At 42.9% G+C, this 52,815-nt stretch carries 50 protein-coding genes and 2 pseudogenes (1 of these 52 running past the window's edge); 31 read left to right on the top strand and 21 right to left on the bottom strand.

Features of this window, described 5'->3' with window-relative positions; all coding sequences use genetic code 11:
• Nucleotides 1-685: 685 nt before the first annotated feature.
• Nucleotides 686-1,099 (top strand): hypothetical protein, encoded by a 414-nt coding sequence (locus DRB05_RS14255; protein WP_128727545.1) that lies wholly within the window; start codon nucleotides 686-688, stop codon nucleotides 1,097-1,099.
• Between the two features lie 82 nt (nucleotides 1,100-1,181).
• On the opposite strand, the gene DRB05_RS14250 is transcribed toward DRB05_RS14255, so the two are convergent.
• On the bottom strand, nucleotides 1,182-2,252 hold the full coding sequence (locus DRB05_RS14250) for a LamG domain-containing protein (RefSeq protein ID WP_128727544.1): 1,071 nt from the start codon (nucleotides 2,250-2,252) through the stop codon (nucleotides 1,182-1,184).
• Nucleotides 2,253-2,416: 164 nt separating this feature from the next.
• Between DRB05_RS14250 and DRB05_RS14245 the strand changes: the two are divergent.
• A pseudogene (locus DRB05_RS14245) lies at nucleotides 2,417-2,978 on the top strand (transposase); the annotation flags it as partial.
• Nucleotides 2,979-3,209: 231 nt separating this feature from the next.
• Here DRB05_RS14245 and DRB05_RS23140 read toward each other — a convergent pair.
• From DRB05_RS23140 to DRB05_RS14225, 4 genes and pseudogenes are all read right to left on the bottom strand, one after another.
• Nucleotides 3,210-3,311, bottom strand: a pseudogene (locus DRB05_RS23140) (transposase); the annotation flags it as partial.
• Between the two features lie 126 nt (nucleotides 3,312-3,437).
• Nucleotides 3,438-3,785 (bottom strand): RidA family protein, encoded by a 348-nt coding sequence (locus DRB05_RS14235; RefSeq protein WP_128727543.1) that lies wholly within the window; start codon nucleotides 3,783-3,785, stop codon nucleotides 3,438-3,440.
• 177 nt (nucleotides 3,786-3,962) lie between these two features.
• On the bottom strand, nucleotides 3,963-4,688 hold the full coding sequence (locus tag DRB05_RS14230) for a transporter substrate-binding domain-containing protein (protein WP_128727542.1): 726 nt from the start codon (nucleotides 4,686-4,688) through the stop codon (nucleotides 3,963-3,965).
• Between the two features lie 19 nt (nucleotides 4,689-4,707).
• The gene (locus DRB05_RS14225) at nucleotides 4,708-5,427 is read right to left on the bottom strand and encodes a transporter substrate-binding domain-containing protein (protein WP_128727541.1); all 720 of its coding nucleotides are present in this window, start codon (nucleotides 5,425-5,427) and stop codon (nucleotides 4,708-4,710) included.
• A 267-nt stretch (nucleotides 5,428-5,694) separates the two neighbouring features.
• Between DRB05_RS14225 and DRB05_RS14220 the strand changes: the two genes are divergently transcribed.
• The 7 genes from DRB05_RS14220 (at nucleotide 5,695) to DRB05_RS14185 (ending at nucleotide 13,708) form a co-directional block, all read left to right on the top strand.
• Nucleotides 5,695-6,369 carry a GntR family transcriptional regulator gene (locus DRB05_RS14220; RefSeq protein ID WP_193554574.1) on the top strand — a complete coding sequence of 225 codons (675 nt, stop codon included), beginning with the start codon at nucleotides 5,695-5,697 and terminating at the stop codon, nucleotides 6,367-6,369.
• Nucleotides 6,370-6,383: 14 nt separating this feature from the next.
• Nucleotides 6,384-7,262, top strand: a complete 879-nt coding sequence (gene prpB / locus DRB05_RS14215; RefSeq protein ID WP_128727539.1) for a methylisocitrate lyase — start codon at nucleotides 6,384-6,386, stop codon at nucleotides 7,260-7,262.
• 78 nt (nucleotides 7,263-7,340) lie between these two features.
• Nucleotides 7,341-8,462 carry a 2-methylcitrate synthase gene (prpC, locus tag DRB05_RS14210; RefSeq protein WP_128727538.1) on the top strand — a complete coding sequence of 374 codons (1,122 nt, stop codon included), beginning with the start codon at nucleotides 7,341-7,343 and terminating at the stop codon, nucleotides 8,460-8,462.
• Between the two features lie 74 nt (nucleotides 8,463-8,536).
• Nucleotides 8,537-11,131, top strand: coding sequence for a Fe/S-dependent 2-methylisocitrate dehydratase AcnD (gene acnD, locus DRB05_RS14205; RefSeq protein ID WP_128727537.1), 2,595 nt, complete (start codon nucleotides 8,537-8,539; stop codon nucleotides 11,129-11,131).
• A 2-nt stretch (nucleotides 11,132-11,133) separates the two neighbouring features.
• Nucleotides 11,134-12,309 (top strand): 2-methylaconitate cis-trans isomerase PrpF, encoded by a 1,176-nt coding sequence (gene prpF, locus DRB05_RS14200; RefSeq protein ID WP_128727536.1) that lies wholly within the window; start codon nucleotides 11,134-11,136, stop codon nucleotides 12,307-12,309.
• A 161-nt stretch (nucleotides 12,310-12,470) separates the two neighbouring features.
• Nucleotides 12,471-13,067, top strand: coding sequence for a LysE family transporter (locus tag DRB05_RS14195; RefSeq protein ID WP_128727551.1), 597 nt, complete (start codon nucleotides 12,471-12,473; stop codon nucleotides 13,065-13,067).
• 293 nt (nucleotides 13,068-13,360) lie between these two features.
• Nucleotides 13,361-13,708, top strand: a complete 348-nt coding sequence (locus tag DRB05_RS14185; protein ID WP_128727535.1) for a 2OG-Fe(II) oxygenase — start codon at nucleotides 13,361-13,363, stop codon at nucleotides 13,706-13,708.
• A gap of 5 nt (nucleotides 13,709-13,713) precedes the next feature.
• Here DRB05_RS14185 and DRB05_RS14180 read toward each other — a convergent pair whose 3' ends face one another.
• From DRB05_RS14180 to DRB05_RS14170, 3 genes are all read right to left on the bottom strand, one after another.
• Nucleotides 13,714-15,315 (bottom strand): HAMP domain-containing sensor histidine kinase, encoded by a 1,602-nt coding sequence (locus tag DRB05_RS14180; protein WP_128727534.1) that lies wholly within the window; start codon nucleotides 15,313-15,315, stop codon nucleotides 13,714-13,716.
• A gap of 108 nt (nucleotides 15,316-15,423) precedes the next feature.
• Nucleotides 15,424-16,437, bottom strand: coding sequence for an alcohol dehydrogenase AdhP (gene adhP / locus DRB05_RS14175; RefSeq protein WP_128727533.1), 1,014 nt, complete (start codon nucleotides 16,435-16,437; stop codon nucleotides 15,424-15,426).
• Nucleotides 16,438-16,582: 145 nt separating this feature from the next.
• Nucleotides 16,583-20,089: a S8 family serine peptidase gene (locus tag DRB05_RS14170; RefSeq protein ID WP_128727532.1), complete on the bottom strand. Its 3,507-nt coding sequence runs from the start codon at nucleotides 20,087-20,089 to the stop codon at nucleotides 16,583-16,585.
• Between the two features lie 549 nt (nucleotides 20,090-20,638).
• On the opposite strand from DRB05_RS14170, the gene DRB05_RS14160 reads away from it, so the two are divergent.
• The 10 genes from DRB05_RS14160 to DRB05_RS14115 all read left to right on the top strand — a co-directional run bounded on the left by DRB05_RS14160 (nucleotide 20,639) and on the right by DRB05_RS14115 (nucleotide 30,253).
• Nucleotides 20,639-21,082 (top strand): GNAT family N-acetyltransferase, encoded by a 444-nt coding sequence (locus tag DRB05_RS14160; RefSeq protein WP_128727530.1) that lies wholly within the window; start codon nucleotides 20,639-20,641, stop codon nucleotides 21,080-21,082.
• A gap of 86 nt (nucleotides 21,083-21,168) precedes the next feature.
• Nucleotides 21,169-21,681 (top strand): Crp/Fnr family transcriptional regulator, encoded by a 513-nt coding sequence (locus DRB05_RS14155; RefSeq protein ID WP_235956703.1) that lies wholly within the window; start codon nucleotides 21,169-21,171, stop codon nucleotides 21,679-21,681.
• A 70-nt stretch (nucleotides 21,682-21,751) separates the two neighbouring features.
• On the top strand, nucleotides 21,752-22,198 hold the full coding sequence (locus tag DRB05_RS14150; RefSeq protein ID WP_128727528.1) for an isoprenylcysteine carboxylmethyltransferase family protein: 447 nt from the start codon (nucleotides 21,752-21,754) through the stop codon (nucleotides 22,196-22,198).
• 24 nt (nucleotides 22,199-22,222) lie between these two features.
• Nucleotides 22,223-22,384, top strand: coding sequence for an I78 family peptidase inhibitor (locus tag DRB05_RS23105; protein WP_128727527.1), 162 nt, complete (start codon nucleotides 22,223-22,225; stop codon nucleotides 22,382-22,384).
• Nucleotides 22,385-22,489: 105 nt separating this feature from the next.
• Entirely contained in the window at nucleotides 22,490-22,693 is a 204-nt protein-coding gene (locus DRB05_RS14140; RefSeq protein ID WP_128727526.1) for a DUF1289 domain-containing protein, read from the top strand.
• A gap of 306 nt (nucleotides 22,694-22,999) precedes the next feature.
• Entirely contained in the window at nucleotides 23,000-23,632 is a 633-nt protein-coding gene (locus DRB05_RS14135; RefSeq protein WP_128727525.1) for a hypothetical protein, read from the top strand.
• A gap of 2 nt (nucleotides 23,633-23,634) precedes the next feature.
• A complete protein-coding gene (locus tag DRB05_RS14130; RefSeq protein WP_128727524.1) occupies nucleotides 23,635-26,478 on the top strand; it encodes a hypothetical protein in 2,844 nt (947 codons plus the stop codon).
• Between the two features lie 1,346 nt (nucleotides 26,479-27,824).
• On the top strand, nucleotides 27,825-29,339 hold the full coding sequence (locus tag DRB05_RS14125) for a cell surface receptor IPT/TIG domain-containing protein (protein ID WP_128727523.1): 1,515 nt from the start codon (nucleotides 27,825-27,827) through the stop codon (nucleotides 29,337-29,339).
• Between the two features lie 78 nt (nucleotides 29,340-29,417).
• Nucleotides 29,418-29,654, top strand: coding sequence for a serine hydrolase domain-containing protein (locus tag DRB05_RS14120; protein WP_275669088.1), 237 nt, complete (start codon nucleotides 29,418-29,420; stop codon nucleotides 29,652-29,654).
• 68 nt (nucleotides 29,655-29,722) lie between these two features.
• Nucleotides 29,723-30,253: a hypothetical protein gene (locus DRB05_RS14115; RefSeq protein WP_128727522.1), complete on the top strand. Its 531-nt coding sequence runs from the start codon at nucleotides 29,723-29,725 to the stop codon at nucleotides 30,251-30,253.
• Nucleotides 30,254-30,405: 152 nt separating this feature from the next.
• Here the strand turns inward: DRB05_RS14115 and DRB05_RS14110 are convergent, their stop codons facing one another.
• The 4 genes from DRB05_RS14110 to DRB05_RS14095 all read right to left on the bottom strand — a co-directional run bounded on the left by DRB05_RS14110 (nucleotide 30,406) and on the right by DRB05_RS14095 (nucleotide 36,181).
• The gene (locus tag DRB05_RS14110; protein WP_128727521.1) at nucleotides 30,406-31,137 is read right to left on the bottom strand and encodes a transporter substrate-binding domain-containing protein; all 732 of its coding nucleotides are present in this window, start codon (nucleotides 31,135-31,137) and stop codon (nucleotides 30,406-30,408) included.
• A gap of 725 nt (nucleotides 31,138-31,862) precedes the next feature.
• On the bottom strand, nucleotides 31,863-33,896 hold the full coding sequence (locus DRB05_RS14105) for a S9 family peptidase (protein ID WP_128727520.1): 2,034 nt from the start codon (nucleotides 33,894-33,896) through the stop codon (nucleotides 31,863-31,865).
• Nucleotides 33,897-34,134: 238 nt separating this feature from the next.
• Nucleotides 34,135-35,175 carry a methionine synthase gene (locus DRB05_RS14100; RefSeq protein WP_010370114.1) on the bottom strand — a complete coding sequence of 347 codons (1,041 nt, stop codon included), beginning with the start codon at nucleotides 35,173-35,175 and terminating at the stop codon, nucleotides 34,135-34,137.
• Nucleotides 35,176-35,203: 28 nt separating this feature from the next.
• Nucleotides 35,204-36,181 carry a DUF1852 domain-containing protein gene (locus DRB05_RS14095; RefSeq protein WP_128727519.1) on the bottom strand — a complete coding sequence of 326 codons (978 nt, stop codon included), beginning with the start codon at nucleotides 36,179-36,181 and terminating at the stop codon, nucleotides 35,204-35,206.
• A gap of 464 nt (nucleotides 36,182-36,645) precedes the next feature.
• On the opposite strand from DRB05_RS14095, the gene DRB05_RS14090 reads away from it, so the two are divergent.
• A complete protein-coding gene (locus tag DRB05_RS14090) occupies nucleotides 36,646-37,455 on the top strand; it encodes a sulfite exporter TauE/SafE family protein (RefSeq protein ID WP_128727518.1) in 810 nt (269 codons plus the stop codon).
• 55 nt (nucleotides 37,456-37,510) lie between these two features.
• Here the strand turns inward: DRB05_RS14090 and DRB05_RS14085 are convergent, their stop codons facing one another.
• Nucleotides 37,511-38,575, bottom strand: a complete 1,065-nt coding sequence (locus DRB05_RS14085) for a linear amide C-N hydrolase (protein ID WP_128727517.1) — start codon at nucleotides 38,573-38,575, stop codon at nucleotides 37,511-37,513.
• A 273-nt stretch (nucleotides 38,576-38,848) separates the two neighbouring features.
• Here DRB05_RS14085 and DRB05_RS14080 point away from each other — a divergent pair, with 273 nt between their 5' ends.
• Nucleotides 38,849-39,334 (top strand): GNAT family N-acetyltransferase, encoded by a 486-nt coding sequence (locus tag DRB05_RS14080; RefSeq protein ID WP_128727516.1) that lies wholly within the window; start codon nucleotides 38,849-38,851, stop codon nucleotides 39,332-39,334.
• Between the two features lie 49 nt (nucleotides 39,335-39,383).
• Here the strand turns inward: DRB05_RS14080 and DRB05_RS23035 are convergent, their stop codons facing one another.
• Nucleotides 39,384-39,776: a hypothetical protein gene (locus DRB05_RS23035; RefSeq protein WP_275669091.1), complete on the bottom strand. Its 393-nt coding sequence runs from the start codon at nucleotides 39,774-39,776 to the stop codon at nucleotides 39,384-39,386.
• A gap of 105 nt (nucleotides 39,777-39,881) precedes the next feature.
• On the opposite strand from DRB05_RS23035, the gene DRB05_RS14070 reads away from it, so the two are divergent.
• On the top strand, nucleotides 39,882-40,139 hold the full coding sequence (locus tag DRB05_RS14070; RefSeq protein ID WP_128727515.1) for a tetratricopeptide repeat protein: 258 nt from the start codon (nucleotides 39,882-39,884) through the stop codon (nucleotides 40,137-40,139).
• 70 nt (nucleotides 40,140-40,209) lie between these two features.
• On the opposite strand, the gene DRB05_RS14065 is transcribed toward DRB05_RS14070, so the two are convergent.
• Together DRB05_RS14065 and DRB05_RS14060 are read right to left on the bottom strand one after the other, a co-directional pair.
• Entirely contained in the window at nucleotides 40,210-41,277 is a 1,068-nt protein-coding gene (locus DRB05_RS14065) for a HAMP domain-containing histidine kinase (RefSeq protein ID WP_128727514.1), read from the bottom strand.
• 82 nt (nucleotides 41,278-41,359) lie between these two features.
• The gene (locus DRB05_RS14060) at nucleotides 41,360-42,028 is read right to left on the bottom strand and encodes a response regulator transcription factor (RefSeq protein WP_128727513.1); all 669 of its coding nucleotides are present in this window, start codon (nucleotides 42,026-42,028) and stop codon (nucleotides 41,360-41,362) included.
• A gap of 134 nt (nucleotides 42,029-42,162) precedes the next feature.
• On the opposite strand from DRB05_RS14060, the gene DRB05_RS14055 reads away from it, so the two are divergent.
• Together DRB05_RS14055 and DRB05_RS14050 are read left to right on the top strand one after the other, a co-directional pair.
• Nucleotides 42,163-43,866 (top strand): amidohydrolase, encoded by a 1,704-nt coding sequence (locus DRB05_RS14055; RefSeq protein ID WP_128727512.1) that lies wholly within the window; start codon nucleotides 42,163-42,165, stop codon nucleotides 43,864-43,866.
• Between the two features lie 127 nt (nucleotides 43,867-43,993).
• Nucleotides 43,994-44,992, top strand: coding sequence for an LLM class flavin-dependent oxidoreductase (locus tag DRB05_RS14050; protein WP_128727511.1), 999 nt, complete (start codon nucleotides 43,994-43,996; stop codon nucleotides 44,990-44,992).
• A gap of 109 nt (nucleotides 44,993-45,101) precedes the next feature.
• Here DRB05_RS14050 and DRB05_RS14045 read toward each other — a convergent pair whose 3' ends face one another.
• Entirely contained in the window at nucleotides 45,102-45,284 is a 183-nt protein-coding gene (locus tag DRB05_RS14045; RefSeq protein ID WP_128727510.1) for a hypothetical protein, read from the bottom strand.
• A 231-nt stretch (nucleotides 45,285-45,515) separates the two neighbouring features.
• On the opposite strand from DRB05_RS14045, the gene DRB05_RS14040 reads away from it, so the two are divergent.
• From DRB05_RS14040 to DRB05_RS14025, 4 genes are read left to right on the top strand one after another with little or no spacing between them, the layout of a single operon-like run.
• Complete coding sequence (locus DRB05_RS14040; protein ID WP_128727509.1) at nucleotides 45,516-45,926, top strand: NUDIX hydrolase; 411 nt, start codon at nucleotides 45,516-45,518, stop codon at nucleotides 45,924-45,926.
• A gap of 20 nt (nucleotides 45,927-45,946) precedes the next feature.
• Nucleotides 45,947-46,387, top strand: a complete 441-nt coding sequence (locus DRB05_RS14035; protein ID WP_128727508.1) for a DUF2214 family protein — start codon at nucleotides 45,947-45,949, stop codon at nucleotides 46,385-46,387.
• A complete protein-coding gene (locus tag DRB05_RS14030) occupies nucleotides 46,384-46,800 on the top strand; it encodes a VOC family protein (protein ID WP_128727507.1) in 417 nt (138 codons plus the stop codon). The genes DRB05_RS14035 and DRB05_RS14030 overlap by 4 nt, the downstream gene beginning before the upstream one ends.
• Nucleotides 46,797-47,456: a YoaK family protein gene (locus DRB05_RS14025; protein WP_128727506.1), complete on the top strand. Its 660-nt coding sequence runs from the start codon at nucleotides 46,797-46,799 to the stop codon at nucleotides 47,454-47,456. The genes DRB05_RS14030 and DRB05_RS14025 overlap by 4 nt, the downstream gene beginning before the upstream one ends.
• 123 nt (nucleotides 47,457-47,579) lie before the next feature.
• On the opposite strand, the gene DRB05_RS14020 is transcribed toward DRB05_RS14025, so the two are convergent.
• On the bottom strand, nucleotides 47,580-47,807 hold the full coding sequence (locus DRB05_RS14020) for a hypothetical protein (RefSeq protein WP_128727505.1): 228 nt from the start codon (nucleotides 47,805-47,807) through the stop codon (nucleotides 47,580-47,582).
• 169 nt (nucleotides 47,808-47,976) lie between these two features.
• Here DRB05_RS14020 and DRB05_RS14015 point away from each other — a divergent pair, with 169 nt between their 5' ends.
• Nucleotides 47,977-49,113 carry an MFS transporter gene (locus DRB05_RS14015; protein WP_128727504.1) on the top strand — a complete coding sequence of 379 codons (1,137 nt, stop codon included), beginning with the start codon at nucleotides 47,977-47,979 and terminating at the stop codon, nucleotides 49,111-49,113.
• A 76-nt stretch (nucleotides 49,114-49,189) separates the two neighbouring features.
• Here the strand turns inward: DRB05_RS14015 and DRB05_RS14010 are convergent, their stop codons facing one another.
• From DRB05_RS14010 to DRB05_RS14000, 3 genes are read right to left on the bottom strand one after another with little or no spacing between them, the layout of a single operon-like run.
• Entirely contained in the window at nucleotides 49,190-49,996 is an 807-nt protein-coding gene (locus DRB05_RS14010; RefSeq protein WP_128727503.1) for a heme ABC transporter ATP-binding protein, read from the bottom strand.
• Nucleotide 49,997: 1 nt separating this feature from the next.
• On the bottom strand, nucleotides 49,998-51,053 hold the full coding sequence (locus tag DRB05_RS14005) for an iron ABC transporter permease (RefSeq protein WP_099029927.1): 1,056 nt from the start codon (nucleotides 51,051-51,053) through the stop codon (nucleotides 49,998-50,000).
• Nucleotides 51,053-51,970: an ABC transporter substrate-binding protein gene (locus tag DRB05_RS14000; RefSeq protein WP_128727502.1), complete on the bottom strand. Its 918-nt coding sequence runs from the start codon at nucleotides 51,968-51,970 to the stop codon at nucleotides 51,053-51,055. The genes DRB05_RS14005 and DRB05_RS14000 overlap by 1 nt, the downstream gene beginning before the upstream one ends.
• A 63-nt stretch (nucleotides 51,971-52,033) precedes the next feature.
• On the opposite strand from DRB05_RS14000, the gene DRB05_RS13995 reads away from it, so the two are divergent.
• Together DRB05_RS13995 and DRB05_RS13990 are read left to right on the top strand one after the other, a co-directional pair.
• On the top strand, nucleotides 52,034-52,774 hold the full coding sequence (locus DRB05_RS13995; protein WP_128727501.1) for an energy transducer TonB: 741 nt from the start codon (nucleotides 52,034-52,036) through the stop codon (nucleotides 52,772-52,774).
• A gap of 14 nt (nucleotides 52,775-52,788) precedes the next feature.
• Nucleotides 52,789-52,815, top strand: partial view of a MotA/TolQ/ExbB proton channel family protein gene (locus DRB05_RS13990; RefSeq protein ID WP_045963679.1) — the 5' end (the start) only. 477 nt of this gene lie beyond the right edge of the window; only the first 27 of its 504 coding nucleotides appear in the window; its start codon is at nucleotides 52,789-52,791; its stop codon lies off the right edge, out of view.

Raw genomic sequence — 52,815 nt, 5'->3', positions numbered from 1 at the left:
CAATTTCCCTTGGTAATTAGCGACTACGACAAAGTCGCGTGGTAATTAAAGTACGACAAAATCGCTTGGTGTTAACAGGTTGAAAAGAATTTAGCCCAAATCTAGGCTGACAGTCACCGATTGAAAAACGGGTAACTGTCAGGTCAAGTCTGAGCTAGTACAGTTCACCTTAGCTCAATGTTAGACGACAACGCTTTTTTATTAAAGTTAATCCGATAAAGCGAGCTTATCAATCTCCATATGCTTTTTAATAAAGCGGATCAGATGCTTGTCTTTATTTGGGTCCAGCGGTAGATATTACCGTTCTAGATATTTGGCTAATACCCTTTCAAGCAAATAACTATACGCCAATCCACCTTGCTTTGATGTGGGTGAATGTAGTTCACTAGGGTCAACAAAATAACTTACCGCTTTATTAGCCTCTTGCAGTCTCTATACATAGTCATTGACAGCGGAAAAATGGTGACACCCGCTACTATTGCCTTCTTAACGAGCCAATTTATGGCTTGGATAAGTCCCAATTCGTTTTTCAGGTAATTTGCATGTTGAAATGACTAAGCTTGGCTGGTAACTTGCTAAAAATATTAAATACAGTTAGCTTGAATTTTGTGCTCATTTCTTTTGTGGATGAGTGAGATATTCAGGAATTCACGCTAATAAGCTGTTATGAATATTAAGGAAAATTATGTTGAAAGGCCTATATATATGTTTTTTGGTGTTTGCATTAGCTTCATGCAGCTCGACTAAAAATACATCTAGTCAAAACCTAGAGATGAATAACTCAATGGTATCGTCTGACTCCGAGTACGGCTATAGTCCAACCAAACCTATTGAACTTGGTGGTTTTCTCCGCGGAACAAAATACGAAGGAGCTCATATTGAATACTTCCAGAGCTTATTTGGACCCAATGGTGAGCAATTGGAAATAAAGCGCCTAGGTAGTTGTTGTCCATTCGAAGATTCATCTATGCCTTTCGGTGGAGGACTGTTGGATAAATATGAGCTGTCATATGAGGGCCTATCTGAGCCAGTTGTTATTCATGTTAATTTGTACAAATTTAATAAACCGATGGCTCCTAAAGGCTTTACTCTGAATTAGTGTGATTACGTCAAAATCGCTTGATACTTATACTGTCAGTATCCCTTGGTAATCACACTAAATTCTTTTCAACTAATTCAGGTTATCCACCTTTTAGCGCCGAAAGCTCCGCTTTCAGATTTAATATTTCTTGATTAAGTGCAGATATATGGATATCTTTTTGAGCGCTCTCTTCTAATAGTAATATTTTACTATTTTCTAGCTCTGTAATTTCTTGCTGCTGATATTGGTTAGTATGAGTGAGTTCCGCAACTGTTTTATGTAAACTGTCATTTTCGCTGACTAATGATGTTACTTTATCCTCTAAAGTGTTAGATAAGTTTCTTAAAGTGAAAATCTGAGTACTAAGACTATTGATACTCAACTTAGCTGAATCTAATTGACTCTCACATAGCTGCAAAGTACTTTTAGCAAAAAGACCATTCTGGCTAAGTCGAGAGATTTCAGTCTCACTAAGCGCTCTACTATATATTTGAACATCATCCAACACTGATGCGCTGTGGCTATATAAAGTGGACTTTTCCCACGTTGCAAACCGTAACCTTCTGCTAGTGTTTGCTATTGAACCATTACCCACATATTCTGTACCTCTTAACTCACCATTTCTATATAACTTTATATATTCACCTTCACGCACACCAGTAATAAAGTACCATTCATTGAGTGTAAGAGCTTCATAATCTCTAACGCTGACGGACTGCTTGTCTACTTCAACTCCAAATGTAAGCCCTTTGGAGCTTCTACCACTACAAATAGATAAATGCCACTCATTTGTTCCCGGTTTATCTCCACTGTGCCACTTATTAACTGCAGCACATCTGTTCCAATTACTAGTTGTGGGTTGGAGCTTTTTAACCCAAAATGCGACTGTAAAATCCCCATTATCAAAGTTTAAGCTTTCACTGTCAGGTATGATAGCTGTATCATTTACACCATCAAATTTTACTCCGAAATTATTCTTTCCCTGCGTAGTTACAGGGCCATTGTAAAATGTACCGTGATTTTCACCAACAGAGTCAATAACAGCTTGAGCATTGTCTAACTTCCACAAACTAACAAGCCCATCTGGGTTTTTATCTAATGCATAAGAAAAGAACGAGAAAAAGAATATTAAAATAATAAGAACTCTTGTAAAATAACCAGTTAAAAGCATAAAAATCCTATATAAAATTTTATATTTAAAATAATACACTTTAAAATTAATGAAAATCAACTAAAAGCTCATCGCAAATTCAAGTCCGAAGCAGCGAAAAATAGTGACGGTAGTGTTTAGAAACCGTAGTCATTTCAGTATTATTAAGAAAACAGGAATAACACATAACTGAATCTTTCGACTTCAACAAAGCATTAGCTGAACTTCAATCTGGTAAAGACTTAACTGGTGAAGATGGCATTTTAACGCCACTCATTAAACAATTAGCAGAAGCAGTCCTACAAGCAGAGCTAGAGCAATACTTAGGAATTGATCTACAACTAAATCGCAAGAACGGCACTAGCAAGAAAACGATTAAATCATCCGTAGGTCAATTTGAGTTTGAAGTGCCAAGAGACCGTACTGACTAGTTTGAGTCACGACTGGTTAAGAAAAATCAACCTGAAATTGACCAAAAAATACTATCCATGTTTACGTTAGGCATGAGCTATCGGGATATTCGAGGCCATGTGCAGAAGGTGTATGGTATTGAAATTCCAGAAGCCACCATTACAGGAGTAACTGACCAGCTAATTCCAGAGCTTAAAGCGTGGCAATCACGAAGTTTTGATACGCTGTATCTGTTTCATCTGGCTTGATGCTAGTCACTATAAAATCAAAGAGAACGGCCGCTACTTTAGCAAGGCGGTTTACACAGTACTTGGAATTAATATCGATAGAGAAAAGTAAGGAGGAAAATAAAGAGAAAATAAGTGACACCCACCACTATTAGCATCCAAACTGAGGAAGTGAAGTAAAAAGCATATAAACACTCCAGTAACTTTGGCCAAAAACGTTTATTGATAGGCCAATTTTTAGCGCCTAAGTGTATCTTTACACTAAAACAGGGTTATCGCGCACGACAACGCGCTGCAAATACAGCAGTAAGAAATTCTAGAATTGAGAATGTGAGTTTTACTAAGCCAGCAAGTGCTCGCAGTTTGTTAGGTTTGTCCGTCTTTGTTTTTGCAGTGTTTCACAGTAGGCAGTTATTGTTCGCTCTCAGCCCGCTGCGCCATGTGTTGTGGTTCAATAAACCGGACGCTGCTGCGTCAAATACGGCTGTCAAATTTGATCAATACCTAAAAATCAAATCTGACAGATTAACAGTAAGCCTTGTCTAAACTAGGCTTATATTTTTTTAGACTAGACTTCTGCAGCGACCACCGAAATCTCAACAAGCAATGCATCACGAGCCATGCTAGCTTCTACACAAGCGCGAGCTGGCGCATAACCTTCAGGAACCCATGCATCCCACACTTCGTTCATTTCTGCAAAATACTTCATGTCTTTAATATAAATTGTCGCAGAAAGAATGTGTTTGCGGTCGCTGCCTGCTTGAATAAGTAGCTCATCAACTTTCTCAAGCATGGTTTCAGTTTGTTCTTTAATTCCTTGTTCTGCGTCCTTACACACTTGGCCACATAAATAAATGGTACCATTGTGTTTTACAATTCGGCTCATTCGTTGTTTGGTGTCAATTCGTTCAATCACTGTTTTTCCTTTCTAATCGTTACTGTAATCGGCAAGTCTAGGCTGAAATGTTATCTTTTTTTAATAAGATGAGCCACTTGCTTGGTATTGGTTTTTATGAAAAGCAGTGGCGGTTAAGTACTACCCATACAAACCAAGATACATGGGAGAATTTTGAATTAAAGCAATTGTTATTAGCTAGAGCTCCAGTACCTTACGATAAGTTTCTGTTTTACTTACTTTCGCAAACGCAATACGTAATCGTTCGACAATGTCGGCTGGTAACTGGTTGTTCGTTGCAAGGTAACCTTTTACCGAGAGTGCTTCCACATCGTATAAAAAGGTAAAGTGGTCGGCAGGGAGGTTAAGCTCTATGGCCATGGTTTTGATATAACGTGGGTCATCAATCACTAAATCAACGCGATTTGCAACGAGTAACTCATATGACTTTTCGATGTCGCTGGTTTGAACAAAGTTAAACCCAAGTGTTTTAAGTGTGCCTTCGGCAATATCACCACGCTGAACTGCTATTTTGTATTGTTTGGCATCCTCAAGTGATTGAATTTTTATGTCCTCACGATAGCGGTTGGTCACAAACCCTAAATGAAACACAGCAACAGGACCAATCCAATGGAAGCTGTCTTCTCTCGCCGGGGTCTTTGCGATGCTATAAATCAAGGTATATTTGTCATGCTGTGCTAATTTAAAAGCTCTAGCCCAAGGGTAAATTGAAAACTGTCCCTCGAGTTCAGCCGCTTTTAAAATCGCTTTGACCAGATCGGTACTTGAGCCTGCAACTTGATGGTTTTCTATGGTTTGATTGGGTGGAGAAAGTTCCGTAACAACCTGTAATTTCGCCTGTAATGGCAACGGGCTAATCAGCAATATAAACAGTAGTAGACGTCCAACAACAGCATTCGTCATTACTAAACAACTCCACACGTTAATGCGTTAATCTATATTTAGCATAGATGGATTTTATTTTTCCGTCATTAACCATTCGTCGCAAAGCGATATTTATTTCCGTTTGTAACTCAGTTAGATGAGGTTGCAAGCGCATATGTACGGGTAATCGGCTTATTTCATAGCAAGACTGAAATTTGCGATACTTTGTTTGTTGTGAAATATAGTAGTCTGCTGTCACCGAACCAATCATGATGTAATCTAAACGATCATGTTCAAGCTGTGCGAGCAGTTCTTTCTCCGATACATTTTCATAAACTACTATTTTGTCTTCGCCTAAGTGCGCTTCAAAATTATCGTAACGATATCCTCTTACTTTGCCGACCAATGCGCCGTAAAACTGCTCAGGCTTATGCTTGCCCACACAGCGAGATTGATATCCAAGCAACACTTCTGTTGAGAAGGCATAGTCGATGCTGTAAATCCCTGGGACGTCTGCTTCGGCCCGCCACGCTTTGTTGATCCCAGGTTCAATATCTATTTTTCCTTGGTCGAAATAGCGCTGTCCTCTGGCGACAGAGAGCGGCATAAACTCAAATTGGTGTGAAGTCAGTTTTGCCAATTCTTGAAAAATGTCGACAAAAATACCTTTGGGCTTTCCCTGCTCTTCAAAATAGTAAGGAGGGTTAGCACCGTGATAGACCAATACGGTATAGGTGTTCGCCTGCGCTAAACCGCTTATTAGCAACAGAGTAAGCATTACTATTTGAAAACACCGCATCGCAATCTTCAGGCTAAAGTAAAGGTATCTTCATAATATGCATGATTTTTAAGCGATGCAATTAATCCTTTCCTGATACCGTAACGAGACAAATACATGAGGCTGATTATTTGCCACAAGCTATAAATATGGTGAATACTGCTTATATTGAAAATTGTCGACAATTTACGGTCTGGCTGGTTGACGTGCGCGTCAACCAGCACTATATTGTCTACAACTTAAATTACTAAGACTGGCTAACTAATGATGAGCTTTTTTGACGAGCAAGCGGTTACTTCTTCTGATAAAGCATTCTTTCGTATGCGTAAGGAAATTGTAGAAGGGGAAATAGCGGCAGGTTCTAAGCTCAGCGAAATGGAATTGTCGACAAAGTATGAGGTCAGCAGAGCGGTTGTTCGCGAGGCAATTAATCGCTTGGAGTCATGTCACTTAGTTGAACGTAAAGCCAATGTAGGGGCGCGGGTTGTTACTCTCACACCGGAAGGGTTAATGGAGCTTTATCAGATCCGTGAAGCACTAGAAGGGATGGCGGCAAGGCTTGCAGCACAAAACATGACTGACAGTGAAATTCAAGACTTAGAAGGTTTGTTGTCGAGTCAATTCGACGAAGTCAAAAATCAACATTCTTATTATCAAGAAGCGGGTGATCTCGATTTTCATTACCGCATTATTCTTGGCAGTAAAAATGCGAGCCTTATCTCAATGCTAGTCAATGGACTGTACCACTTGGTACGTATGTATCGCGTGCAGTTAGGGATGGCTGGCCCCCGTGTCACTACGGCATTTGACGAGCATAAACATATCGTCCGTGCGATCAGTAATCGCGACCCAGAACTGGCAGAAATACTGATGCGTCGACATATTCAATATTCTAAAAATAATATCGCAACCAAGTTAGCAAGCAATCAATCACACTTTTAAGAGAGAGCATCATCATGAGCGCAGGAAAAAAATTTCGTGAAGCATTAAAAGCCAATAAACCGCTTCAAATCGTAGGCACTATCAACGCATACAGCGCGATGATGGCAAAGAAAATCGGCCATCAAGCTATCTATCTTTCTGGTGGTGGCGTTGCTAATGCATCTTATGGTTTACCTGACTTAGGAATGACATCTCTAAATGATGTAATTGCAGATGTAAGTCGCATTACCTCGGCTTGTGATCTACCTTTAATGGTCGACATTGATACTGGATGGGGCGGCGCATTTAACATTGCAAAAACCATCCGAGATATGGAAAAAGCAGGTGCAGCTGCGGTACATATGGAAGATCAAGTAGCGCAAAAGCGTTGTGGTCACCGTCCAAATAAAGAAATCGTGTCAACAGAAGAAATGGTTGACCGTATTAAAGCAGCAATCGATGCGCGCACCGACCCTGACTTTTTCATTATGGCAAGAACAGATTCGTTCGCACAAGAAGGACTAGAAGCGGCGATTGAGCGTGCGAAAGCCTATGTTGCGGCGGGCGCTGATGGAATTTTTGCAGAAGCGGTACAAACTGAAGAACACTATCGTGCATTTAGCGAAGCACTTGATGTGCCCATCCTCGCGAATATCACTGAGTTTGGTAAAACAGAACTTTGGAACAAAGCTGAGCTGGGTGAGTGGGGCGTAGACATGGTGCTTTACCCATTGAGTGCTTTCAGAGCGATGAACAAAGCGGCGGAGCTGGTATATCAATCTATCTTAGAAAACGGTGATCAGAAAGCGGTACTCGATACCATGCAAACTCGTATGGATTTGTATGATTACCTTGGCTATCACGATTATGAGCAAAAGCTCGATGCATTATTCGCCGAAGGTAAAAATAAGTAAAAAATTAAAGCTGTTGAGGGTTGCTCAGCAGCACAAAATATCAATACCCAGCAGGTAAAAAATTCAGGAGACAATAATATGGCTAAAGTACTAAGTGGCGCGGGCCTTCGTGGTCAAGTGGCAGGAAAAACAGCACTCTCAACGGTAGGTAAGTCGGGCTCAGGTTTGACTTATCGCGGCTACGATGTAAAGGATCTAGCTGAAAATTGTCAGTTTGAAGAGGTGGCTCACCTTATCCTTAAAGGTAACTTACCAAATCAAGCTGAACTAGACGCTTATAAAAGCGAGCTAAAAGCAATGCGCGGTTTACCTCAGGCGTTAAAAGAAGTATTAGAACGTATTCCTGCTGATGCACACCCAATGGACGTATTACGTACGGGTTGTTCAATGCTTGGCAACCTTGAAGGTGAAGCAAGCTTTGATGAACAAGGTAAAGTAACCGATCGTATGTTAGCAAGCTTTCCAAGCATTATTTGTTATTGGTATCGCTTTAGCCATGATGGCGTTCGTATTGATGTGGAGACGGATGACGATTCAATCGGTGCACATTTCTTACACTTATTGCATGGTGAAAAACCAAGTGAGCTACATGAGCGTGTGATGCACGTATCACTTATCCTTTATGCAGAGCATGAGTTTAACGCATCAACCTTTACAGCGCGTGTTTGTGCGTCAACGCTTTCTGATATGCATTCTTGTATTACTGGTGCGATTGGTTCTCTACGTGGCCCACTTCATGGTGGTGCAAACGAAGCAGCAATGGAAATGATTGAGCGCTTTGAATCTGCGGATCACGCAGAGCAAGAAATGATGGGCATGCTTGAGCGTAAAGAAAAGATCATGGGCTTTGGTCACGCTATCTATTCAGAGTCGGACCCTCGTAACGAAATCATCAAACGTTGGTCTGAGAAGCTAGCAGCAGATGTGGGTGACACAGTACTTTACCCTGTATCTGTACGCTGTGAAGAAGTTATGTGGCGCGAGAAAAAACTATTCTGTAATGCCGATTTCTTCCATGCATCAGCTTATAACTTCATGAAGATCCCGACTAAATTGTTCACACCAATCTTCGTTATGTCACGCTTAACAGGTTGGGCTGCACACGTTATGGAGCAGCGCGCAGATAACCGTATCATTCGTCCATCGGCGGAATACACCGGCGAGGAGCTACGCCCAGTTCCTGCCATTTCTGAGCGTTAATCGAACACTGTTCGAATCTATTCTGGCGGTCGCCATGGCCGCCTGTTCTCCGTCACCGATTGTTGGAAGTTGTTATGAATACTCAATTCCGTAAACGTTTACCTGATTCTGAGCTTTGCTATTACGATACAAAAGAAGCGGTAGAAGCTATCAAACCTGGTAGCTACGAGACTTTACCTTATACCTCACGCGTCCTTGCTGAAAACTTAGTACGCCGCGCTGAGCCTGAAAAACTCAATGATTACCTTGAACAGATCATCGAGCGTCGTCGCGATTTGGACTTCCCGTGGTTTCCTGCTCGCGTGGTTTGCCATGATATTTTGGGTCAAACTGCGCTAGTCGACCTTGCGGGCTTACGTGATGCTATCGCTGAAAAAGGTGGCGATCCGGCTAAAGTCAATCCAGTCGTACCGACTCAGCTGATTGTGGATCACAGCTTGGCTGTAGAGCACGCCGGTTATGAAGAAGATGCATTTGAGAAAAACCGCGCGATTGAAGACCGTCGAAATGACGACCGTTTTCACTTTATCAACTGGACCAAAACGGCATTTAAAAACGTTGATGTGATCCCGCCAGGCAACGGTATTTTGCACCAAATCAATTTGGAAAAAATGTCGCCAGTTATTCAAGCGCGCGACGGCGTTGCCTTCCCAGATACGCTTGTTGGCACCGACAGCCACACGCCACACGTAGATGCACTTGGCGTTATTGCCGTTGGTGTGGGTGGCCTTGAAGCAGAAAGCGTAATGCTTGGCCGTGCGTCTTACATGCGACTACCGGATATTGTTGGGGTTGAAATCATTGGCAAACGCCAACCGGGGATCACCGCAACAGATATCGTACTGGCGATCACTGAGTTTTTACGTAAAGAGCGCGTCGTTTCTAGCTACTTAGAATTCTTTGGTGAAGGTACGCAAGACCTAAATTTAGGTGACCGTGCGACAATTTCAAACATGACACCAGAGTATGGCGCAACCGCGGCCATGTTCTACATCGATGAGCAAACCATTGATTATTTGAAGCTCACAGGCCGTGATGACGAGCAAATAAAGCTGGTGGAGAAATACGCTAAGCTGACAGGACTTTGGGCTGATTCTTTACAAAACGTACAGTACGAGCGTGTACTTAAGTTCGATTTGTCGACGGTGACGCGTAATATTGCAGGCCCTTCAAATCCGCATCGCCGCGTTGCAACTAACGATCTTGCCAATCAAGGTATCGTCAAAGAGATTGAAGCGCCACAAGATGGTTTGATGCCAGATGGTGCGGTGATCATCGCTGCTATCACCAGCTGTACGAATACCAGTAATCCACGCAATGTAGTTGCCGCAGGCTTACTGGCACGTAATGCCAATAAATTAGGACTTGCCCGTAAACCTTGGGTGAAAACGTCTTTTGCACCGGGGTCAAAAGCAGTACGTTCTTATATGGAAGAGGCAAAGCTCCTACCTGAACTTGAGCAGCTCGGTTTTGGTGTCGTTGCCTTTGCTTGTACGACTTGTAATGGCATGAGTGGCGCACTTGATCCGAAAATTCAACAAGAAGTGATTGACCGCGATTTATACTCAACGGCAGTGTTATCGGGTAACCGTAATTTTGACGGTCGAATTCACCCTTATGCAAAACAAGCCTTTTTAGCGTCACCGCCACTAGTTGTAGCTTATGCAATTGCAGGCACCGTGCGTTTTGATATTGAAAATGGTGTACTTGGTCGCGACCAAGAGGGCAATCCTGTCACGCTTAAAGATATCTGGCCAAGCGATGAAGAAATCGATGCGGTGATCAAAGAGAGCGTAAAACCAGAGCAGTTCCGCGCCGTTTATGAGCCAATGTTTGACCTCACGGTAGACTATGGTGAAGACAACGACCCACTTTATCAGTGGCGTCCAACGAGTACTTATATTCGTCGCCCTCCATATTGGGAAGGGGCACTCGCGAGCGAGCGTACCATGAAAGGCATGCGTCCATTAGCGATTTTAGGCGACAACATCACGACGGATCATTTATCGCCATCGAATGCGATTTTGGCAAGTAGTGCGGCGGGTGAATATCTGGCCAAGATGGGTTTACCAGAGGAAGATTTCAACTCATACGCCACACACCGAGGTGATCACTTAACGGCGCAGCGTGCGACATTCGCCAATCCTAAACTGTTAAACGAAATGGTGGTGGAAAACGGTGAAGTGGTACAAGGGTCACTGGCGCGTGTTGAGCCTGAAGGCAAAGTCACCAGAATGTGGGAAGCCATCGAAACCTACATGGAGCGTAAGCAACCGCTGATCATCGTTGCTGGCGCAGATTACGGCCAAGGTTCGTCTCGTGACTGGGCTGCAAAAGGTGTGCGTTTGGCTGGAGTTGAAGTTATCGCAGCAGAAGGCTTTGAGCGTATTCACCGCACTAACTTAATCGGTATGGGTGTACTACCACTTGAGTTTAAAGCGGGCACTACCCGTAAAACGCTTGAACTTGACGGTACAGAAACCTATGACGTTGAGGGTGAACCGGCACCAGGTGCTACTTTAACTCTTGTGATTAATCGTCAAAGTGGTGAGCGTGTAGAGGTGCCTGTGACTTGTCGATTAGATACCTTTGAAGAAGTATCTATTTACTCTGCAGGTGGCGTGTTACAACGCTTTGCTCAAGACTTCCTCGAAGCGGAAGGCGTATAACCATGAATCAATTTAAGCCACAAATTAAAATTCCCGCCACTTATATGCGTGGCGGCACCTCTAAAGGGGTGTTCTTTAATTTAACCGATTTACCCGAGTACGCGCAGCAACCGGGTGAAGCGCGAGATAACTTGCTGTTACGTGTGATTGGCAGCCCAGATCCTTATGGTAAACATACCGATGGCATGGGCGGTGCGACTTCCAGTACCAGCAAAACCGTGATTTTAAGTAAAAGCGACAAAGCCGACCATGACGTGAATTATCTTTTTGGTCAGGTTGCTATCGACAAACCATTTATTGATTGGAGCGGAAACTGTGGCAATTTAACGGCTGCGGTGGGGGCATTTGCAATCAGCAACGGCTTAGTCGACGCGAATAAAGTGCCAGAGAACGGTGTTGCTGTCGTTAAAATCTGGCAGGCGAATATTAGCAAAACCATAGTGGCGCATGTTCCTATCAGCAATGGAGAAGTGCAAGAGACGGGCGACTTTGAACTGGATGGCGTAACTTTCCCAGCAGCAGAAGTGGTGGTTGAGTTTATGGATCCAAGCGACCCAGACGTTGATATGTTTCCGTCGGGCAACCTCGTCGATACGTTAACTGTGCCTGATGAAGGCACTTTTGAAGTGACCATGATAAGTGCCGGGATCCCAACGCTTTTCTTCCGTGCTTCCGATTTAGGTTATGAAGGTACAGAGTTACAAGAAGCGATTAATGGAGACTCCGCTGCACTAGAGCGATTTGAAAAGATCCGTGCTTATGGCGCAGTTAAAATGGGTTTAATAGGTCATATTGACGAAGCGAAAGTTCGCCAACATACCCCAAAGATTGCTTTTGTTGCACCAGCTAAATCTTATGCAGCATCGAGCGGTAAAGCGGTGGAAGCCAATACCATCGACTTAAACGTTCGCGCCTTATCTATGGGTAAACTGCACCATGCGATGATGGGCACTGCCGCTGTGGCGATAGCAACCGCGGCGGCAATTCCTGGCACCCTAGTTAACGAAGCTGCTGGTGGCGGTGATCTTAACTCCGTAACCTTTGGACATCCGTCAGGCACCTTAAAGGTTGGCGCGCAAGCACTACAAGAGTCTGGCCGTTGGCAAGCTAAAAAAGCCGTTATGAGCCGCAGCGCTCGCGTGCTAATGGAAGGCTTTGTTCGCGTCCCAGAGGCGTAACGCCCACTAAATTAAAGGCTCTGTTCCCAAGAGCCTTATTCTCAATATAATAAGAAAACTCCCGAGTTATTGCTTGGTCGTGAAGGTGTGCCAGTCGCCTGGCTACGTCTGTGGTATCTATCAAGCGAACTCGTAATATAAAAAATCATAAGGATAAGATGATGTTTGAAGCTTTACTTTCTGTGGCAATCACAACCGCGGTGTTACTTGGCTCCCCCGGACCCGCGCCACTTGCACTTGCGGCAGCTGGCGCCAGCCAAGGTGTGAAAAAAGGTTTCCCGTTCTTAGCTGGTATTTTGGCGGGATTGTTAGTAGCAGTGATCTGTGCGGCTACGGGAGTGGCTGGATTGCTGGTAAGTCAGCCTCAGGTGACGCTTGTGCTAAAGTGGCTTGCAGCGGCCTACTTAATTTACGTCGCCTATAAAATTGCAGCGAACAACTCGGCGCTTGGTAATACTGGCGCACAGTTACCTAGCTTTAAAGACGGGTTTATTCTTAACCTCCTTAACCCCAAAGCCTACGCGGCTTGCATCGCTATTTTTGCGACTGCTTCGGTGCCTGCAGGCTCAAATCTAGTTGCTACGTTACTTGCCGCTAGCGTGTGCTACGTGGTGGCGATAGTGGTCGACACAATGTGGCTGGCATTAGGTGGTGTGATTTTTAAAACACTGAATGATGAAACCATACTCAAGCGGATCCGAATGGGTTTTGCGCTGGTTTTAGTGGTGCTTGTTCTTTACGGTTTATTTGTCGTTTGAGGTTGATGGGGAGTCACAGTCATAGCTTTTAGGCTTGAATAGGTGTAACAATCTGAGTCACGCATTAGTCACTCAGAAGGGCCAATTATCATCCCACTTGGTGAAAATAACGCCTCTATAAGTGATATTCGTGTTGAACTTTCGGACTCGACGCTTGTTTTGAGAACGTTAAGAGCGGGTGCTTTAACCTTGCGGTGTAGCCTATTTCTCAGGAAGAGTGGCAGTGCGTTGTTCCTTTGTATTCTATATAAAAAGCATCGTCGCAATAATAATGAAGCTTAAAGTGTGTATTTATGGAAAGTAAACCAAAGTATTTTCGCTGGCAACTTGGCAGACAACAGTCGGGTTATCAAAAAATGTTACTAGCAACCGCGATGTGGCCAGTTAAGTTTGATATGTATTTACTGAAGTTTCCGACCGGATGCGAAGTACCACTGCATACCGATAAAGTCGTTTCAGGGAAACATTTCAGGCTAAATATAGTTTTAAAGCGGGCGAAGTCAGGAGGTGAATTTAAGTGTAAAGCGCCGCTTTATAGCAGCAGTCGCATCAAACTTTTTAGACCCGATAAATCAGAGCATTCTGTTTCAAAAGTAGAAGCGGGTACTCGAGTGTTGTTAAGTATCGGCTGGGTTCGTTAGCGCGACTAGCTCGGCAACTTGATAATAATGCATGTTCCGGAATTAGACTCTGTCTCACATTCAATTGCACCATTAAAATACTGAGTGACAATAGCGAGCGCAACACTTAGCCCTAAGCCCAAGCCTTTTTGTGTGCGATTACCGACGACAAAGGGATCAAATATTGTATCTTTGATTTCATGTGGAATACCTCCGCCGTTGTCGGTGACTTTAATCGTATATCCAAGCTTTGAGGCCTGAGCCGATATAATCACGCACGGGCTTTGTACTGAGTTATCAGTAAAGGCGTGGTAAAATACGTTTTCAATCACAGGTTGGAAAACCTGCTGTAACAACCTTTCAGGCGCGGTGATAGCAAGTGCCTCAGGTATGTCTAGGGTGATATCAATGTGTGGGTGTTGATTGGCAAGCTCACTCACACATCGTGTGATAAGTGGCTGTAAGTAAACAGGCTTTACCTCTCCTTCAAATCCAGTATTGGTGATTATTTTGAGCTTGTCGATAATACCAGTTATTCGCTCTGTACTATTGACGACGAGCTTGGCACAACTCTCGATATTTTCTATCGAATGTAATAAAGCAGACTTGGCGATTTCATTTTTATTGACCCTTTGTCTTACCCCTTCAACAAGCAAGAGCTGGTTACTTGAAGCTGTCATAGCGACGCCAATCGGTGTGTTAATCTCATGGGCAAGCCCCGGGATCAATCGCACCAGCGTTGCTGACTTTTCAGCGTTTATCAGGCGTTTTTGAGTCTCGCTGAGTTCACTAATCGCGTTATTAAGTGCTTTGTTTTTTTCGATTAACTCTTCAGTTTGGCTTTTTACCTCTGTATTTAGATAATCAATAATACTTTTACGGATGGCCGAACGAGAGTTGTACAACGCGATGAGACTAAGCAATAGCAAGATAAAACAAACAAACGCAGCGCCATAATAAGACTTTACCTTTTTATTGCTGCTTGCAAGGAGTGAGCTGAAATCCTGTTCTCTGCGTTCTAAAAAAGCATTGATATGGGTCATTATTTGTACTTTACTTTGTAGGTAAGCCTCGCTGTACAAAACCTTGAGGGCCTGCTGATTTTTCCCTGCAGCTACGAGTTCAAAGGCTTCACGCTCAAGTAACACGAGTGCTTCACTTTTATCCTCTGCACTTCGCAACATAGTTAATTCATCCGTAGAAACTCCGTTTTCTAATAATAATGTCAGCAGCGCTTTTGGTGCTTCTTTTTCAAATGGTGCTTGACCTTCTTTGACCAGCAACATATCCCAATAGACGCGGTGCAAATGCTTAGGGCGGGGGGAAGTGCCGCTACGGATCGTTAAGATCTCATCGAAAAATTGTTTAAACTTAGAGTTGCCTGTGGCGGCATAAGCCCGAGCCATCATGGTGAGTTGATCTGAGCTGAGTCTTAACTCTTGGGATAATCGAACAAGATTAAAATTTCTTTCTATTTCTTGCTCTTGCGCTTCTTTATTGATGAATGCCAAAAATGTGAACACTACAGAAAGAAAAAACAGCAGCATGGAGAGCGCTGATATATGGTAGAAGTACTTAAAGCTAAACGACTGACTTGGGTGGAGTATGTTGCTTTGACTAGCTGCCATGTATTCAACGATTTTGGACTCGAATACGTAAAGTATAGTTAACCAGAGCTCAGAATAACAACTTGTTCTCTAGCCGTTGTTATTCCAAGTTTTGGCTGTTTGATAGGCTTAGTCGAAGGTAAGTACGACTCTGCCGTTAATATCACTATTGAGCATATCGTCAAATACATGATTTATTTGCTCAAGTGGTTTGGTTTCAATAATGGCCTTTACCTTGCCCTCAGCGGCAAACTGCAAGCATTCAGCGAGATCTTGGCGGGTACCAACGATGCTGCCAACCACACTAATACCTTTAAGCACAGTATCAAAAATGGGAATAGGCATTTCTTCTGGTGGTAAACCAACGAGTACGCATGTACCGCCTCGCTTCACGCTGTTAAATGATGTGGTAAATGCAGGCTTCGAGACCGCAGTACAAACTACGGCTTGGACGCCCCCTAGTTTATTTTGCATCCACTCCGCGGGATCGCTGTGTTTGAAGTCGATACATAAATCGGCACCAAGATCTTTTGCCAGTGCTAATTTTGATTCGCCAGTGTCAACCGCAACCACATTCAGCCCCATCGCTTTGGCGTATTGAACTGCTAAGTGGCCAAGGCCACCGACTCCAATAATGGCGACCCAATCACCAGGTTTCGCTTTTGATACTTTGAGTGCTTTGTAGGTGGTGACGCCCGCGCAGAACAGAGGTGCTGCATCGACAAATGATAAGCCTTCAGGGATTTTTACCACATAGTTGGCATCGGCTTTACAGTACTGTGCGTAACCACCATCGACGGAATAGCCGCTATTTAACTGCTCCGGACATAAGTTTTCGTCGCCTTTGAGGCAGTGTTCACAATGACCACAGGCGCTATGTAGCCAAGGTACACCGACTCTATCACCAACGGCTAGGTGTTTAACATCGTCAGCTTTTTCGATAATTGTACCCACACCTTCGTGACCAGGCACAAGTGGTAATTTAGGCTTAACTGGCCAATCGCCATGGCAGGCGTGTAAGTCAGTGTGACAAACACCACAGGCGGCTATTTCAACGATGACCGACCCGTGAGTAAGTTGCGGTTTCTCAATTTCTTGAATTTCTAACGGTTGTTTAAATTGGTGCACTAACGCTGCTTTCATCTCTTTGCTCCTTGATTGAGTTGATAGTAGCTTAGCAGCTATAACTAGGAACAATTTGATCCGAAACAACGAATAAGGTGAGAGTAAACAAAAATGGCGAGCATAATGCCCGCCATTTGATTACTTGATTACAAAGAGTAGTGGGTTATTTTCTTCTACGTAGCAACGCCAGTGGTGCCGCTAGTAGTAACCAAAATAGTGAACCACTTGAAGAGTTTGATGGTGCCGGTGTCGGCGTTGGATCTGGAGTCGGCTGTTCTGACTCTTCATCCATTAAGTTTGTTACCTCGACCATAATTTTCGTAGGTTCAGATACATTACCACCGGTATCAGTCGCCACAACCTCAAGCTCAACGCTTTCTAGTCCTGAATCAAAGTCTAGTTGTTCGCTATTGGCGACAATGACCTCTCCCGATGAATTAACTGTGATTGCTGATGAAGAAGAAGCAATAACAATAAACTCGGAAACCGGGTTTGCAAAGTCAGATGCGTATTCAACCTCTAGCTGTCCAATAACAGTGTCTACCGCAGTGTTTTCCTCGACAGAGAATGCCTGATCTGCGGTAATGATTGGTGCTTTCTTAGACTCTTCTGATGGAGAGACAACAACAGGCACCGCTCCATTACTTGATAGCATCATGAAGTCATGGTCGGAGAAAGTTAAGTTTGCTGATTCGCCAGGAGCTAGCTCTGTTACCTCATTACCAGCATCATCAACTAACATCGCTAAGCCTTCCGCTTCAGTTGTAGCTGCTTCCATCGCTGGTGCTTTTATCATAAAGCTATTTGCGAAAGCTTCATCTAATGAGTTAGAAGGGATTGGTGTCCAGGTTTCCTCTTCTGTGCGGAAACGAATTTTCGCTTCAACTCCAGTCGCGACTTGCTCGGCTGTAAGACCAAATGCGCCGGCACAACTGCTCATAGTGACGAAATTATTACCTGATGCAAAATGAATATTAGTAATTGAACCGCTTGCTGAGCCATACGGGTGAGTGAATGTAATAGCACTACCAGACAAGAAGTTGCCAAACCATTCTCGTTTACCGTTTTGAACTGTTACATCATAATTACCATCTGGAGAAGTTTCGCCTTTTGCTGGTAAATCAAAGTCGGCCATAAAGCCGCCCTGATAAGTGTGAATTATAGGCTGATTAGTAATCATAGTAGTAAACAGCATATAACCACTCTCACAGACACTTGCAGGAATTGAAAGCGTTTCCACTGATGCACCAATTATATCCAAGCGTTCACTATCGCCAGCTTCATCTTTAGCAACAGTTGGAGCAAAAAACGGCTCTAATGTAGCGGCACCAGTATTGGTTAATACGTGTCTAGCGCCCTTATCATCAACTACAGGCATGACTTGTGCGTTAGCGGCAGCCTTAGGTAGTACATGATAAACCAAGTGCAGCGCTTTTTCGTCGCCAGACATGAAGTTCAATGCGCCATCAAGCTCTAATGTTGTAAGGTCGTGTGTAGCATCCAAGAATGCCATGTTAGCAGAGTTTAATGTCCACTCAGGCAGTTTAGAAGGATCTATGGTTGCCGTAACTTCAAACGAAATGGTTTGTCCTGCAGGGATCGTTATCGACTCAGGATAAGTCATACTAAGCGCGCCGCGCTCAGCATCATCGGCAAAACGCTGCTCATAAGCTAGAGTATAGGTCTGCTCTTGATTCGAGAAGTTTTTAACGACTACCTTTTTGGTGATAGATGAGGTTTCTGATAGTGAAACCAAGCCAAATGACAGCGCCGCTTGCATCGTATCTTCAGCCCAAGCTGCAACAGGCAGGTTCGCTGCTTTTTCTACATCTACAAGTCCAGAGCCTATATAACTGATTGGTGCAAGCGCTGCATTTGGGTTTTGCGAACGAGGTTCAACGGTTACATCTAAGTTTGCGGAATTCATTAATGTCGCTTTTAACTCAAAGCCATTGCGGTTAGGCAATGCCTCCTTAAGCATACTCATGGCACCGGCTGTAATAGGGCCTGAGAATGATGTGCCGCTTGCCGGTGTGAGTCCATCACCAAGACCTGGGTGTGCAGTCATAATGCTAACGCCCGGGGCTGTGATTTCTGGTTTTAAGCGACCACTAATTGAAGGTCCGCGAGAGGTAAATGATGCAATCATGCCTTCTTTAAGGATGACTGTGGCGCTTACATTATAGGCAACATTGTTTCCCGCCAATAGTTGTTCTTTTAGTGCCTTACCTTGACTGTAGCTTAAACCAATTGTTGGTATTTCAATGCCAGGAGCACTTCCGCCAGGCTCGGTTGGGCCACCACCCTCGACATTGTTGATTATCATCACTAGTTTAGCGCCTTTCGCTTGGGCATTTAGCACTTTCTGAGTGAAATTACAGGCTCCTCGGTCAACAAGGACTGCTTTGCCTGTAAAATCCACATCGTCTGCAAAAGGATCACAAGCAACAGAGGTTGCCTCTCCTTTGTCGTTTTTTTCTGTTTCTACGAACGCCAGTGGTGTGGTTGTGCTGTCGAACTCAAACTCATCAAAGCCTTCTGGGTTGAAGCTTGCCGCACCTGCTTCAATTGTTTCTCCCATTAATGTTGCTAAAATCTGTTGACCTTTAATGACAGAGTGTTCCATTGCACCTACTGATAGTGCATTGTCAGTTGTACTTGGACCACCAACGATAAATGGTGTTGGGCCATCATTACCCGCTGAAATAACAACGTTAGTGCCAAGCATAACCGCTTTATCAATCAGTTCTTGAACGGCACCTGCGCGGTTATCACCAAAGTCTCCGCCTAGTGACATGTTTACGACGTCGACGCGGTCAGAAATATCGCCATCGCCATTTGGATCCATTGCAGACTCTAATGCTAGAAGCTGCGCTAAACCCGGGCAGCTATCATTATCACAAACTGAATAAACAAATAACTCTACATTTGGTGCGATCCCCGTTACTGAATGGGAAACGTGTGTACCATGGTTAGTGCCAGCATCAATCGGATCGGGATCGTTATTGATGAAGTCATATCCACCCAGAACTGAGCCTTGTGGCCAAGCGGGTGTATCGGCTGGATTACTTGCTGCAGCCTCATAAGCAGCGGCTGTACCTGCGCCACCAAAAGCTTTGTGTGTGTAGTCAATACCGGTATCAAGTACTGCAACACGAACGCCCTCGCCTGTCGCTTCCCCTGAAGCTACTAAAGGAGTTGCTTTTATGTAGTCTGCACTATCAGCTACGGTCAGTTTGTAATCATATACTGGTAATACAGAATCGACTTGCGGATTTGCAAGAAGTTTGTGAACTTCAGATTCTTCGCCATTAACAACAATAGCATTTGAGAGTTTGGATGTTTTGGCGACAACCTGCAGCGATTGACTTACTGAAGCAATTGCAGCTTCAACGCTTTGCTGAGACTGCTGAATACTTGATATCGCATTTTGAGCGGCAACGCCAGCCAAGTTTTGTTCTGCAATTGAAGGTGTATTTAATTTTACTAACCATGTAACGACGTTTTGAGTAGATTTCCTTGTCTGTTTGTTTCTTAAATCGGGATGTTGGCTTTGTAAAGAAGGTTTGTTTTCAAAGTTATATTGATCGTACGTAGCAGCGGTAACTGTAGAAGACGATAAAGCAGTCAATACAGCGATGGTGAGTGCTGACTTGTTTAGAGTTGACATCGGATTTCCCCATCAGACTTGTTATGGTTTTAATTGTTTTATTTACATCCTATTTCAGGAGTTGAACAAATATAGTTCCTTTTTGGGTGTCATTTCAACTTTTTGTTACGAAAAATAGAATTTAATTTGTGGTTGTTTTTATTAAAAGGTTAATTTTTACTGTGTTTTTAATAGCTTTCAGTGATGTAGATACTTACTCTTGCTAGGAATGAAATTATGATGGAGCGTACTGTTATGGATTTTATGGATATATTTTGTTCAAATCATTTATGTTAAGTCGTGAACGTTTTCTGCAAACGGATGCAGCTTCATAGCACTAATTTTGGTGTATAAAAAGTATTTATTAACACTTTTTATCAGGCTGTATGAGATCGCTAGGCCGCACTAAAGGCTACTTTTTACTTAACTATTTGAATACGTGAGTATGGTAGTAGGTTGAGGTTTTTATTGCACTGATAACAGTAACCCCCTCGTTATCGTTTAGTCGTTTGAGAATTAACTTAATTGACCTTAAGATATGGAGATTCAAATGTTTAATTAAGGAATTACATGCTTAGACTCTCGGTAAGTGAAAGCGTACACCTTAGCAAGTTTGTTACTATGGAAAGTACTGCAGACAACAGCCAATTCATAATAAGCAATTCGCTTTCGACTCACCAATCTCAATTCGTTGATACCGATTTACGCTATTTAACTATCCATTCGGGTAGTGAAATAGTTGGCTTTATTATTTTAGCTATTGACCCAGATCGAAAAAGTGTTGAGTTTCGCCGTATCGTGGTTGCCAAAAAGGGACTGGGAATAGGGCAAGAAGCGATAAAACAGATGGAAAAATACGTGTTAGAAGAGTTGCGTATAACACGTATTTGGCTGGATGTTTTTGCAGATAATACGCGAGCACAGCATATATACCAAAAGCTTGGATATCAGCAGTTCGATACGATGCCTTTCGACAATAGAGTCCTGTTATTATTCGAAAAGCACTTACACTAATGTCTAAAACAAGTAACGAAAATTATCAAAATTGGTTAGCTGTATATGGGCGGTTAGTGGACTTCTCACTCGAGGATTGGCTTCTTATGGCTCCGTATATAAAAATCGGCCATATCACAGCCGATACGATACTATTCGAACAGGGTGAGAAAATCTCGAGTGTTTATTTCTTATTAGATGGATATGGACGTTATTTCTACCTAGATGAAAAGGGCAATGAACGGAATAAATCTTTGCTACAAAAGGGCGGGGCATTCTCTTGTTTATCTTGTTACCTGGAAGCACAGCCGAGTCCATTTTCAACGCAAGCGCTAACAGACTGTGTTATTGCCGAAATTCGCTATGCTGACTTAGTCACAATATCTGAGCAAAACCTCAACTGGGGACGGTTTGTACGCAAGATTTATGAGCAGTTGGTACTTAAAAAAGAGAAGCGAGAAGCGGCGTTACTTCAGTTAAGTGCGAAGGAAAGGTACTTACGCTTTACCCAAGAAAATCAAGCGTTAAGCCGTTCGGTTGCTTTGCGTCATATCGCGATGTACCTTGGGATCACGGATGTATCACTGTCGAGAATTAGAAAAGAGCTTGGCTTAACATAGGTTAAGGCACAGCAATAAAATTCGCATTACCTTATCTCTAATTATTGTCCTAAAGATAAGGAATAACATCATGAAAAAGTTACTGCCTCCTATTTTACTGTTTTTATTTGTCATATTGATGCCTGTGGGGTGTTGGTTGGCTGCAGCGCCACATTTTATTTATTACCCTTTCAATCTATTAGGGTTAGTACCGATTGCTTTGGGGTTTGCACTGGCCAAGTCGGGCAGCACGATATTCGCGAAGGAAGAGACCAATATTATGACTTTCAATAAGCCTGATAAATTGGTGGAAGTTGGGGTATTTCAATATACCCGCAACCCCATGTATCTGGGCTTTGTCATTGCATTACTAGGCTATGCTGTATTGACCGGTGGTGCACTTGTGTCATTTTTGTTTGTGATTACTTTTTTACTTATCGCCGACAGATGGTACATTCGGTTTGAAGAAAAAATGATGGAACAAACTTTTGGAGATGCGTATTTACGCTATCGAGGTCGAGTGCGTCGCTGGCTTTAAATTCCAAGCATAGATGAGGATAAAATGGTGCAAGATATTGATTATTCAAAATCCCTACAAACAATTGTTGGAAAAGTAATTAGAGTGTACCAATCTGGAGACATGCTTACTCAAGACCACCAACCTCAGCGACTCAATATTGAAATAAACGATGCGCAACAGGTCGTGCGGATGTGGTGGGGATAGTTCCACCCAGTTTGTATATTGATTGGCGAAGGCGGTGTATTTGGTCCAGTTAAAGTATTTCTTTCCGGCAAGCTATTTTGAGTAAATCTATTTGAAGGAGCTATGATGTCACACTCAAGTTGTAATTCGGTCCAATCCCCTTGCATCAGAAAGTGTTGTTTGGATGATAAGGATGTGTGCTTGGGGTGCTTTAGAACGTTGGATGAGATTACCAGCTGGACAAGTTACAGCGAAGATGAAAGGCTTGAAGTCTTAGCGCATTGTACTAGGCGCAAACGACAATATGCTCAAAAATATAAAGGAAATTAAATGAAATTGATGATTGGGACCGAACCAACTTGGTCATCAAGAGCGCTGTTATGGGCAAACTATTTCCAATCTCGAATCATCAATAGAGACTTTTAAACTGAAATTCTATTGATGGTTTTTCACGTATAAAGTGCCCAGAAGATTTATTTTTCCATATCACCCAAAACCTGAAGTATCCATGTTGATAAACTTGAAACTTAACACTAACAAATAGTTACATTTTTGGTTGAAAAATACCTATTTATTGCCTTTACTTAAACTTCATTCTGTAGACAACTTTATATTCATATAGATAGGGAAGTTAGTATGAGACATGTCCACACAAAATTATCTGCTTTGTTTTTCTGTACAGCTCTTGGTGGTTGCGGATTAACACCTCAAGAAGCTGGGGTTGTTGGGGCGATAGCTGGGGCGAGTGGTTCCTACCTGTCTACCCATACAGTTACAGGTGAAGTTTATCAAGTTTATTACTTAGGAGTGTTTGATCCAATAAATCAAATTTCTCCCACATTTTACAGAATAACGGTTAGAGGCCAGTCTAATCTACTCAGTGACATGAAATTTGCTTCGGGTTGGGTTCCTGCGGAAGCGATTGATACGTTAACCAGTAAAGTGGAAATGACAAACCAAGGGTTAAGTGCAGATGCTAAGGGTGGGACTCAAGTAACCAGTGCTAGGCGAAAGTTCGTATTAATGGGGCCTGAAGGGGTTAGAGAGGGCCCTGAAAACCACCGTCTCGTTATCGTTATGGGATCCACACCTCACAATTTCTTTTCAGCTATCGATAGCGCGATGGGAGATTTACTAAGTTTTGAGCAGACCAAAGCAAGTGATCCGATCAACCGCCGCTTGATGGACGAACTTTTGTCTATAGCGCAAGAAAGACAGCTACTCGAAGGCTTTTGCCGCAACTCACCTAGTTTATGTGCAGAAGGATAGAAATGATGAAGATAAATAGATTAACACTGCTTCTCCCTATTGCGATGATGATAACTGGGTGCTCAACTTTATTAATAGAAGTCGATGTTTATAACGGTCCACTAAATAGTCAAGCGCCTGAACGTTTAGATCAAGTTGCTGCAATGGTTAGCGCTGCTAGGCCTATGCTGGGTTTTATACGAGATACCTATCAATGTGACGATGAATTAAACCCTGTATCGTCAGAGTTATGTAGAAGGATTGATCCCATTGAAGTGGATAGCTACCGTACATATCTAGGGGCAGGAGTTTATCCCGAAAATGAAAGGAAAATAACCTACTATCTTGCCAACGAAATACTACACATGTACACCAATGAGCAGACTGCGCTGCAAGTTTTCTATCACGATTACGAGCTACTGATTCGAAAGCTTCAATATCAGGAGGAGGTTTACGACAAATACCTTCCAAGTGAAGCGGGGGATGCTGAGTTTATTGAGAGGATTTTTGCACAAAAGTCTATTGAAAAATCCAATGAAATCAATGCGGTAAGGTTTTTCATTGCTCCCTCAAAAGAGGGGGGAGGTACCAACTTCAGCACTGTGTTTTGCAAGTCAGAACGTAAAGGTGACTGCACAAGTCGGAAAATACTTTCAAATTTAGAGCAAGATGAAAGCCTGCGCAAAGAAATAAAAAGTTTGCTACGCGAAAATCAGTTTAAAGAAGAGAAAGCACAACAGATTTTAGATAAGTTACGGGATCTTGGTCAATCTTTCGATGCTGCATGGCAAGCAGTGAATGGAAGCGTACTCGCAGCGGCTAAAACTGCAATTTCACTAAATGAAATGGAACAAAGTGGCGGTGATATACCATTCAAACCGGGAGAACTAGCCGAGTTAAAAAGTTGGCTACTTAACATATTTAAAGAAAAGGTTGATCTGGTTAAGGTAAAGGCATTAGGACTTCAAAAATGCCCCTCTGATTTAGAAACAAGCGCTGACCTTATGGCATATGCAGATTGTGTGATTGCTGCACAAAATGCATTGGCCCCGTTAAATATTACTTCGCCGGCCATGGAGCAGCGGGTGGCAAAAGCGCCTGATGATGGTGGCAGGCTGGAAGGTAAAATGACCCAACTTCCTGATCAAGAGTTGATTTTGATCAGAGGATTAGGAACTGATGCTAGTCGGGGTTTAGAGGCTGTGATACATGATTATAAAAAATTTTACTATCGTGGCTGCTATGAAGAAAAAAAGCCTAATTGTGAGTCTGCCGAAGATGTAAAGCGTGAATTTCAATCTGACTTAAAAAGCTTTTCAGAGAAAATATTATTTCTAGCAAATAACCTTGTTTTACTTCATGGTAATGCAAATCTTGATGATGACAGTAACAGTGGTGAAAATAACCCGCAACGAATTAAGAAGTTTATAGCCGTGCTTCAGGCGATAGGAAATTCAACCAAGGTACTCACTAATGACATTGAGAGACAAAACCAGTTTACTACACGGAACAATGGTGACAACGCGAAGTTGCTGAAAAATGCAATTTCAAACACCATAAGGTCAGAGGCTGGAATAACTAATGTAACCGAAGATTTGGCGCTTTGGTTAGATAGCGAAGAGCGTTTGAAGCCCTATACAACATGTGTTGCTAATAATAGATCTCGCTGCGATGTTTTAGAGCGTTTAAAGACGACATTGAGAACAAGTTGTCTAACGGTAGAATCTGACGATACAGAGATGTCGGTTAATTGGCGTGCCAAGAATATAACTAACTGTATTAAAAGTAACTACCCAGATCCAGCAGGTACAGCTCCTGAGTCACTGAGTGAGATGAAGGAGGTTTTGGAGAATTATCTGTCTCAATTGCAAGAAGCAACTACAGAACATAACTTACCTAGTTTTGATGAAAACGACCAGTTAAACAGCGAGCTTAATACTGAGCAAGTATGGGATAGCTTAATGTACCATCTCGCAGTGGAGCGGGTGTTGGCGGATAAACGCGGAGACACAGAGCAAGTTAAACAGCTCAATAAAGCGTTGGAAACCGCGAGATATTTTCGTTCAGAAAATTCATTTCTTCGGGCAACTTCAGATGCGATCAGGATGACAATGAGGTCAACGACCTTGTTGAATGAATTTGAGCTTATACAAAGAAAGAAGTTCTTAAACAGAAGTCTTGTACAATCAAGTAATGCCATTTTACAAGAGTTAGACAACCAGAACTGGCACAATATAAACCGTGTTGCTGTTAAAGGTGGCGGGGATGTTAATTATGTGGTTGCTAAAGATGACATAGGAAACTGGTATATCAAGCAGTATTCTGAAGATAAGAAAGAAATGATTGACTCAATAAAAAGCATTGCTCTTTTTAATATCAAAAAGTCAAATATCTCTAAGCTGGCAACTTACGTACCAAGCGGAGTGAGTGAGGCTGCTACTCAATCAACAAGTGAAAAAGTGTATACATCTTTTTTGTCTCAACATACCTTACCGCTGAGGAATGAGTTAGTGAAACAAATGGCGTTTTTAGCTGATTTAGAGAAGTCTGACACTCATACGGATAAGCCATTTTTAGGACTAGAAGACGCACAGAAAAGTACCGAAAAGATATTAGAAAATACGCAAGAGCTTAAGAGTAGTAGAGGTCAAGTTGCGAATGGCGTTTTAGAAAATATTTATTTGCTGGCGAGATTTTACGAAGGACTTGGCGACTGCGCTGATGATAATGCGAGTAAACAGGAACAATGCTCATCAACTAAACAGCAAATAGCAAATAAAGTTAAAAATAGTGTAGCGATAATGCGTCAGCATACTGCTCAGGTCGAGCCTTTTGTACTTGCATTTATAGGTGCTATACAAGATTAACGTCATTACATTGCAAAACGTCTATAAGATTATGTTTGATATTAACATCGATTCTAGGATTTTCAATTCACTCTAAATGCGTGATAGTGTTCATTATAATGACCTAGAAATTGCGAAGCACAATCAAGTCATAAAATCCCATTACTCGTTACTTTAAAGTTCGATCCTGTCCTGAAAGCGGGGGGGCAGCATTTGGATATAAAACGGGTAAATTCAAAGCGCATACCGCTTAATAAGCATGAATGCTTATTACTGTGCTTCTAGTAGTCGGTTTGGTGTTTTTTGCCAAAACTTATTTCTTACATCATCACTGAAGCCCACTGTGGACAAATTAAACTAGGCAATAATCAAAAATTGCGGCGCAGAGGTCAGTTTTAGCGTAGAGCGCATCAAATGTTAAAAGCAAACTTTGGGCAATATAGATGAGCTACACAGATAGATCGTTTTAAAAGTGAGCTAAATAAAAAGTATGATATGTTTACTCATGCTGATCTCTATTGCTTAGTTATTTGCTAGAATAACGCGCTTTCTGGCTTTTATAATGTTAGCTCAACCTGTTCGGATAATTAATGCCCTGCTATCAGCTAAATTTAGCGATGAGCGTGAATCATTCTGAATAGATCAAATTTCTATTTAAAAGGAAATGAATGTTTTGCATAATAGTTACAACTAGCCTGGATTTGCTAAGTACATTTGTTTTTTCCCAGATTCAGGGCTATTACGGAGCGTTTTAGTCTAGGTATAAATTTTCTTCTAACGCTCATTGCTACTTTGGTGGGGGTGTTACTCGCTATCACTGATTACGAAGCTGAACAAAAAGAAAAACAAGATGTTGTGAAGCTACTGATGCCTTCAATTTCATCGGTAAAAACTTGCTATGAGTACAGTGAAATATGAATTGAATATTTTAATACGTTACCGAATGAGGCTAGCTTAAGAGTTAAGTTTTATGTAAAAAAACCGCCTCCTTACCCTGAATATTTGGATACTTTATTGATGCAGAATATCGTTAGTAAGAATTTATCTGGGGCAGCCTTTAGCTATCTAAATGAACTACTAATTAATTTGAAGAGAAGCCGAATAAGTAATTCCCCCTTATATCTCAGCGTTCTAGGTCAAACTTTCAAGCTTTTGAAGTTAGAAGTCGATTACCAACAAGGCAAGAACACTGAAAAGCAGTTAGTTGACAAGTTGGATGCTCATGAAAAATTAGCGTTAGAAATGGCATATAGGAAGAGAAAGTAACGAAAGTACCCTGTGTATTCTACTAAAAGCCTTCAATGAAAGTGTGAAGCAGGAAGCCGGACGAAAAACTTGAGAGAATTTAACATTAATAAGGATTGTTTATGATATCACGATGCATTTTATTGGCACTCGCATTGGTAAGTACAACTGTATTTGCAACTCCACAAAATGGTTTGATCGAACCAGCTAAAGGCACTTGGCAAAACAAAGATGAAGATGGTGATGGTGTATTAGATGAGCATGATGAGTTTCCATTTGATAGTCAGCGCGCTCGTTATCCCGAAATCGTCGAGGTTGAACCTAACGATAACCCCAGTAACGCGGTAAAAGTTGCGCATCAACTTCCGTTCAAAGTAAAGGGGGTTATTTCAAATGCGGGTGATAATGGTGATTTGTATCAGTTTAGTGCAAATAAGGGCGACTATATCTCAGCTCGTATTACCTATAAGTCAGCTAATTTTAAGCCTAAAGTGTACTTTTCCGAGCAAGGCGGTTTTGTGATCAACTCATCGCAGATCCATACTCATAGTGCGCTAAAAATGGCGCATATACTGACTAAAATACCCCATGATGGAAAATTCAACTTGAGTGTCATCGATGATTTATCAGGTGGTGCGCCCGACTATTCCTATGAAATTTACGTATTTAGAGATAATGACACCGACGGTATTGATGATCATGCAGAATATGCAATTGGTATTGAACCAACTCGTATTGACACCGATAGAGACTCTATTCATGACTTCTATGAATATTACGTAAAGCAAAGTACTACACTCGATGAAGACAATAACGGGGTAATTAATCTATTGGACTTAGACAGTGATGGCGACGGCATTAATGATGAACGCGAAGGCTCAGGAAATGCAGACCAAGATGATAAATTAAACTTTTTGGATCTTGATTCTGATAATGACGGCATAGCGGATGCCGACGAAAAACTCAATGCGAAAGGGGGGCCTGAAGACTCTGACAAAGACGGTGTTGAGGATTTCATCGACCTAGATAATGATGGTGACAAAGTTTTAGATATTTATGATGCCGAGCCGTATGAGCGAGTGCGAGGTTTTAGATTAAGCGACTCACCAAGTGTACAAATATCCTCTCAAGCCGGTTATTACAATGGCTATTCATTGCCTCGAATTTATCGTATCGGCGATAGTGTTGTATTTACTGGCGATGACTTTGCCGGGCTGGAGAATCCAAAAGTGGTTATCTATAACGGTGAAGAAATTTATAATATTGCGCCAACATCGCACACTAATTCAGAACTAATCTTTGAACTCAATCTACCACCTCGTAAATATAAGGCATTTATTTATACTCGAAATAAGCGTTCTAATGAAGTGCGAATAAAGCCATACAAAGCGGGTTCACCGTTAATATTTGGATATGCCTCAATCAAAGTTCAAGAAGGTGAACAATACGAGCTTAAGGGAGTGGGGTTTGATGATAAAACTCGTATCGTAATGGGAAATAAAACACTTGTTCCTTCAACTCATACACAATCAAGCCTTACATTTACGATACCAACAGGTATGACAAAAGGCATATTACAATTAACGAATAATGTTGGAATGAGTAATAAGGTTCGGTATCGGGTGCAAGCACGCTAAAAAATAGAGAGCAATAGTTGACTAAAGAAGATTCAGACACCCGCCTCAAAGATATAGAAAAAACGGTTCAAGTTTGTCGTGGGTGTCAGCCGCTATCTGCTATTATTTCGCATCGGTTCTACGACCAAAACAATGACTGTACTTGCAGTAATGCAGCTGCTGGAACAGGGTAAACTATCTATAGATACCGTTATTAATGAATATATAAGTGAACTTAAAATACCTTACACCTTTGAAGCACCTATTACAATTCGTGCCTTATTAAGTCATCGGGCGGGTTTTGAAGAAGCGGATACCGGTAACTATTTTGGCTAGATTTCAGCTTTCGTGTTTGAGTCACTTTTGATGGAAAACAAAGCCTCTTTTGTATAAGGAATGGAATAGTGATTAAAGCCCCCCTACTAGGAATTCTTGAAAAAGATAGATACGGCGATTTGCGGAGCAAACCAATTGAAATTAAAGGGCTCGGTGGGAAGCTGGTTGAATTTATATTAGAGCAGTACGAAGAAGATAAAAAAAAGGATGAGTTTCATGAAGCGATCAAAAACTTTTTGGCAATTGATGAATCCGTCTTGAGAGCCTCGCAAGATTACATCTATCAGTATTACAAAGACATCTTTGTGCATTTGGTACCAGAGGATGATTGGTATGTCGAAATACCCAATGCAGCTGATGTTTGGAAGCATATTCAATTTGGTAATGCGCTATTGGTGTCGCGTCGTTCTGGTGGAGACGAGCTAGTCTATATTTCATTAACGTGTTCATGTGATTGGGAACAAGAGCATGGATTAGAAATAGTGTTTAAACAAGGCAGATATGTGAATAAAGTTGGACCATTTGACGGACACCTCACACACTCAGATGCTTATGACGATGATAGGTTAGAAAATGTTATCTACCCTCAGGGTGTATAAATAACTCGGGATAATAGACAAAGCCATTAGCCTTTACTGAGAAAGCACATGGTTAGATTTTAAAGCTCTCTTTTTGAAATAAACTAACTAGCCGCTTGCTCTCAACTTAATGCGAAAGTAGGCAAGCTCCAACTATGAAGGCGGTTAGAATATTAATTAGTTAATCCTTTAAGTTTATCTGTAATCAAATTCACAAGCTCGGGTGTCATTTGCTTATTTGCTGCAAGGTAGAAATCATTACTGAGACCATCTAATTCTAGCAAGAATTGAAAGTCACTACTTTTGCAGCCTATTTTAGAGCACATATAGTCTAAATGAAGCGGTGAGACAGCAATGATGTCAACTCGATCTCTAAGTAGCATTTTAACTGTCGTGATGGTATCGGGTAAGAGTGCAGTCTTACCTAGCGCCTTTTTCTTCGATAAATAGTGAAATACCACATCATCGCGCTTTATACCTGCTTTATAATTAATTAGCTCTTCAAGCTTCTCAAGCTTTATGTTGTCTCTTCTTTTCAGAGTAACGAGGTAAGTTTTAGTACTGACGAGTACACCGAGCCAATGAAACAATTCCTCTCTGGCAGGTGTACGTACCATAGAAAAAATAAGAGTTCCTGGTTCGGTCAAAGCTGTTTTGTATGCTCTAGCCCAAGGCATTGCGCGTATTTGGGAGTCGCTTCCTAGTTCACGTAGAAGCTTCCTGACCTTTTCTGCTACCACGCCTCTCACCTCTCCATCTTTTACAATCTGATAAGGGGGGAGTGGCTCTGTCACCACTTGAATTTGGTGAATATCATTAACAGGAGTGGCACTGCAAAAAAATGCTGACCCGAAAAACAACGAAAATAATATGCAGAAGTTGTACTGTGCTTTTCTATTATTCATTTGTTCAACTTACTATAACTTGTACAAAATATGCTAAGGTCAGGTGAGTGTTTGGCCTCAGTGCTCACATGTCCACTGTCCAAAAGTCACTTCGTTAGAGCCGCGTCGAATGCTTAGTTTCTGAATTTTGGAAAGCATAAATTAAATCGCTTGAATATTGCGCTTCACAAACAAAATCTAGATGTAAGATATTGGCACACATGAGGCATTACCTGTCTCCAATATTTTGATGTTAGAACCGAGCCACTATCTTTAAATCGTTGCTCCTTGGGGGCCACATTTCATCTAAAAATACTATTAGTAGTTAATTTTGCTAACGTGCTTATGTCGAGTTACCAAGCGGCTTTTTCTCAATCAAAGTGCTACTAATAGTTCAAATATATACTGTTGTGGCGCTTATGCCCAGTCCAACTTTCGGCTCAATTTCGGTTTGATACTTTATCTTGCTGCGTTGGGCATCTCACACTAAGAGTTGGGAACAAGATCAGACACGTACTTTAATGATTTTTGCTAATTTTAATCGTGCAGAATCTTATGAATAAGTAGAGAAAAATAACAAAAACACTCATCACATTAGTTTTATGCGAAGCAAGCATACAAAATGAGACTTAGTGCTTTTATGTCTCTCTAAAATAGTGTCATTTCCAGAGTGTGAGGTCTACAGAATACATGAGTAATGTGGCCTATAGACCTCAAGCTAGATTATCGAAATAAGTGAATTACGTTTACTTCTTGTACTTTTCAAACCAAGCGAGCGTATGCTCGATTTTGCTGACCATCCGAGAAGGGCGGCCTGCAATTCCATGTGGCGCACCTGGAATTTTGACCAGTACAGAGTCAATTTTACGTAACTTAAGTGCTTGGTAGAACTGTTCGGTTTCGGCCATTGGCGTGCGCAAGTCTTCTTCACCCGTCATTAGCATGGTTGGTGTGGTTACGTTGCCAACGAGCGAAAGCGGTGAGCGCTGCCAATAGTGTTCCATATGCTCCCATGGCATACCTGGGAATTGCGTTGGAATTTGACCAAGGCCACTGTCAGCGGTAAGCACTTTACTCAGCCAGTTGATCACAGGCTTTACGACAACTGCAGCGTTGAAACGGTTAGTTAAGCCAATCGCGTAGGCTGTTGCGATACCACCTGCAGAGCCGCCAGCAATAAACAGATTATCTTTGTCGATAAAGCCTTTCTCAAGCATAGCGTCTACCCCTGAGTTATGATCGGCAAAGTCTTCTTTTGAGCTGTATTTGTACTTGAGCAACATCGCAAAGCGCTCGCCGTAAGAGCTGCTGCCTCTGTGATTGTCGTAAAATACCACATAACCTTCAGCAGCATAACGCTGTAATTCTGCTGAGAAATGGGGGCCGTAGGCTAAGTGGGGGCCTCCGTGAATTTCTAATAGTAATGGGTATTGTTTGTTCGGGTCAAAATTTGGTGGCGTAATATACCAGCCCTGAATTTTCTCCCCGTCGAACGATGAGCTATACGTGATCTCATGCACTTTACCAAGGGTTTTATGTGCAAGTAGGTCTTCGTTAAGGCGAGTTAATTGCGTTACTTTACCTTTTCTTGTCGTGATTGCGATGTCTGCAGGGCGTTCACTCGAACCTTGCGTAAAGGCAATTTCCCCATCAAAGTTAGCACTAAATTCACCGCTTAAATAAGGGCGACCAAGGGTTGTGCCTGAGAGCGTATCTGTGATGTCGGTAATTTTACCTTTTGTGGTGATGCTCGCGAGCTTTCGCTTGCCGTTGTCATCGTACGTCATCGCCAGTCTATCACTGCCAATCCAAGTTGGGTCTTGGATTGAGCGGTCGAAGTCTTTGGCAATCATGTGGGAGGTTTTGTCCTGCCAATCCATAATATTCAGTTTGCTATTACGGTAAGGGTTTAGCGCGTTCGATGCACTAAGATAAGCCAGCTGTTTACCATTTTCGGAAAAGCTAGGTGCGTACTCACGACCAGGAGCCGACGTAAGCTGGGTGATATTACGGTTAAAATCAACTTCGAATAAGTCGCCCTCTAGGCGCTTGTATTCCCAGTCTGCAATGCGGTTTGCTGAAAACACAATCGCCTGAGCGTCTGCTCGCCACGCGAGTTTCCCACTATGGTGATAATTACCAGAGGTTAATTGGCGTGGCGTGCCGCCTTCACTCGGTAATACGAAGATCTGGCGATAGCCTGGTTTGATAAGGCCTCGGCCATCTGCTTGGTAGTAGGCTTTGTCGATAACAATGGCAGAATCGGACCACTTCGCGCCTTTTGGTTTTTCTGGCATTTTGGCGATGACCGCAGGCTTTTCAGCAACCTTTTGGCTAAAAGCCAGCCATTTGCCATCTGGTGACCACGTTAAGCCACTGATCCCAGATCGCAACTGTGTAAGTAGTGCCGTACGGTTTTGAGCAAGATAATGTACATGAATTTGTGTGCTACCAGATACATTGCTCACAAAGGCAATTTTGCTACCATCTGGCGACCAGCGAGGTTGACTGTAATTGTTTTCATCAGAGAAGAGTGGCGATTGTGCGCCTGACTTAATATCGACCAGCCACAGGTTTTGTCGCTTCGCATCCTTCATCACATCATTGCTGTTACGCACATATACCACTTGAGTACCATCTGGTGATATTTGCGGGTCGTTTGCATATTCCAGCTCAAAAATGTCTTTCGCCTGTAATCCCACCTCAGTCTGTGCGACTGTTGGCAATGCAGCGCAAGCCAGTAAAGTGCAAATGAGCGTCCGTTTCAATCCATAAGGCATAATGCCACCCTCTATATAATTTTTATTTAGGGCTACATAGTTATTCAGGTGCAATTCAATGTCACCTAATACGCGATAGAACGAAATAAAAACTCGATGTGTCAAATAGAATGGGGATGAGTGGCTGTTTTTTGTGTGAAATCGGATGAAAGTTGCTGATGCTTGAAATGAGTGCTCATCAATAATGGAAAGCCGCGCCGCTATCATTCCTTGACGGCGGCACATAATTTAAGCTTTATTAAGCTGATTTTTTGGCTAATAGCTCTTGGCGCACAAGCTCAGCCCCTGCGCTCAATGCAGCGAGCTTACCTCTTGCCACTTCACGAGAAAGTGGTGCCATACCGCAGTTAGTGCATGGGTAGAGTTTGTCGGCGTCAACAAACTCAAGCGCTTTGCGTAGTGTGTTGGCAACTTCTTCTGGCGTTTCTATGGTGTTGGTTGCAACATCAATCGCACCAACCATCACTTTTTTACCACGGATCAACGCTAACAAGTCGATTGGCACGTGAGAGTTATGGCACTCTAAAGAGATGATATCGATATTGGATTTTTGTAGCTTAGGAAACGCCTCTTCATATTGACGCCATTCTGATCCTAAGGTCTTTTTCCAATCGGTGTTAGCTTTAATGCCGTAGCCGTAACAAATATGCACAGCGGTTTCGCATTTGAGTCCTTCAATGGCACGTTCAAGCGCCGCAATGCCCCAGTCGTTGACCTCATCAAAAAATACATTAAACGCTGGCTCATCGAACTGAATGATATCAACTCCAGCGGCCTCTAGTTCTTTGGCTTCTTGGTTAAGGATCTTCGCAAATTCCCACGCTAGCTTTTCACGGCTTTTGTAGTGGTCATCATACAGTGTATCTATCATCGTCATAGGACCTGGCAATGCCCATTTGATAGGTTTGTCTGTTTGGCTGCGTAGAAATTTGGCATCTTCAACAAAAACCGGCTTTTGGCGAGATACAGGACCAACCACAGTTGGGACACTGGCATCATAGCGGTCGCGAATTTTTACCGTTTGACGCTTCTCAAAGTCCACACCGCTTAGGTGTTCAATAAAAGTGGTTACAAAGTGCTGGCGGGTTTGCTCGCCGTCACTCACGATATCAATTCCGGCAAGTTGTTGCTCTTGCAAAGCAATACGTAGTGCATCGTTTTTGCCATCAATAAGCTCGTCGCCCTCTAGTTTCCAAGGTGACCACAGGGTTTCTGGCTGAGCAAGCCAAGCGGGCTTTGGTAAACTGCCAGCAGTAGATGTTGGTAATAGTGTTTTCATGATAAATGCTGTTCCATATTCCCGTTGATTATAAAGCGTAATTTGCAGACCATTGTTCAAGCACGTTTTGGTAAGGCTTGATAAAATGCTCTTCTGCAAATCGACCTTGCGCAATTGCCAGCTTGCTCCGCTCTTCACGGTCATAAACAATTTGTGTTAGCGAGTGATCGGAGTTTTTCAAGTTTGGTTGATAGCACTTGCCCGCCACCGCATTGGCATTGTAAATCTCTGGGCGGTAGATCTTTTGGAATGTTTCCATAGTGCTGATGGTGCTGATCAATTCCAGATTGGTGTAGTCATTCAGTAAGTCACCAAAGAAGTAAAAAGCCAAAGGTGCAACGCTATTTGGTGGCATAAAGTAGCGCACCTCTAAGCCCATCTTTTTGAAATATTGCTCAGTTAATGATGACTCATTTGGTTGATATTCAAAGCCAAGCACAGGGTGCTGATTTTCGGTGCGGTGATAGGTTTTGTTATCCGATACACTTAGGCAAATCACCGGCGGCTTACTAAAGTGACTCTTGTAAGCTTCTGAATCAACAAAGTATTTAAATAGCTTACCGTGTAAGTCGCCAAAGTTAGCTGGGATGCTGAATTTAGGTTGATCTTTATTGTGATCAAGCAATAGCACGCTAAAGTCGTAGTCACGTACGTAAGATGAGAAATTGTTACCAACAATTCCCTCAATGCGTTCATTGGTTTTGTGGTCAACGATGTTGGTTTTTAATACCTCAATTGACGGGAAAGTTTGCCCACTACCCGCAATATCCATATCAACAGAGACTATCTCAAGCTCAACAGAATAACGGTCACCTTTTGGGTTATCCCAGTTAGCCAATGCGTTAAAGCGATTATCAATCATCTTTAGGGCATTGCGTAAGTTTTGCTGGCGGCTTTCGCCTCTTGCCAAATTAGCAAAGTTAGTGGTGATCCGCGTGCTGTTTGACGGATGGTAATTCTCGTCAAGACGAATGCTCTTAATAGTGAAAGTAAACTCGTTATTCATGTCTTCAGGTATCCAATTCTAATGCTGACGCGCTCGGCAATTACGTTTCACTGCGGTAAACAGATATCCACGGGGACGCAGTGAGAGTGCCGAACATTAAGTGATGTGAGATTTATACGTGGATCACAAGATGAAGAAAAACGGTTTTATTTCACATAAAACATGAGTCTGATTCATGAGTTACAAAAATAGATGCCGCTTATTGAGTCGTATATGCAGAAAATATGAGCAATTGTAGAGTGAAACTTATTAGGTGTATAAAAGTCTAGACTGCTAAATGTCTAAGTTGCATTTGTTTCAAGTAAAACGTGAGGAATATTCAAGACTTATCTAAGTCAAAAGCATCAATGGCAAAGCGTTATGTTGTTATACTCGCCAGCGCTTAGGTGGCAGAAAGGCTAAAAGCAACGCCGATATTGCTCACTTAGGTGTTTGCGCCTCAATGAAAAGAAGAGATAAGTGGAATGAGTGAGTTGATATTGTTGTTTGTGTATTGTGCACTACTCGGTAGTGTTGTCGGCTTTTTAGCCGGGTTGTTAGGTATTGGTGGTGGGCTGGTTATTGTTCCGGTGCTGAGCAGTATTTTATTGTACTTTAACGTGTTACCACCGGAGCAAGTGGTCATAGCCGCCGTGGCGACATCGTTGGCATCCATTTTATTTACTTCTACCTCATCGGCAATCGCGCATCATAAAAATGGTAATGTACCGTGGGATTTAGCGCCGTGGATAATGACGGGCGTTGCACTAGGCGCGCTGATCAGTGGTTTTTTGGCAGCGCTATTACCCGAAAACGCAGTGCGCATTGTATTTGCAGTAAGTGTGGTATTGATAGCAATAAAAATGTTTTATAGCAGCAAAAATGAGAGCACAACCCAAAGGCAGCTGCCGAATAAAGGCATACTTACGTTATTAACGACGATCACTGGTGGTTTATCTGCCATGATAGGCATTGGCGGTGGAGCACTTTTGGTACCGCTGTTGACGTTTTTCTCTCTTGATATGAAAAAGGCCATAGGATGCGCTTCTGCATGTGGCATTGTTATCGCACTCTTTGGTTCCGTTGGCTACATTAGCTCGGGCAGTGCACACTTTGCACTTTCGGATGGCTTCGCCGGATTTGTTTATTTGCCAGCCCTGTTAGGTATTGTGTGCACGTCTTGGTTTACCGCTCCAATGGGGGCTAAAGCGACGCATCACTTGCCTGTTGCCACGATTAAAAAGGTATTTGCGGTGCTGCTGTTAGTGATGGCTGTGAATATGGCGGTAAATTAAGTGCTTTTGAGCCAAAACGAACTATCGCGTGTTTGGCTCAGAAGCTCTGTTAATCTTACTTTTTGAACGGATCTTCGGTTGGTTCAAAGTATTTGTTTAACTTGCCATTTCTGGTGCTATTGATGTACTCCCCAGATGGATCTTCGCTTATCAATGTGAAGGCACTGACTGGCGATCCAAAGTTAAAGTTTGCCAATTCTACCCAAGCAACATGAGGCGTGCGAGCATTGCAAAAGTAATAGGTTTGGCTCCTATGTGCTGCAACGGTTGTCCACAAGGTATTAGATATGTTTGGGCTGGCACTGCTTGTAAAATTATAGCCAAGGGGTACTGATGCACTTGCAGCAACCGAGCGAGCCTGTGCAAGGGCATCATGCTCATCGTTTGGTAAATCTAAGTGATTAAGATAAAACGTAGCGCGCTCGAACCTATCGGTTGAGTATGGGCCGCCAGGGATCGTATGGCTCGGCTGACTGTTTTTATCACTCCATTGCCACAGCCAATAATCATTAATCCTTAGCTGATCTTCATAACTTGGTTCATTGGTAACAACGCGATAGTCAGCGCTGTGATGGATCTTAAAAACCCCATTTTCAACTTCGATAATGGCTGAATCGCCACTGATATCCGACACCATTAAATGCAATGCTGCGGTTTTACCTTCGCTGTTAGGTACTTCTGCACCAACGATCTGAATTTCTTGTTTACTGAATACGTCAACGACTTCCTTGACCAGTACAAATTTGTCTAACACATATTGCAACCATCTAAGGACGCTCAGCTGCTTTTTACTTTTGCATGCTGACTTACCGTACGTCGCGCCTGAGTCGTACAATACATTTGCGACAAGCCCCATAGAGTTCATGCCATCGGAGGCTGCCCAGCCGCTGCAATCATCTCCAACCATAGCGACCACACTACTATAAGAAGATGTCCATGTCAGTGGGTTACGAGTTTTCTCGCTTGCTATTGCCTCTAGCTCAGAAACTGGCTCAAGCCCCGATTTTTTTAGTCCTTTTTCAAGTACAAACAAGCTGGTAGGTAATATAAACATCCAGTCCATATTTCTGGCAGTAGCTAAATATGCTCTATTCCAGTTATTAAAAGCTCTAGTACACATAACAACCTCACAAGAAAATTAAATATCCTTTTGATGAGTGGTTTCTCATCAACCTACTGATTCATACTAGGCTTTGAAAAAGGCTAAATACATTACAGAAAGTTACAGTGCATTACAGGAGTGGTGTCAGTAACCATTAGTACGAAAAACTAATGATTCGACAAGTATTTGTCTCAGGTTCCCTAAAACAAAAGTGGTGTGAGGTTAGTAGAATGAGTATATTTGCAAGAATTGGGTTAATTACTATCAGGTATGACGTTTAGAGGAAATGGGATGATAAGAGAGATAACGCGGGATGATTTTGAGTCGTTTTGGCCAACATTTTCAGAAGTGATCCAAGCGCAAGAAACGTATGCATTTGACTCAAATATGAGTATGGAACAGGCATTTTTACTTTGGTGTGAAACGCCGCTTAAAGCTTTTGCATATGTTGAGAATGGGCAAGTACTTGGCAGCTATTATTTGCGACAAAATGCGATGGGTCCGAGTAGCCACATATGTAACTGTGGTTACATGGTGTCGAGTTTGGCTCGTGGTAAAGGAATTGCACGGCTGATGTGCGAACATTCCCAGCAGCAAGCGTTAGCACTGGGGTTCGAAGCCATGCAATTTAATAGTGTGGTATCGACTAATGAAGTGGCGATTAAACTTTGGCAAAAGCTTGGTTTTACCATTGTGGGCACCATTCCCAAGGCATACAAGCATCCTCGTCTGGGTTTGGTAGATAGCTATGTTATGTATAAATGGTTGGCTGATTAAAGTGGACAGGATCTAAACTAACGTGGCGAATGTCATTTTGCGCAGTCGATCAGTATTTGTTTACTGTGCATAGTCTTAAGTAAAAAGCTGATAAGCCGCTTGACGTTGAGTATAGATTTTTTTGCTGAAATTCATGTAATTCGTCTAACAAGACATACTGCAAAATCGCAGGAGGGATAGATAAGTTTATTTTTTGCTTTAACTGCTTAACCGAAGTGTTAATTTGGCTTAAGTGAGGGGCAAGGCAGGCTTCCATGTTTTCAGCGGCACTGAGCAGCTGCAGTCCCAATTCAGAAAACGAGACTTTGCCTTGCGAAAGCATGCATATATCAAGACTAAAGCGTTGATTTAAAGCATGTAGCCTACGAGATACTGTCGTGTGGCTTACGCCTAGAACTTTGGCCGCATCTCTGAGAGTATTGGCACGCTTTAATGCAAGCAGCTCTTTGTAAGATCTTTACCCAAGAGGAACCTGCTGAGGCGAGACGTCAATATAATCGCCTCAAGGCCGATTAGGTATAATGATTATGACTTTTCAGAAGCGCAGTTGAATGACTTGGGTTATGCGCTTTTGGGAGAAGAGAAAAATGCCGCTGCTATTGCTGCATTTGAGCTAAACGTTGGAGCATTCCCAGGTTCAGCCAATGGGTTAGATAGTCTCGCAGAGGCACTGATTGCCGATAATCAACTAAAACGTGCAAAGGCGATTTTAAAACAGGCAATGCTACTTGACCCTAACCTCGAATCTGCAAAGAAGCAACTAGCGAGTTTAGAAACACCTGTAAGTACGAAAAATTCGCTGTAGTAACCGTTGCCTTGGCCAAATTGCAGCTGCTGGGTGAGCTATCATGACTCAGCAGCTAAGCGCGTCATTTTTATAGTTTAGTGAGCTTCAAACTGAACGTGAACTCTGTCTGGCTAGAGGTGAGTTGCCAATTTGCTTTTTTAGCTATGGCTTTGATAATAAACATCCCTATACCGTGACTGGACTGGCGGAGTAGCTCTTCATTGATGGCGTTTTCAAAATGTAAATACTGCGGATGAACAGTGACTTTAAGTGGTGCAATACCATACTTATTAAAGTTAGTTTCTATTTGTTTGAGTAACAAGGCTAATTCAGGTTTAGATAGTTGTAAATAGTGTTCTGGGGCAAGGAGCTCAACTTGAATATCTGCATCACTGGTGTTTGCCCATTCTAGTAGCGTTTGGTTAATTTCCGTTTTAGAGGACACTGTGTAGTCTTGCGGTTGCCATAAATTCAGTATTGTATCGCATAATTGAGTTGTATCGCGCTGAGCATGTTTTAGCGCATCTATTAGCGATAGGCTGGGTGGAGGTAACATATCAAGTTGGTCGAATCTTGCTAATTGATGTCCGATTAACGTGAGCGGTTGTTTGATCTCATGACTTAAAAAACTAGCAAATTCATATTCACGCTTCACTGCATTTTTTTGCTCTGTCACCGCATCAAATATCGCTTGTTGAGCAAGGGCGAATTCACTAAAAATGATAGTGTGGTGACTCTCCAGTTGCTCAACATTTGTTCTAAAGTGATGCGTTTGTTGCCTCACTTTTCGTAAAACAAAAAAGATGACTATGGCTAACACGCAGAGCATCATTGAAGTTACAGTGAATAATAGAGGTTTTATATCTAGGGATTGATGCTGTTCGAAACGATGCAACACATAGAGTGCAGGGGTGTTATGTAGAGGGGGGAGTTTAAGATAATAGGTATCTAAGCCATTTTCACTGATCAGGGTCGGTTGTTCCCATGGAACGCGATGATTAAAGTTATTCTGTTCGCGTTCATTCAGGCTATCAAGCGTTTGAGTCACTGTTCGAAATCTAGTATCAATTTCTTGCTGTTGTATTTGAAACTCGTGCGCATCCTTATAAAGGTAAAACTCTGCGGTGTCATCTAGTCCAAACCAATAAACCACCATTGTGGTACTGAAAAAAATGAGACTAATAATTATAAATATCCCCACTAACCTATTAGTGAGATATGTTGTTAAGGATAGTGTGCTATTTTGCATCCAGCAGGACTCCAATCCCTTTTATGGTATGAAATAACTCCAATTCATGACCTTGACTGAGGTTTTTTCGTAATCGACTTAAAAGTGACTTATACATGTCAGGGGAAACGTCATCATGTTGCCAGACATGTTCTATTACAGTGTGTTTTGATACTGGGTTAGGGGAGTGCCGGATCAAAAGCTTCAATAAGCACCATTGTTGTGGTGACAATGTGATTGGCCTCAACGCGCGAGTTGCAATGTGGGCACTTAAGTCCACCGTGAGGGTATCAAGGTGAAATATTTCACTCGGTTGTGGGTGATGCTTTCGCCCAAGTAGTTTTAATCTTACGCTAAGCTCGGCAAGTTCGAAGGGCTTAGTGAGATAGTCAAGTGCACCAAGCTCAAACGCACGCAACTTTGCCTCTAGACAGTGCTGCGCGGTTAGAAAGAGAATGGGAGTTTGTTTGTGGCTTATTGAAAACTCACGGGCAAGTTCAAAGCCGAAACCGTCTGGTAGTTCTAAGTCCAGTACAATTGCATCATATTGTTGTTCTGACGATATGGCTTTAGCGCTAGAAATGCTGTCTGCATAATCAACCTCAATGCCTTCATCATTGAGGTAATTTGCGGTGATTGTAGCGAGCTGGCGATCATCTTCAACCAATAAAATAATCATAAAAACACGGTTTTGTCTGTTGCTTCCTCTATGCTAGCGAACCTGAAATGTTTTAGCGACTAAAATATGAGAATGGTGGTTACCTTCTGGTTACCTGAGTATAGCTATACTAGGAGAACTTTTAGGAGAACGATATGAACAAGCGAGATACGATGATCACATTTACCGCGATAGCTTTGAGCTGTGTATTAGCTGGGTGTGGAGAGAATAATACGCTAACAACTCAAATAGAACCTTCAGATCCCCAGTTTGCAGACAAAGTGTTTAGTAACGCTGCTATTTACACTGTTACACAATCCAAGCCTTGGGCCCAAGCCATGGCGGTCAAGGATGGCGAAATCGTTTATTTAGGTGATGAAAAAGGAGCCAAGTCCTATATTGGTAAAAAAACAAATGTGTATGATTTAGCAGGTAAGATGGTGCTTCCAGGCCTTCATGATGTCCATATCCACCCACTGGAATCAGCGTCAGATGCAACCCATTTTACAGCTGCGCAGTACGACACAATAGATGGTTATCAAGATGTACTTTATCAAGCTGCAAGCGAAAACCCTGATGCAGCTTGGTTGATCGGTTATGGTCATAATATAGATACCTTACTTGATCTCGATATATCGCCCAAAGTTCTAATTGATGAAGTAATCCCAGACCGACCAGTCATTATCATGGAGCAAACTTCACATTCAATGTGGGTAAACTCCAAAGCCCTCTCGTTGGCTAACATACATGCGAGCAGCCGTGATCCGATAGGGGGGGTTATTGGCCGAAATGATGTCGGAGAGTTGAATGGCATCTTGTATGACAACGCGGGCAATATTGCTATGGACCTTGCAATGCAATCTTTAGGGGATGAGCAGAGCCAAAACTATATTGGCTTTGTTGAATATACCCAGCCTATGCTTCTAAGCCACGGAATAACATCGATTAGTGATGCTCGCGTATATTGGCAACGCGGCCAATTAGATACTTGGCAAAAACTACAAGCGGATGGTGTCTTGAAGATGCGAGTCAGCTTGGGCTTATGGGCTTATCCTGAAGCAAGTGATGAAAGTCAAATTAGAGCGCTTAAATCGTTTTATAATACGACGCCAAATAGCTTACTAAAAATCGACCAAATAAAGTTTTACATGGATGGTATTTTGGTGAATACCACTGCGGCAATGAAAGAGCCTTATAAAGTAGATTGGCTTAAGCTCGATGGTAACCGTGGAGTGAATTATTTTACCCAAGCTCGGCTAGAGAAATATATAAAAGCATTGGAGCCTAGTGGCTTTGATTTTAATATTCATGCAATTGGCGACAGAGGAATACATGAAGCGTTAAATGCCATTGAGGCGGCCTCTAAAGGAACTGCTCGGCATCGCCTTACCCATGTAGAAGTTGTTGATCCTGAAGATTATAAAAGGTTTTCCGCGTTGGGTGTGATAGCAGATGCACAAGTCGCAGGAGAATTTACTCAACCGCATCATTGGCAAGAAATGCAGCCACTGTTAGGCCGCGAGCGGGCTGATCATTTGGTTCCAATTAAGAGCCTAAGTGAAAATGGTGCGATGCTCACGCTGAGCAGCGATTGGAATGTGAGTACGCTTAATCCTTTTATCGGTATCGCGAATGCAGTTACTCGACAGCCTGAAGCAATCTCATTAGAACAAGCAATTGCGGCCTACACAATAAATGCTGCGTACGCGATGCGACAAGAAGACATTGTTGGAAGCCTTGAGGTTGGAAAGCTTGCTGACTTTATTGTGTTAGACCGAAATCTATTCGATGTAACATTCGAAGAAATAAAAGCGACCAAGGTTACGCAAACGTGGGTCCATGGAAATCAGGCCTTTTGACGTAAAGCTAATGGCTTGATTGTTCATAACCAGTCGAAAATCAGCAACAATGTAGTGCAGAATTTCGGATTGAAATGGGGGCTGCAACCCTTACTCTATGGTGTAACTCAAAGCGTTAAGGATTGTTATGACTTCACTTGCCAACATGCCATTTTCTTTGCTCGAATTAAGCCCGATGAAAGAGCAAAATACCGTTTCACAAACCCTCGCTAACAGCGTGGCTTATGCGCAAAAAGCGGATGAACTTGGCTTTAAACGCTTTTGGATGGCTGAGCATCATAATATGCGTGGTATTGTCTGCGCAGCAACCTCTGTATTGATAGGGCATATTGCTGGGCACACTCGCAATATTCGGGTGGGGGCGGGTGGCGTGATGTTGCCAAACCATCCACCGTTAGTCGTCGCTGAGCAGTTTGGCACCTTAGAAAGCCTCTATCCTGGACGTATTGATTTGGGGTTAGGGCGAGCGCCTGGCAGCGATCCGATTACCAGCCGAGCACTGCGTCGCGATGACAGACGTGCAGAGCAATTTGACGACGAAGTCGCTGAATTACAGGCCTTGCTAGGGCCTTATGATGGTAAATCCTCGGTGCGTGCCATTCCGGGTGAAAATACTAAGGTACCAATCTGGTTGCTTGGTTCGAGTCTTTATAGTGCCCAACTTGCTGCAAAGCGAGGTTTACCTTATGCATTTGCGGGTCACTTTGCGCCACGATTTGTACATGATGCAATTGCGCTTTATCGCCGCGATTTCCAATCATCAGAAGTGTTAGATAAACCTTATGTAATGCTTGGTTTGCCCGTAGTTGCAGCGGATACCGACGAGCAAGCGCAGTATTTAGCTACCACGTCAAAGCAACGTATCCTAGCGTTGATGCGAGGTCAGGCGTTATGGTTAAAACCCCCTGTTGACTCGATGGAGGGTCTATGGAATGCCCAAGAGCAAATGCAAGTTGAAAGCTTTTTAGGTCTATCTGTGGTTGGAAGTCCCGCGACTGTATATCATAAACTCAGCATGATTAAACGTGAGCTAGCGGTCGATGAGTTTATTTTTACCAACGATTTATACGAGTTAAGCGATAGAAAACATGCGCTTGAAATCTTGGCGAGCTTAACATCGTCTTAGTTGGTCCTCTACAAGTAGCTTGGGTTACAGCGCTGATTTTAAAAACGATTATAGATAGGCCGCGGCAGCGGCCTTGTCAGTTTCTATACAAAAGTATAACAATCGTACCTTACATGATCACACAAGGAAGGTTAACCGCAATAGATGCGCAATCTATACGTGTTCCGGCAGCCTGAGGGCGGTTGTTTTGCTCTTTGTTCCCACCAGCGATATTTGGTGTTTGAGCAAGATTAAGTTGTAGTGATTGAGATGAAAGCGATTTCAAACTTGATTTCTTTATCGTTAATTTCATTACTTATTCCTTAGTTGTCAGTATGTTCTAATAATTTTTTTACCCAGAGTTCCTGTAATGGGCAAGCGTACATTTTCATAATTTTAAAGTGATGTCAATTTTATGGGGTTATGTTTTTTTATTGTGATTTAATTGTTTTCTTTTGTGTTAGACATGTATGTGTTGAATAGCTCTGAACTTTTTAGGACACACACTATATAATATCCAAAAAAACAACAGTAAGGATAAGTGATGGATCAAGTTGTACGTGTCGGAGTTGGCGTGGTCTTAATACACGATAATAAAATTTTACTTGGTGAACGCATCGGTGCCCATGGCGAACATACTTGGGCAACGCCGGGGGGTCACTTAGAGTATGGAGAGGACATTGAGGCATGTGCAATAAGAGAGGTGCATGAAGAAACGGGGCTAGATGTTGTAAACGTTGAAAAGCTTGGCTTTACTAATGATTATTTTGCTGATGAGCAGAAACATTATGTCACTCTGTTTGTCATAGCAAGGTGCGATACTCACGATGCAGAAGTTAGAGAGCCAAATAAATGTAAACAATGGCAGTGGTTCTCGCTTGATGAATTGCCGCAACCGCTGTTTTTGCCTTTGGTGAACTTTTTGGAAGAAAACAGCACACTTTATCAAGGCTAAAATAGCAATTGGGGCATCGCATGGAAGAGATAGCCGTTAGATATATTCATTTTATCGGTATTTTATTTTTGGCATCGACGCTCGCGATTGAAAACATGCTACTCTCCAAATCAATGAGTAGTCATAGCGTTAAGCGCTTAGTACTAATTGATGGCTTGTATGGCGTCAGTGCGCTTGTAACCCTTGGCGCAGGATTAACGCTATGGTTTGCAGTTGGCAAGCCCAGTGAGTTCTACACTAAAAACCCGATTTTCCATGCCAAAGAGGGAGTATTTTTGTTAACCGCTTTGCTATCTATCATTCCGACTGTGTTTTTATTGAAGTACCGTAATACAACAGCAGCTAATTTGTCTGTGCCCCAGCGCATCATTGTCATTAAAAGACTAGAAATACTGTTACTTTTAATTTTATCGCTACTTACTGCGCTTATGGCAAGAGGCTATGGGATACTCTCATCATGAAACAAAATATTGTTAATATTGCGCTCGTCGTCAAAGACTACGATGAAGCCATCGACTTCTACGTCAATAAACTAGGTTTTGAATTAATAGAAGACACCTATCAACCCGAGCAAGATAAACGCTGGGTGGTGGTGGCACCGCCTAATTCCCATGGTACTGCGTTACTCCTTGCTAGAGCTTCTACGCCAGAGCAGCAGAAGTTTATTGGTGATCAAGCTGGCGGGCGAGTCTTTTTATTTTTAAATACCGATGATTTCTGGCGTGATTATGAGCGCATGAAGTCTATTGGTATTCAGTTTATTCGCGAGCCACAAGAGCAAGATTATGGCATGGTTGCTGTGTTTGAAGATCTCTATGGCAACCGCTGGGACTTATTGCAGTTAAATCCTGATCATCCGATGGCGAAGAGATGATCTCAAAGTTACCAAAATGGGTTGAGATCGGCGCTTTTATATTGGCGCTCGTCGCAGGGTTTGTGAATGCAATCGGCCTACTTAGCTTCGAGCACCAATCCGTTTCTCACTTATCCGGCACTGCGACTATGCTCGGAACCAGTTTTTTAGGTGACAATCTTAAAGAAACCCTGCACTTATTTGGAGTGTTACTCGCGTTCTTGATTGGCTCTGCACTTGCGGGGTTTTTGCTGCATGGCACCACGCTAAGGCTTGGCAAACATTACGATACCGCGTTGGTGATCGAAGCCATGTTGCTTACCGTGTCTCTCGTATTACTGATGCAAGGCTCATTTTATGGTCACTTTTTTGCCTCTGCAGCTTGTGGACTACAAAACGCATTAGCCACCACGTACAGTGGAGCTGTGGTGAGGACAACCCATGTAACAGGAATATTCACCGACTTAGGACTAATGATTGGAGCGCTATGTAGAGGCGAGCCACTGGATACCAGAAAAACAAGACTGTTTGTGTTGATAATCTCAGGGTTTGTGGCAGGTGGTGTGTTAGGCGCTTGGCTTTATAACAAGTTTTACTTTCAGGCGCTGTGGTTGCCTATAACCATTTGTTTGCTGATCGCAGTTTTTTACCGCTTTGCGCTTAGGGATAAGAGATAGTACACCGTTGTGTTGACGTATCTTAGTTTGGATTATTGACTACTTAATCGACATCGTATAAATTGGCGCGCGATTTTAATTTGGATCTTTCCACGATGTTTTACATCCTATTTAAGAATTTTGTTATAAGGCTTTGCTCCGCGCATTAACACGATGAAGTGTTGCTCGGAGCTTACTTTCTGAATCTTCATCAGAGGCATTGGTGACTACCTGAATAAAGGTGGGCAACGGCAGTGTATCTGATGATTGGAAAGACGAAGCCGGCGATGATACTTCATCGCCGGCTTTTTTGTGCCCAAAGTTCAGCGGCACACGTTTTCGAAATTTTTTGAAACGGGAGGTCGGTATCACAGCCGATCTCCCGTTTTTTATGGATGTAATTTAATGAACTTGATTTTAAAAGGCCTGATAATGTCAGGCATTAACCTAAACAAAGACCAAATTAATATTGGCTTTATTTCTTATGCTTTGTTGAACACCTGCAAGGTAACCGTTTGCTGCGCAAAAAAGGGGTAATGAGATGTTATTGACTTTATTACTCGCCTTTATTGCGTTTTTAGTCGGGGCCGATGAGCTGATGCTTGGGCCTATTCTTGAGCCTATTGGACTCGAATTAGGTGTAAAGCCTGAGCGAGTTACACTGTTTATTACCACTTACAGCGTAGCCCTAGCGATTGTGGCTCCCTTATTTGGGGCGCTCTCAGATAAAGCAGGGCGCCGAGCTATCATCTTGCCTGCAATCGTGGTTTTTGGTGGTGCCTCCATCGCGACAGGGCTGGTCACTTCATTTGAGTGGGGGTTGGTTGCTCGTGTGATCACAGGTATTGCCAGTGCTGGCATGCTACCGATTGCATTTGCCATCGCGGCAAGCTCTGGTGGAGATGCGCTAAAGCGGATTGGTTGGGTGCAAGCAGGCTTAACCCTTGGCATGATCTCAAGTCCTGCGTTTGGCGCGTTTTTAACGCATCTAATGTCGTGGCGAGCGGCTTTTGTTGCGCTCGGGATCGCCACTTGGGTTGTAGCATTATTACTTACCGTAAACCGCCATGCGATCCCAAATGACAAAGTTGGAAAAGGCACTAAGATATCAGTCAAGCTATGGCAAATCCCCGGTGTTGTTGGCGCGTTACTTACCATGTGTATCGGTTTAGGTGGTGGTATTGGTTTGTTCAATTTGGTTGGGCAGCATTTACGAGATACACAAGCACTGTCAGTGTGGTTTATTGGTGTACTGTATGCCTTATTAGGCTTAGTGAGCGTTGCTGGAAACCTGATGATGCCAAAACTCGCAACCCACTTTGAAAGTGGGCGGCAGGTCATGCGTGCATCATTGGTCGTTTGCCTCATCGCCAGTAGCGGTCTTTATTGGTATCAAGGTATCTCTCTCATACCGTTATACTTTTTGATGACACTTTGGGCATTGGCTGGTGGCATTGGGGCTCCGGCATTACAGGTATATATTTCAGAACTTTCGCCTGCACACAGTGGTGTACTTATCTCACTGGCCATGAGCATGATGCACATTGGTGTTGCGATCTGGTCTGCCGTCGCGGGTTTTGCTTACAGCCTTGGTGTGGCTGCGATGGCGCTGCTTGCTATTATTTTGTTTAGTCTTGCCATTTTGTGTATACGCACAGTAAAAGGCGCATCAATTTAGGAGGTAACTAGCAACTTGCTTAATTTTAGCGAGTTGATTAAACAGGCTGGTGCAGGCCAGCCTGTTTAAGTAGAGGTTATTTTTCTGCCGCAAGTCCAAATGCCTTTGCAACACCTAGGGTTGGTAAAAACATATCTGAAAGCGTGATCTCTGCATCAATCCCATAGGTACTCATTAATTGTGCGTTACTGAGTACGTCCTCTGGGGATCCGGTGGCAACCAATTCGCCCTGTTGTAGCAGATATACCTTATCGGCAAAGCTTGCAGCGAGGGCTAAGTCATGTACCACTGCCACTACGCCCGCTCCCTGTTTAGCTATTTGCTGAGCCAGCTTCATGACTTGATACTGATGATATAAATCTAAGCTTGCGGTAGGCTCGTCAATCATCAGGTAGCAGGGGTTATTCGCATGTAAAGTGGGTAGCAGCTGGCAAAGTACCCGCGCAAATTGAACCCTTTGCTTTTCTCCCCCTGATAGCTGAGTAAAGCAGCGCGCCGCTAAATGCTCGACAGATAAAGTTTGCATCGCTTGCTGTGAATATTCGCGAAGCGAGTTTGGTGTACACTCATGCTGATGTACATAGTGCGACATATCCACTATCTCTTGCACGCTAAATGGGAACTCACAATCATATTGCTGCGTGAGTACGGCACGGATATGAGAGAGTGCTACGGCACTTAAGTCTTGTACTCTTCGTTGATGATAGGTGACATCGCCCTGTGTTAGTGAGGTATCACCGCACAGCGCCTTGAGTAGGGTAGACTTGCCTGCACCGTTGGGGCCAAGAACAACGGCAAACTCCCCCAGGCTGACCGAAAAATCAATGTCTTTGAGTAACAATTTTTGCCCCACTTGGACACTGACACTATTCGCTTCTAGCATACTAAAGCTCCTTGATACGATATGTTTTCACCAGCATGATCAGGAAAAAAGGGCCACCTAAAGCGCTGGTGATAAGGCCTATCGGTAATTCTGATGGGAGAATGAGTGTGCGAGCGAGCAAGTCCGCCAAACACAGTAAAATTGCCCCACCCAACATCGAAGCAGGTAACAAATAGCGGTGATCTGGGCCGATTAATAAGCGCACAATATGAGGAACAATAAAGCCGACGAAACCGATAATACCAGTTAGCGCAACCGCCGCACCGGTGCACAATGCGGTATAAGCAAACACTTTCTTTTTAAGGCGCACGACATCGACCCCGAGGTGTCTAGCTTGTTGCTCGCCAAGTAAATAGAGGTTGAGCGGTTGAGCCAAGCGGCTAAAACCAAAACAACATGCCAACATTAAACACAGCGATGGGATGATAGTTGTGAAACTATTACCTGCAAGTGACCCCATGCTCCAAAAAGTTAGGTCGCGTAACTGTTGATCTGAGCTGATCAACGTCAGTATTCCGATGACTGCACCAACAATGGCGTTTACTGCAATACCCGCTAACAACAAACTGACAATTGTGAAGCGATTTCCTTGACTGGATAAACGGTAGATTAAACTGCACACACCAAGACAGCCCAGAAAAGCACCGATTGGCACCGCGTAAATTCCATAATAATCCGCAAATCCACTGAGTAACGTAGAGCCTAATACGATGGTACTAATTGCGCCAAGTGCGGCACCACTAGAGATCCCAATTAACCCTGGATCTGCTAGCGGGTTTCTAAAGATTGCTTGCATTGCAGCGCCGCATGCACCAAGTCCAGCACCCACCACAATTGCGAGCACCAACCTTGGTAATCTAATTTGCCAGATCACCGCGTGTTCTAAGTTACTCGATTGACCTGCAAAGAGAATATCCATCAGACGACTGTAGCTAATGCTCACTCCGCCGCTGGTAAGGCCAATAAAACTCACCACGATACAGCCGATAATTAGTCCCAACAACATCCATTTTCTGGCAACTTCAGCGGGAATTAGAGATTGCTCGAGTGCTAGCATTACAGAGACTCATTTTTTGGTACAGACTGGGCTGCTCTAAATCGGTAACCCTTGGGCAGTGTGGCGTTTGGATGGAGTAAGGTAGCGAGCTCAACTACGGCTTGTGGTGTGCGTGGGCCCATACCAAGTAAATACGTTCCATCGATAAGTATAACTCGGTTGTTTTTAACGGCGTTAGAGAACTTAAAGTGGGGAACTTGGCTTAAATCCGTCGCTTTTTGTTCTCCATGGCGGCCCATACTAATGATCACATCAGGATCCATGGAGATGGCCGCTTCGGTTGCGAGCGGCTTCCAACCGTCAAAATGCTGAGCTGCAACATTAACGCCGCCAGCTGCGTTGATAACCTCATCTGCAGAATTGCCAGCACCCGCAACAATTGGTTGGCCACTACGCAGGCTTAAAACAAATAATACCTTAGGCTTGTTGTTCACTTGCTTTAGAACATGCGTTAAGGCTTTTCTGTCGGCTTGAATATATTCGACTAGCGCTTGGCCTTTATCTTTAACTGCCAGTAACTCGGCGATTGTTGTTATTTTTTCTTCGACGCCAGCAAGATCATCGTTATCGCTGAAAATATAGGTGGGTAATCCGGTATCTTGAAGCTGTTTTAATACCTTGTCTGGGCCTGTATCTGCTTCACCGAGTAATAAATCAGGATTAAGGGAAAGGATCCCTTCAACGTTAATTTTTCTTACGTAACCGATTTGTGGTTTATCGGTCGCAGCAACAGGAAATACGCTAGTACTGTCTACGCCAACGATACGATTTTCCTCGCCAAGTGCATAAATAATCTCTGTGATAGAGCCACCAGAAACAACGATATTTTTGGCACCTTGATCGGCATAGGTAGGTTGTAGAAGAGAAGTGAGTAGTAGCAAACTAGAAGTTAGCAGTGTCGTAATTTGAGCTTTCATTACAGATCCAAACTTGTTAGTATTTATTGCGAATAGTAACAGTTATCATTTGTCTTTATCAATATGAAATTAATTATCTGCATCACAGTCTCCGCTCTGCTGCATGGTTTGTGGTGGTTATTTCCTGCAAGCTCAGCACTGGTGTGGCACTCAGGCGTTGCTGCAAATGAAGTGAGTAAAGTCACCAAACCACTCATGATTTCGTTTGCGGCGCAACCTTCCCAAGAGCCGCCTCAAAAAGTGGAAGCAGAGCAAGCGCCATCTGATTTTAATGGCACTACGCACCTACTTAAAAAACCACAGAAGCAAGAGCAGAAAGCCAAGCCTGTACCCAAACCCAAGCAACAGACCAAAGAGCGGCCACAACCTAAAAAGCTTAATAAAGCCATAGTGGCTGAGAATAAAAAAACTATTGAAGCAACGGAGCCTACCTCAACACGAGAAAATACGTCGCAGCAAGAAGCAACGCAAATAGCCTCAGCGAGACACCTCAGTGAAGCAAATAGTACCGATGACTCTCCTGTTAAATTAGATGCTTTACCTTTATTCAAAGCACCAAGACCTGCGCTTAGCTACCCATTACGTGCCAAGCGAAGAGGGCTTGAAGGCGTGACTATTTTTGAAATTGAGCTGGATCAAAGAGGTGAAATCGTGAAGTTAACTTTGGTTAAAAGCAGTGGCCATCAATCTTTGGACATAGCTGCTCGCAAGAACGTTGAACAATGGCGATTTCATCCAGTTTTTCGTGACGGTAATGCTGTAAAAGCCTTGTTTACCGTACCCATTAAATTTTCCCTTTCTTAGAGAGTATTACTACGATGCAGTCCTGGTTTTCCCAACTTGGC

The organism is Pseudoalteromonas sp. A757 (assembly GCF_004103285.1).
GTDB classification, from domain to species: Bacteria; Pseudomonadota; Gammaproteobacteria; order Enterobacterales; family Alteromonadaceae; genus Pseudoalteromonas; species Pseudoalteromonas galatheae.
This window is presented reverse-complemented; position numbering and strand designations above follow the sequence as displayed.

What these genes read in the sequence shown, in the direction of transcription:
- DRB05_RS14195 (WP_128727551.1), top strand. Translation starts at nt 12,471, where the DNA reads ATGTTTGAAGCTTTACTTTCTGTGGCAATCACAACCGCGGTGTTACTT.
- DRB05_RS14150 (WP_128727528.1), top strand. Translation starts at nt 21,752, where the DNA reads ATGAAAAAGTTACTGCCTCCTATTTTACTGTTTTTATTTGTCATATTG.
- DRB05_RS14010 (WP_128727503.1), bottom strand. Translation starts at nt 49,996, where the DNA reads ATGCTAGAAGCGAATAGTGTCAGTGTCCAAGTGGGGCAAAAATTGTTA.
- DRB05_RS14045 (WP_128727510.1), bottom strand. Translation starts at nt 45,284, where the DNA reads ATGAAATTAACGATAAAGAAATCAAGTTTGAAATCGCTTTCATCTCAA.
- DRB05_RS14050 (WP_128727511.1), top strand. Translation starts at nt 43,994, where the DNA reads ATGACTTCACTTGCCAACATGCCATTTTCTTTGCTCGAATTAAGCCCG.
- DRB05_RS14220 (WP_193554574.1), top strand. Translation starts at nt 5,695, where the DNA reads ATGAGCTTTTTTGACGAGCAAGCGGTTACTTCTTCTGATAAAGCATTC.
- DRB05_RS14160 (WP_128727530.1), top strand. Translation starts at nt 20,639, where the DNA reads ATGCTTAGACTCTCGGTAAGTGAAAGCGTACACCTTAGCAAGTTTGTT.
- DRB05_RS14085 (WP_128727517.1), bottom strand. Translation starts at nt 38,575, where the DNA reads ATGTGTACTAGAGCTTTTAATAACTGGAATAGAGCATATTTAGCTACT.
- DRB05_RS14025 (WP_128727506.1), top strand. Translation starts at nt 46,797, where the DNA reads ATGATCTCAAAGTTACCAAAATGGGTTGAGATCGGCGCTTTTATATTG.
- adhP (WP_128727533.1), bottom strand. Translation starts at nt 16,437, where the DNA reads ATGAAAGCAGCGTTAGTGCACCAATTTAAACAACCGTTAGAAATTCAA.
- DRB05_RS14015 (WP_128727504.1), top strand. Translation starts at nt 47,977, where the DNA reads ATGTTATTGACTTTATTACTCGCCTTTATTGCGTTTTTAGTCGGGGCC.
- DRB05_RS14255 (WP_128727545.1), top strand. Translation starts at nt 686, where the DNA reads ATGTTGAAAGGCCTATATATATGTTTTTTGGTGTTTGCATTAGCTTCA.
- DRB05_RS14000 (WP_128727502.1), bottom strand. Translation starts at nt 51,970, where the DNA reads ATGAAAGCTCAAATTACGACACTGCTAACTTCTAGTTTGCTACTACTC.
- DRB05_RS14135 (WP_128727525.1), top strand. Translation starts at nt 23,000, where the DNA reads ATGAGACATGTCCACACAAAATTATCTGCTTTGTTTTTCTGTACAGCT.
- DRB05_RS14030 (WP_128727507.1), top strand. Translation starts at nt 46,384, where the DNA reads ATGAAACAAAATATTGTTAATATTGCGCTCGTCGTCAAAGACTACGAT.
- DRB05_RS14040 (WP_128727509.1), top strand. Translation starts at nt 45,516, where the DNA reads ATGGATCAAGTTGTACGTGTCGGAGTTGGCGTGGTCTTAATACACGAT.
- DRB05_RS14065 (WP_128727514.1), bottom strand. Translation starts at nt 41,277, where the DNA reads ATGGTGGTTTATTGGTTTGGACTAGATGACACCGCAGAGTTTTACCTT.
- DRB05_RS14035 (WP_128727508.1), top strand. Translation starts at nt 45,947, where the DNA reads ATGGAAGAGATAGCCGTTAGATATATTCATTTTATCGGTATTTTATTT.
- DRB05_RS14250 (WP_128727544.1), bottom strand. Translation starts at nt 2,252, where the DNA reads ATGCTTTTAACTGGTTATTTTACAAGAGTTCTTATTATTTTAATATTC.
- DRB05_RS14090 (WP_128727518.1), top strand. Translation starts at nt 36,646, where the DNA reads ATGAGTGAGTTGATATTGTTGTTTGTGTATTGTGCACTACTCGGTAGT.
- DRB05_RS14005 (WP_099029927.1), bottom strand. Translation starts at nt 51,053, where the DNA reads ATGCTAGCACTCGAGCAATCTCTAATTCCCGCTGAAGTTGCCAGAAAA.
- DRB05_RS14180 (WP_128727534.1), bottom strand. Translation starts at nt 15,315, where the DNA reads ATGGCAGCTAGTCAAAGCAACATACTCCACCCAAGTCAGTCGTTTAGC.
- DRB05_RS14170 (WP_128727532.1), bottom strand. Translation starts at nt 20,089, where the DNA reads ATGTCAACTCTAAACAAGTCAGCACTCACCATCGCTGTATTGACTGCT.
- DRB05_RS23105 (WP_128727527.1), top strand. Translation starts at nt 22,223, where the DNA reads ATGGTGCAAGATATTGATTATTCAAAATCCCTACAAACAATTGTTGGA.
- prpB (WP_128727539.1), top strand. Translation starts at nt 6,384, where the DNA reads ATGAGCGCAGGAAAAAAATTTCGTGAAGCATTAAAAGCCAATAAACCG.
- DRB05_RS14130 (WP_128727524.1), top strand. Translation starts at nt 23,635, where the DNA reads ATGATGAAGATAAATAGATTAACACTGCTTCTCCCTATTGCGATGATG.
- DRB05_RS14225 (WP_128727541.1), bottom strand. Translation starts at nt 5,427, where the DNA reads ATGCTTACTCTGTTGCTAATAAGCGGTTTAGCGCAGGCGAACACCTAT.
- DRB05_RS14060 (WP_128727513.1), bottom strand. Translation starts at nt 42,028, where the DNA reads ATGATTATTTTATTGGTTGAAGATGATCGCCAGCTCGCTACAATCACC.
- prpF (WP_128727536.1), top strand. Translation starts at nt 11,134, where the DNA reads ATGAATCAATTTAAGCCACAAATTAAAATTCCCGCCACTTATATGCGT.
- prpC (WP_128727538.1), top strand. Translation starts at nt 7,341, where the DNA reads ATGGCTAAAGTACTAAGTGGCGCGGGCCTTCGTGGTCAAGTGGCAGGA.
- DRB05_RS14105 (WP_128727520.1), bottom strand. Translation starts at nt 33,896, where the DNA reads ATGCCTTATGGATTGAAACGGACGCTCATTTGCACTTTACTGGCTTGC.
- DRB05_RS14110 (WP_128727521.1), bottom strand. Translation starts at nt 31,137, where the DNA reads ATGAATAATAGAAAAGCACAGTACAACTTCTGCATATTATTTTCGTTG.
- DRB05_RS14230 (WP_128727542.1), bottom strand. Translation starts at nt 4,688, where the DNA reads ATGACGAATGCTGTTGTTGGACGTCTACTACTGTTTATATTGCTGATT.
- DRB05_RS14140 (WP_128727526.1), top strand. Translation starts at nt 22,490, where the DNA reads ATGTCACACTCAAGTTGTAATTCGGTCCAATCCCCTTGCATCAGAAAG.
- DRB05_RS14100 (WP_010370114.1), bottom strand. Translation starts at nt 35,175, where the DNA reads ATGAAAACACTATTACCAACATCTACTGCTGGCAGTTTACCAAAGCCC.
- DRB05_RS14095 (WP_128727519.1), bottom strand. Translation starts at nt 36,181, where the DNA reads ATGAATAACGAGTTTACTTTCACTATTAAGAGCATTCGTCTTGACGAG.
- DRB05_RS14185 (WP_128727535.1), top strand. Translation starts at nt 13,361, where the DNA reads ATGGAAAGTAAACCAAAGTATTTTCGCTGGCAACTTGGCAGACAACAG.
- DRB05_RS13995 (WP_128727501.1), top strand. Translation starts at nt 52,034, where the DNA reads ATGAAATTAATTATCTGCATCACAGTCTCCGCTCTGCTGCATGGTTTG.
- acnD (WP_128727537.1), top strand. Translation starts at nt 8,537, where the DNA reads ATGAATACTCAATTCCGTAAACGTTTACCTGATTCTGAGCTTTGCTAT.
- DRB05_RS14155 (WP_235956703.1), top strand. Translation starts at nt 21,169, where the DNA reads ATGGCTCCGTATATAAAAATCGGCCATATCACAGCCGATACGATACTA.
- DRB05_RS14125 (WP_128727523.1), top strand. Translation starts at nt 27,825, where the DNA reads ATGATATCACGATGCATTTTATTGGCACTCGCATTGGTAAGTACAACT.
- DRB05_RS14080 (WP_128727516.1), top strand. Translation starts at nt 38,849, where the DNA reads ATGATAAGAGAGATAACGCGGGATGATTTTGAGTCGTTTTGGCCAACA.
- DRB05_RS14055 (WP_128727512.1), top strand. Translation starts at nt 42,163, where the DNA reads ATGAACAAGCGAGATACGATGATCACATTTACCGCGATAGCTTTGAGC.